This window comes from Actinacidiphila cocklensis, from assembly GCF_907177275.1.
In the GTDB taxonomy this organism is placed as follows: Bacteria; Actinomycetota; Actinomycetes; order Streptomycetales; family Streptomycetaceae; genus Actinacidiphila; species Actinacidiphila cocklensis.
On sequence record NZ_CAJSLV010000046.1, the window covers coordinates 109570 to 164442 of the forward strand.

Annotated in this window: 67 protein-coding genes and 1 tRNA gene (2 of these 68 cut by a window edge); 48 read left to right on the forward strand and 20 right to left on the reverse strand. The window is 70.7% G+C overall.

The annotated features are described in order from the left end of the window. The 15 genes from NFU81_RS09950 to NFU81_RS10020 all read left to right on the forward strand — a co-directional run. A protein-coding gene (locus tag NFU81_RS09950) for a hypothetical protein (RefSeq protein WP_251487649.1) crosses the window boundary here: on the forward strand, positions 1-598 show its 3' portion. 17 nt of this gene lie to the left of the window's left edge; 598 of the gene's 615 nt are visible here — the last part of the coding sequence; its start codon lies off the left edge, out of view; its stop codon occupies positions 596-598. A gap of 74 nt (positions 599-672) precedes the next feature. After that, positions 673-888, forward strand: coding sequence for a hypothetical protein (locus tag NFU81_RS09955; protein ID WP_251487652.1), 216 nt, complete (start codon positions 673-675; stop codon positions 886-888). Positions 889-977: 89 nt separating this feature from the next. Beyond that, on the forward strand, positions 978-1130 hold the full coding sequence (locus tag NFU81_RS09960; protein ID WP_251487655.1) for a hypothetical protein: 153 nt from the start codon (positions 978-980) through the stop codon (positions 1128-1130). After that, positions 1127-1639 carry a hypothetical protein gene (locus tag NFU81_RS09965; protein WP_251487657.1) on the forward strand — a complete coding sequence of 171 codons (513 nt, stop codon included), beginning with the start codon at positions 1127-1129 and terminating at the stop codon, positions 1637-1639. Before NFU81_RS09960 ends, NFU81_RS09965 begins: the two co-directional genes overlap by 4 nt. Then, positions 1636-1830 (forward strand): hypothetical protein, encoded by a 195-nt coding sequence (locus NFU81_RS09970; RefSeq protein ID WP_251487661.1) that lies wholly within the window; start codon positions 1636-1638, stop codon positions 1828-1830. Before NFU81_RS09965 ends, NFU81_RS09970 begins: the two co-directional genes overlap by 4 nt. Further along, positions 1827-2651: a DUF2637 domain-containing protein gene (locus tag NFU81_RS09975; RefSeq protein ID WP_251487664.1), complete on the forward strand. Its 825-nt coding sequence runs from the start codon at positions 1827-1829 to the stop codon at positions 2649-2651. The genes NFU81_RS09970 and NFU81_RS09975 overlap by 4 nt, the downstream gene beginning before the upstream one ends. Further along, entirely contained in the window at positions 2648-2959 is a 312-nt protein-coding gene (locus tag NFU81_RS09980; RefSeq protein ID WP_251487667.1) for a hypothetical protein, read from the forward strand. The genes NFU81_RS09975 and NFU81_RS09980 overlap by 4 nt, the downstream gene beginning before the upstream one ends. An 83-nt stretch (positions 2960-3042) precedes the next feature. Further along, entirely contained in the window at positions 3043-3222 is a 180-nt protein-coding gene (locus NFU81_RS09985; protein ID WP_251487669.1) for a hypothetical protein, read from the forward strand. Continuing rightward, the gene (locus NFU81_RS09990) at positions 3222-3392 is read left to right on the forward strand and encodes a hypothetical protein (protein WP_251487673.1); all 171 of its coding nucleotides are present in this window, start codon (positions 3222-3224) and stop codon (positions 3390-3392) included. Before NFU81_RS09985 ends, NFU81_RS09990 begins: the two co-directional genes overlap by 1 nt. Before the next feature lie 85 nt (positions 3393-3477). Further along, positions 3478-5643, forward strand: coding sequence for a zonular occludens toxin domain-containing protein (locus NFU81_RS09995; protein WP_251487675.1), 2166 nt, complete (start codon positions 3478-3480; stop codon positions 5641-5643). A gap of 182 nt (positions 5644-5825) precedes the next feature. Then, positions 5826-6074, forward strand: a complete 249-nt coding sequence (locus tag NFU81_RS10000) for a hypothetical protein (RefSeq protein ID WP_251487677.1) — start codon at positions 5826-5828, stop codon at positions 6072-6074. Positions 6075-6483: 409 nt separating this feature from the next. Further along, complete coding sequence (locus NFU81_RS10005; protein WP_251487679.1) at positions 6484-7275, forward strand: TIGR04255 family protein; 792 nt, start codon at positions 6484-6486, stop codon at positions 7273-7275. Next, positions 7265-7915 (forward strand): hypothetical protein, encoded by a 651-nt coding sequence (locus NFU81_RS10010; protein WP_251487681.1) that lies wholly within the window; start codon positions 7265-7267, stop codon positions 7913-7915. Before NFU81_RS10005 ends, NFU81_RS10010 begins: the two co-directional genes overlap by 11 nt. Before the next feature lie 15 nt (positions 7916-7930). Then, positions 7931-8620, forward strand: coding sequence for a hypothetical protein (locus NFU81_RS10015; RefSeq protein WP_251487683.1), 690 nt, complete (start codon positions 7931-7933; stop codon positions 8618-8620). Between the two features lie 123 nt (positions 8621-8743). Next, positions 8744-8935: a helix-turn-helix domain-containing protein gene (locus NFU81_RS10020; protein WP_251487685.1), complete on the forward strand. Its 192-nt coding sequence runs from the start codon at positions 8744-8746 to the stop codon at positions 8933-8935. A 7-nt stretch (positions 8936-8942) separates the two neighbouring features. Here the strand turns inward: NFU81_RS10020 and NFU81_RS10025 are convergent, their stop codons facing one another. Beyond that, positions 8943-9494: a hypothetical protein gene (locus NFU81_RS10025; protein ID WP_251487687.1), complete on the reverse strand. Its 552-nt coding sequence runs from the start codon at positions 9492-9494 to the stop codon at positions 8943-8945. 134 nt (positions 9495-9628) lie between these two features. Between NFU81_RS10025 and NFU81_RS10030 the strand changes: the two genes are divergently transcribed. The 9 genes from NFU81_RS10030 (at position 9629) to NFU81_RS10070 (ending at position 17283) form a co-directional block, all read left to right on the forward strand. Beyond that, entirely contained in the window at positions 9629-9889 is a 261-nt protein-coding gene (locus tag NFU81_RS10030) for a hypothetical protein (protein ID WP_251487690.1), read from the forward strand. Between the two features lie 418 nt (positions 9890-10307). Next, a complete protein-coding gene (locus NFU81_RS10035) occupies positions 10308-10595 on the forward strand; it encodes a hypothetical protein (protein ID WP_251487694.1) in 288 nt (95 codons plus the stop codon). Further along, the gene (locus NFU81_RS10040; protein WP_251487698.1) at positions 10579-12078 is read left to right on the forward strand and encodes a terminase; all 1500 of its coding nucleotides are present in this window, start codon (positions 10579-10581) and stop codon (positions 12076-12078) included. The genes NFU81_RS10035 and NFU81_RS10040 overlap by 17 nt, the downstream gene beginning before the upstream one ends. 4 nt (positions 12079-12082) lie before the next feature. Further along, positions 12083-12316: a hypothetical protein gene (locus tag NFU81_RS10045; protein ID WP_251487700.1), complete on the forward strand. Its 234-nt coding sequence runs from the start codon at positions 12083-12085 to the stop codon at positions 12314-12316. Then, positions 12271-13689, forward strand: a complete 1419-nt coding sequence (locus tag NFU81_RS10050; RefSeq protein ID WP_251487702.1) for a phage portal protein — start codon at positions 12271-12273, stop codon at positions 13687-13689. The genes NFU81_RS10045 and NFU81_RS10050 overlap by 46 nt, the downstream gene beginning before the upstream one ends. Then, on the forward strand, positions 13686-15863 hold the full coding sequence (locus NFU81_RS10055; protein WP_251487704.1) for a head maturation protease, ClpP-related: 2178 nt from the start codon (positions 13686-13688) through the stop codon (positions 15861-15863). The genes NFU81_RS10050 and NFU81_RS10055 overlap by 4 nt, the downstream gene beginning before the upstream one ends. Before the next feature lie 37 nt (positions 15864-15900). After that, on the forward strand, positions 15901-16266 hold the full coding sequence (locus NFU81_RS10060; protein WP_251487707.1) for an Lsr2 family DNA-binding protein: 366 nt from the start codon (positions 15901-15903) through the stop codon (positions 16264-16266). Position 16267: 1 nt separating this feature from the next. Continuing rightward, positions 16268-16819, forward strand: a complete 552-nt coding sequence (locus NFU81_RS10065) for a hypothetical protein (RefSeq protein WP_251487709.1) — start codon at positions 16268-16270, stop codon at positions 16817-16819. Between the two features lie 8 nt (positions 16820-16827). Further along, positions 16828-17283: a hypothetical protein gene (locus tag NFU81_RS10070; protein ID WP_251487711.1), complete on the forward strand. Its 456-nt coding sequence runs from the start codon at positions 16828-16830 to the stop codon at positions 17281-17283. Here NFU81_RS10070 and NFU81_RS10075 read toward each other — a convergent pair. Next, positions 17270-17764, reverse strand: a complete 495-nt coding sequence (locus NFU81_RS10075; RefSeq protein WP_251487713.1) for a hypothetical protein — start codon at positions 17762-17764, stop codon at positions 17270-17272. The two genes, NFU81_RS10070 and NFU81_RS10075, sit on opposite strands and share 14 nt — an antisense overlap. A gap of 76 nt (positions 17765-17840) precedes the next feature. On the opposite strand from NFU81_RS10075, the gene NFU81_RS10080 reads away from it, so the two are divergent. From NFU81_RS10080 to NFU81_RS10150, 16 genes are all read left to right on the forward strand, one after another. Further along, positions 17841-18182, forward strand: a complete 342-nt coding sequence (locus tag NFU81_RS10080) for a hypothetical protein (RefSeq protein WP_251487715.1) — start codon at positions 17841-17843, stop codon at positions 18180-18182. Then, positions 18179-18454: a hypothetical protein gene (locus NFU81_RS10085; protein WP_251487717.1), complete on the forward strand. Its 276-nt coding sequence runs from the start codon at positions 18179-18181 to the stop codon at positions 18452-18454. The genes NFU81_RS10080 and NFU81_RS10085 overlap by 4 nt, the downstream gene beginning before the upstream one ends. Then, positions 18451-18933 (forward strand): phage tail tube protein, encoded by a 483-nt coding sequence (locus NFU81_RS10090; RefSeq protein ID WP_251487719.1) that lies wholly within the window; start codon positions 18451-18453, stop codon positions 18931-18933. The genes NFU81_RS10085 and NFU81_RS10090 overlap by 4 nt, the downstream gene beginning before the upstream one ends. A gap of 2 nt (positions 18934-18935) precedes the next feature. Continuing rightward, positions 18936-19406 carry a hypothetical protein gene (locus NFU81_RS10095; protein ID WP_251487722.1) on the forward strand — a complete coding sequence of 157 codons (471 nt, stop codon included), beginning with the start codon at positions 18936-18938 and terminating at the stop codon, positions 19404-19406. 14 nt (positions 19407-19420) lie between these two features. Further along, the gene (locus NFU81_RS10100; RefSeq protein WP_251487724.1) at positions 19421-19828 is read left to right on the forward strand and encodes a phage tail assembly chaperone; all 408 of its coding nucleotides are present in this window, start codon (positions 19421-19423) and stop codon (positions 19826-19828) included. Next, positions 19825-19947, forward strand: a complete 123-nt coding sequence (locus tag NFU81_RS40805) for a hypothetical protein (protein WP_274037221.1) — start codon at positions 19825-19827, stop codon at positions 19945-19947. The genes NFU81_RS10100 and NFU81_RS40805 overlap by 4 nt, the downstream gene beginning before the upstream one ends. A 55-nt stretch (positions 19948-20002) precedes the next feature. Continuing rightward, positions 20003-24409, forward strand: a complete 4407-nt coding sequence (locus NFU81_RS10105) for a phage tail tape measure protein (protein ID WP_251487726.1) — start codon at positions 20003-20005, stop codon at positions 24407-24409. Continuing rightward, entirely contained in the window at positions 24410-26641 is a 2232-nt protein-coding gene (locus NFU81_RS10110; RefSeq protein ID WP_251487730.1) for a hypothetical protein, read from the forward strand. Next, positions 26642-27745, forward strand: coding sequence for a DUF5047 domain-containing protein (locus NFU81_RS10115; protein ID WP_251487733.1), 1104 nt, complete (start codon positions 26642-26644; stop codon positions 27743-27745). It abuts the gene before it with no gap. Continuing rightward, complete coding sequence (locus NFU81_RS10120; protein ID WP_251487736.1) at positions 27742-28326, forward strand: hypothetical protein; 585 nt, start codon at positions 27742-27744, stop codon at positions 28324-28326. The genes NFU81_RS10115 and NFU81_RS10120 overlap by 4 nt, the downstream gene beginning before the upstream one ends. 15 nt (positions 28327-28341) lie before the next feature. After that, positions 28342-28965: a hypothetical protein gene (locus NFU81_RS10125; RefSeq protein WP_251487739.1), complete on the forward strand. Its 624-nt coding sequence runs from the start codon at positions 28342-28344 to the stop codon at positions 28963-28965. A gap of 64 nt (positions 28966-29029) precedes the next feature. Then, the gene (locus tag NFU81_RS10130) at positions 29030-29191 is read left to right on the forward strand and encodes a hypothetical protein (protein ID WP_251487741.1); all 162 of its coding nucleotides are present in this window, start codon (positions 29030-29032) and stop codon (positions 29189-29191) included. Positions 29192-29243: 52 nt separating this feature from the next. After that, entirely contained in the window at positions 29244-30131 is an 888-nt protein-coding gene (locus tag NFU81_RS10135; protein WP_251487743.1) for a DUF1906 domain-containing protein, read from the forward strand. A 3-nt stretch (positions 30132-30134) separates the two neighbouring features. Further along, positions 30135-30425 (forward strand): hypothetical protein, encoded by a 291-nt coding sequence (locus NFU81_RS10140; RefSeq protein ID WP_251487745.1) that lies wholly within the window; start codon positions 30135-30137, stop codon positions 30423-30425. 15 nt (positions 30426-30440) lie between these two features. Next, positions 30441-30731, forward strand: a complete 291-nt coding sequence (locus NFU81_RS10145) for a hypothetical protein (protein ID WP_251487747.1) — start codon at positions 30441-30443, stop codon at positions 30729-30731. A 994-nt stretch (positions 30732-31725) separates the two neighbouring features. Further along, positions 31726-32550 carry a phage antirepressor KilAC domain-containing protein gene (locus tag NFU81_RS10150; protein ID WP_251487753.1) on the forward strand — a complete coding sequence of 275 codons (825 nt, stop codon included), beginning with the start codon at positions 31726-31728 and terminating at the stop codon, positions 32548-32550. A 160-nt stretch (positions 32551-32710) separates the two neighbouring features. On the opposite strand, the gene NFU81_RS10155 is transcribed toward NFU81_RS10150, so the two are convergent. The 5 genes from NFU81_RS10155 to NFU81_RS10175 form a co-directional block, all read right to left on the reverse strand. Then, positions 32711-33028, reverse strand: coding sequence for a hypothetical protein (locus NFU81_RS10155; RefSeq protein ID WP_251487758.1), 318 nt, complete (start codon positions 33026-33028; stop codon positions 32711-32713). A gap of 2 nt (positions 33029-33030) precedes the next feature. Continuing rightward, positions 33031-33339: a hypothetical protein gene (locus NFU81_RS10160; protein ID WP_251487759.1), complete on the reverse strand. Its 309-nt coding sequence runs from the start codon at positions 33337-33339 to the stop codon at positions 33031-33033. 99 nt (positions 33340-33438) lie between these two features. Further along, positions 33439-34290, reverse strand: coding sequence for a helix-turn-helix domain-containing protein (locus NFU81_RS10165; RefSeq protein WP_251487762.1), 852 nt, complete (start codon positions 34288-34290; stop codon positions 33439-33441). 9 nt (positions 34291-34299) lie between these two features. Continuing rightward, positions 34300-34818 (reverse strand): DUF6879 family protein, encoded by a 519-nt coding sequence (locus NFU81_RS10170; RefSeq protein WP_251487764.1) that lies wholly within the window; start codon positions 34816-34818, stop codon positions 34300-34302. Next, positions 34790-35032, reverse strand: a complete 243-nt coding sequence (locus NFU81_RS10175; protein WP_251487766.1) for a hypothetical protein — start codon at positions 35030-35032, stop codon at positions 34790-34792. Before NFU81_RS10175 ends, NFU81_RS10170 begins: the two co-directional genes overlap by 29 nt. Before the next feature lie 255 nt (positions 35033-35287). Here NFU81_RS10175 and NFU81_RS10180 point away from each other — a divergent pair, with 255 nt between their 5' ends. Beyond that, the gene (locus NFU81_RS10180; RefSeq protein WP_251487768.1) at positions 35288-35512 is read left to right on the forward strand and encodes a hypothetical protein; all 225 of its coding nucleotides are present in this window, start codon (positions 35288-35290) and stop codon (positions 35510-35512) included. Positions 35513-35810: 298 nt separating this feature from the next. Beyond that, a complete protein-coding gene (locus NFU81_RS10185; RefSeq protein ID WP_251487770.1) occupies positions 35811-35969 on the forward strand; it encodes a hypothetical protein in 159 nt (52 codons plus the stop codon). Between the two features lie 22 nt (positions 35970-35991). Here the strand turns inward: NFU81_RS10185 and NFU81_RS10190 are convergent, their stop codons facing one another. Together NFU81_RS10190 and NFU81_RS10195 are read right to left on the reverse strand one after the other, a co-directional pair. Next, positions 35992-36249, reverse strand: coding sequence for a helix-turn-helix domain-containing protein (locus NFU81_RS10190; RefSeq protein WP_251487772.1), 258 nt, complete (start codon positions 36247-36249; stop codon positions 35992-35994). Positions 36250-36792: 543 nt separating this feature from the next. Further along, positions 36793-36864: transfer RNA gene (locus tag NFU81_RS10195), tRNA-Val, on the reverse strand. A 171-nt stretch (positions 36865-37035) separates the two neighbouring features. Here NFU81_RS10195 and NFU81_RS10200 point away from each other — a divergent pair. Then, a complete protein-coding gene (locus NFU81_RS10200; RefSeq protein ID WP_251487774.1) occupies positions 37036-38280 on the forward strand; it encodes a coiled-coil domain-containing protein in 1245 nt (414 codons plus the stop codon). Positions 38281-38316: 36 nt separating this feature from the next. Here NFU81_RS10200 and NFU81_RS10205 read toward each other — a convergent pair whose 3' ends face one another. Next, entirely contained in the window at positions 38317-38550 is a 234-nt protein-coding gene (locus tag NFU81_RS10205) for an FmdB family zinc ribbon protein (protein ID WP_251487777.1), read from the reverse strand. Positions 38551-38664: 114 nt separating this feature from the next. Here NFU81_RS10205 and NFU81_RS10210 point away from each other — a divergent pair, with 114 nt between their 5' ends. Continuing rightward, on the forward strand, positions 38665-39210 hold the full coding sequence (locus NFU81_RS10210; protein WP_251487780.1) for a DUF4383 domain-containing protein: 546 nt from the start codon (positions 38665-38667) through the stop codon (positions 39208-39210). A gap of 14 nt (positions 39211-39224) precedes the next feature. Here NFU81_RS10210 and NFU81_RS10215 read toward each other — a convergent pair whose 3' ends face one another. Then, positions 39225-39887, reverse strand: coding sequence for an O-methyltransferase (locus NFU81_RS10215; protein ID WP_251487784.1), 663 nt, complete (start codon positions 39885-39887; stop codon positions 39225-39227). A 36-nt stretch (positions 39888-39923) separates the two neighbouring features. Between NFU81_RS10215 and NFU81_RS10220 the strand changes: the two genes are divergently transcribed. Beyond that, the gene (locus NFU81_RS10220; RefSeq protein WP_251487787.1) at positions 39924-40553 is read left to right on the forward strand and encodes a nucleoside/nucleotide kinase family protein; all 630 of its coding nucleotides are present in this window, start codon (positions 39924-39926) and stop codon (positions 40551-40553) included. 122 nt (positions 40554-40675) lie between these two features. Here NFU81_RS10220 and NFU81_RS10225 read toward each other — a convergent pair whose 3' ends face one another. The 3 genes from NFU81_RS10225 to NFU81_RS10235 are packed head-to-tail and all read right to left on the reverse strand — an operon-like array spanning position 40676 to position 45204. After that, positions 40676-41497, reverse strand: a complete 822-nt coding sequence (locus tag NFU81_RS10225) for an HAD family hydrolase (RefSeq protein ID WP_251487791.1) — start codon at positions 41495-41497, stop codon at positions 40676-40678. Beyond that, a complete protein-coding gene (locus tag NFU81_RS10230; RefSeq protein ID WP_251487794.1) occupies positions 41494-44010 on the reverse strand; it encodes a phosphoribosyltransferase in 2517 nt (838 codons plus the stop codon). The genes NFU81_RS10225 and NFU81_RS10230 overlap by 4 nt, the downstream gene beginning before the upstream one ends. Before the next feature lie 21 nt (positions 44011-44031). Beyond that, entirely contained in the window at positions 44032-45204 is a 1173-nt protein-coding gene (locus NFU81_RS10235; protein ID WP_251487797.1) for an HpcH/HpaI aldolase/citrate lyase family protein, read from the reverse strand. A 193-nt stretch (positions 45205-45397) separates the two neighbouring features. Here NFU81_RS10235 and NFU81_RS10240 point away from each other — a divergent pair, with 193 nt between their 5' ends. After that, positions 45398-46276, forward strand: a complete 879-nt coding sequence (locus tag NFU81_RS10240; RefSeq protein WP_251487800.1) for a TerD family protein — start codon at positions 45398-45400, stop codon at positions 46274-46276. A 19-nt stretch (positions 46277-46295) separates the two neighbouring features. Here the strand turns inward: NFU81_RS10240 and NFU81_RS10245 are convergent, their stop codons facing one another. From NFU81_RS10245 to NFU81_RS10270, 6 genes are all read right to left on the reverse strand, one after another. Next, positions 46296-47027, reverse strand: a complete 732-nt coding sequence (locus NFU81_RS10245) for a TerD family protein (protein WP_251487803.1) — start codon at positions 47025-47027, stop codon at positions 46296-46298. Between the two features lie 106 nt (positions 47028-47133). Then, positions 47134-48306 carry a DUF475 domain-containing protein gene (locus NFU81_RS10250; RefSeq protein ID WP_251487806.1) on the reverse strand — a complete coding sequence of 391 codons (1173 nt, stop codon included), beginning with the start codon at positions 48304-48306 and terminating at the stop codon, positions 47134-47136. A gap of 59 nt (positions 48307-48365) precedes the next feature. Continuing rightward, the gene (locus tag NFU81_RS10255) at positions 48366-48941 is read right to left on the reverse strand and encodes a TerD family protein (RefSeq protein WP_251487809.1); all 576 of its coding nucleotides are present in this window, start codon (positions 48939-48941) and stop codon (positions 48366-48368) included. Positions 48942-48971: 30 nt separating this feature from the next. Continuing rightward, the gene (locus tag NFU81_RS10260; protein WP_033175112.1) at positions 48972-49547 is read right to left on the reverse strand and encodes a TerD family protein; all 576 of its coding nucleotides are present in this window, start codon (positions 49545-49547) and stop codon (positions 48972-48974) included. Positions 49548-49618: 71 nt separating this feature from the next. Continuing rightward, positions 49619-50095: a peroxiredoxin gene (locus NFU81_RS10265; protein ID WP_251487812.1), complete on the reverse strand. Its 477-nt coding sequence runs from the start codon at positions 50093-50095 to the stop codon at positions 49619-49621. Between the two features lie 243 nt (positions 50096-50338). Next, positions 50339-50779 carry a DUF3052 domain-containing protein gene (locus NFU81_RS10270; protein WP_033175114.1) on the reverse strand — a complete coding sequence of 147 codons (441 nt, stop codon included), beginning with the start codon at positions 50777-50779 and terminating at the stop codon, positions 50339-50341. A gap of 418 nt (positions 50780-51197) precedes the next feature. Here NFU81_RS10270 and aceE point away from each other — a divergent pair, with 418 nt between their 5' ends. After that, positions 51198-53945 carry a pyruvate dehydrogenase (acetyl-transferring), homodimeric type gene (gene aceE, locus NFU81_RS10275; protein WP_251487813.1) on the forward strand — a complete coding sequence of 916 codons (2748 nt, stop codon included), beginning with the start codon at positions 51198-51200 and terminating at the stop codon, positions 53943-53945. A 212-nt stretch (positions 53946-54157) separates the two neighbouring features. Beyond that, on the forward strand, positions 54158-54873 hold the 5' portion of the coding sequence (locus tag NFU81_RS10280; RefSeq protein ID WP_422665173.1) for an alpha/beta hydrolase. The gene runs 487 nt beyond the window's last position; 716 of the gene's 1203 nt are visible here — the first part of the coding sequence; its start codon is at positions 54158-54160; its stop codon lies beyond the right edge, outside the window.

Sequence of the window (54873 nt, forward strand, 5' to 3'; positions counted from 1 at the left end):
CGACCGCCCCGCCGGCGCCGACTACCTGTGCGCCCGGTGCACGGCCGACCTCGGCCTGCGCCTGGGCCAGCTGCCCGCGCTCTACGCCGCGCTCGGCAGCATGCTCGCGCCCGGCCGGACCGCGGACGGCGGACGTGGCGCCACCCTCGTCGAGGCGCCCGCGCCTGCCCGGCTCGACGTCGTCGACCAGCGGGCCGAGTTCGGCGTGCTGGAGGTGTGGGCGCGGGCGCTCGCGGCCGACCGGGCCGTGCCCGTCGCCGTTCCGGGCGCTGACGACCTCGGCGCCCGGGCCACCGCGGCCTGCGCGGCACTGGGCGCCGCGGTCGACTGGATCGCGAGCAGTTGGCCGGCGGCGGGCGACTGCGCGGGCGAAGTGCGCGGGCTGTTCGACGGCGCGCGGTCCGTGGTCGGCGCGGGCGACCTGCCCGCGCGGATGGGCCGCTGCCCGCGCCTGGTGCACGGCGCGGCGTGCGGGGCGGAGTTGCTGCTGCCGCAGGGCCAGCAGGTGCTGCGGTGCGGCTGGTGCGGGGCCACGTACCCGCCGGGCGTGTGGGCCGCACTGCGCGTCGCGCAGCGCGACCTGGCCGCCGCATTGTAAGCGACCCTGTTGACACCGTATGCGGGGCTGCTTACAGTGGAGGTCCCACCACCACTTCCGGTACAAGGAGGGACGTGACCACGTGGAGAGAGCGCCATGACGCCGCCGTAGCAGACCAGTCGGCCGCCTGGGCCAAGTACCTCGACGCCACCCAGAAGCGCGGAAAGGCGCTCCAGGACGGCGTCACCGAACTCGGCTCGCAGGCCGCAGTCGCCCGAGACCTCGGGGTCAGCCGGGCGATCGTCAATCGGGCCATCAAGGCGCTGGAGCGCAAGCAACAGCAGCCATAACCCACAACTGAAGACGGCCCCAGCCGGGGCTCCTACACCCCGGCCAGGGCCTAACCGAACACCTTGACATCACCAAGGAGACGGCTGACATGGATCTTTCCATGCCCGCGGGCACGCCCGCACCCCCGCCCCGGCGCCTCGTCGCCGCCGGCGTCATCCGCCGCACCGGCGGCCGCACCCTGCGCATCACCGCCACCCAGGCCGGCGTCACCGGCAGCATCCGCCCGGCAGGCGCGCGATGACCGATCGCCCCGACCCGCTGGCGTCCGCAATCCACACCGCGCTCTCCCAGCCGGAGCCCAGCGGAGCCGAGTGCTACCTCTGCGGCAACCAGGCCGGCCCGTGGCTCCCGGACCCGTCCGGTACGACCTGGCCCTCTGGCGCCCGGATGCTGATCTGCTCGCGCCGCTGCCTCAACGAGCCGACCGAGACCACCGAGCACGCCGCCGCGAAGGACACCCGCACCGCGGGCGAGTCCACGTTGTCCAGCGACCTGCTCGCCGCGATCCGCGACGCCGTCCACCTGCCGCTGCCCAGCACCGCCGACGTCGACGACCACGCCTGGCAACAGCTGATGCACCGGCGCCTCATCGACCTGCACGCCGTGCTGTCCGTCGCACTGCACCCGGACTACGTCGCCAGCCTGGACCCGGCCGCCCTGGCCGCGGACATCCGCGCCCGCACCGCCGCCGCCCCGGTCACCTACACCCTGTGGCAGCCCGCCGCCCTGGGCGGGGGTGAGGGCCAGTGAAGAGCCTCGTGCTCGGCCTCCTGCTCGCCCTGGCCGCGGTGTTCCCGCACCTGGCCGGGCAGGCCGCCGCCCTCATTCCCGCGGCCGCCGTCTGGGCGGCCGGACAGCCCGCCCTGGTCGCCTTCACCGCCGGCGCCATCGCCCGGCCCTGGCTGGCCCGGCACGTGCCCTTCCGCGGAGGTGGCCGATGAAGGCCCGCGACTGGACCGCGCTCGGTGCGGTCACCGCCACGGTGCTGCTCACCGGCTTCGCCTTCTGGCTGTCCTACGAGCACCTGCACGACGTGTCCGCCGGCCACGGGCTGACCAGCTCCCGGGCCTGGGCCTGGCCCGCCTGCCTCGACCTGTTCATCGTCATCGGTGAACTGCTGATGCTCCGCGCCTCGCTCGCCCGAGGTGGCATGGACTGGTGGGCCGTCGGCTTGATGGTCACCGGGTCCGGCGGCTCGATCGCCCTCAACGTCGCCGGCGTCGGGAAGGACGCGCCGACCCTCACCTACGTGGTCGCCGCCGTCCCGCCGGTGGCCGCACTGCTCGCCTTCGGCGCCCTGATGCGACAGGTCCACGACCACCTTGCCGTCGAGGCGGAACCGTTCGCGACCGCCGCGGAACTGACCGCGGTTCCGCCGGAACCGGCACCGGAACCGATCACCCTCGAACGTGTCGAGATCGCGCCCCCCGTGGCCGCCCGCCAGGCGCCGCCGCTCGTATTCGGCCCTGTCGTCCCCGTCGCGGAACTCCTCGCCGGAACCGGCCCCGAGCAGGCCGAACCCCGCCACCTCGCCGAGCCGGTACCCCGCCCGGAACGGACGGAGCCGGAGGCGGAACCGAAGCCGGAACCGGCCGAGGTTCCGCCCGGCGTCAGCGTCGAGCACGTCACCCTCGCGCAGCTCTGGCTCAAGTCCGATCCGAAGCTCACCGGAACCGCCATCGGAACCCGCCTCGGAACCTCCGACAGCTACGGCCGCCGCGTCCGCCGCGCCGCCCTCGAACTCGCAGGAGCGTCGTCATGACTGACATCAACGAGGCCTCCCAAGAGGCCATCGACGCCGCCAAGCAAGGCGAGAACTTCGCCGTGATGCTCGCCGCGATCCAGGCCGCGCAACTCGCCCAGGCCCAACAGCCACAGCAGCCAGCGCCGGTCGTGATTCAGCAGTCCGCGGCCAGCACCGCCGGGAAGTGGCTGGCCATCGGCGCGGGCGGCTCGATGCTGATGATCACCGTCGCCTTTGCGGCCGTGGCCCTGGCCATCGCCGCAGTCTGCACCGCCCTGGTCGCCCTGGTCGTGTACGGCATCTACCGCGACATCCGCCGCCGCTGACCTGCCCTTCCGTGCGGCAGGGGTTCCCCCCGACCCCTGTCGGCGCGGTGGGGCCGGATAGCCCGGTCCAGGAGAGGAACCCCATGCCCTACACCGGCGACCCGATGACCGCCGCGGAGCTGCGCGACCGCGCGGTACGCCGCCTGACCGCCACCCCCCGGCCCACCACCGAGGACATCGCCGAGGCCGACGCGTGGGCGCGCATCGCCATCAGCGCCTCGATCAGCGAGACCGGCACCACCCCGCCCGAGCAGGCCCACTGATGGGCGCCGCCGATCGCCTCGACGGTCTCGGCCCCCTCGACCTGGCCCGCGTGATCCGCATCGCCGGAATGGCCGCCATCCGCAAAGGCACCCTGACCACCCGCCAGGAGAAAGCCATCGACCGCATCGTCGACAGGGCCAACGAGCGCAAGCAGGCCGCGAAGAAGTAGCTCCGCCCCGCGGCGGCCGACGCCGGCCAAGGAAGCCGACCGCCGCGGGTCCCCGCACCTCCCGAGAGAGAGCAGGACCACCAGCATGACCGACACCATCCTCCGCCTGGTCAAGGACACCACCGGCAGCGACGCCACCAGCCCGCCCGACACCGTCGAGGCCGCAGTCGTCGAGGCCGTCACCGAGCAGCTCGCCGAGCCCGTCGAGGGCGTCATCGTCGACTCGCCGCAGGTCACCGCCGACACCAGCACCTGGATCGGACAGCGCCGCGCCTACCTCGCCGACGCACCCCCCGTCCTCGCGCCTTGGCTCCGCAACGCCCGCGACCTGGCCGAACACACCCGCTGGACCGCCTCCTACCTCGGGCACGTCTCGGCCTTCCACACCGTCCGCGCACCCCTGTACGTCGTGCGGCTCATCGGCCGGTCCCCACGCGGGGCCTGGCGCCTGACCGTCCGCTGGGTCCGCTGGGTGTGCGACACCGAGGCCCGCCCCGTCGAGACCGCCGCGGCGACCACCGCGGACGTCGAAGCGTGGCTCAGCCTGTCCCGGGAGAAGTCCCGCCGGGTCCGCCCCCGCCGCATCACTTCCGCGGTGGTCGCCGCACCCACCGCGATCGGCGCCACCGTCGCCGGGTTCCTGCTGCCCGCCTGGGAGCTGGGCGCCGCCACCGGTCTGGCCCTGGCGCTGCTCGGGGTGGCCGGCCGCCGCCAGGACAAGCCCGTCATCACCCGCTACGTGTCCGTTCACCTGCAACGACCGCTGAACAGCAGGGAGATCACCGACGCTCTCGACGCCATCGGCATCAAGGGCACCCCGCAGTTCGTCAACCCCATCCAGGTCGACGGCCCCGGCTGGCTCGCCGAGATGGACCTGCCCCGCGGTGTCCTCGCCGAGAAGCTGCTCGACAAGCGCAAGGAGCTGGCTGGGGCGATGCGCAGGCCGCTGCAGTGCGTGTGGCCCTCGGTCGGCACCGAGCACCCCTCGCGGGCGAACCTGTGGGTGGCCAAGACCGACCCGCGCACGATCAAGCGCGTCTGGCCGCTCGCCCACGACGGGCAGGCCGACATGTACGGCGAGTTCCCCTTCGGCGTCACCCCTCGCGGTGAGACCGTGCCCCTGTCCCTGATCGGCACGAACGTCCTGATGGGCGGGGTGATGGGCTCCGGGAAGACCTCTGCTGTCCTGGTCATCGCCCTGGCCGGCGCCCTCGACCCCACCTGCGAGATGTGGGTCTACGAACTCAAGGGCTCCGGTGACCTCGACTCCGTCGAGCCCATCTGCCACCGGTACGTGTCTGGTGACGACGACGAGCAGTGCAAGGCCACCCTCGACGGAATGCGCGCCCTGGAACGCGAGATGAAGCGCCGCAAGAAGGCCGTGGCCGACCTGCCCGTCGAGGACGTCCCCAACGGCCGCAAGGTCACCCGGGCACTGTCCGACAAGTACCCGCACCTGCGGCTTCACCCGCTGCTGGCCATCTTCGACGAGGTCCACACGCTCTTCGAGCACCCCGAATACGGCAAGCCCGCCGCCGAGGTCGCAGGGCGCCTCATCCGCAAGGCCCGCGCCTACGGCATGGAGCTGATCTTCACCACCCAGAAGCCCGACGCAGACAGCATCCCGAAGATGGTCAGCGACAACGCGATCGTCAGGTTCTGCCTGGCCATCACCGGCCACATCCCCAACGACCTCATCCTCGGCACCGGCATGTACAAGCGCGGGATCAGGGCGAACATCTTCGAGCCCGCCGAAGGCTCCGACCCCAAGGACTCCGGCACCGGCTGGCTCGCCCGCTCCGCGATGAACGCCCGCATCGTCCGCGCCTACTACATCGCCCAGGAACTCGCCCGGGCCATCGGGCAGCGCGGCCTGGCCCTGCGCATCGCCGCCGGCACCCTCACCGGTGAAGCCGCCGGGCAGGTCATCGAGCCGGTCGACGTCGAGACCGTCGTCGACCACCTGCGCGCCATCTGGCCCGACGGCGCGACCGCCGTGCACTCCCACCGCCTCGTCGAGGCACTGGTCGCCTACCGGCCCGAGCTGTACGGCCCATGGATCAGCACCGACCCCACCCTGACCGACCGGGAGATCCAGGCCGCCAGCTCCGCGACCCTGTCCGCGGCACTGCGCCCGTACAAGGTGGCCACCGCGCAGATCACCATCCGGGACTGCTGCGGCGGCGCCAAAGGCGTCCGCTGGACCGACATCCCCGAGGCCGCCACCGACCCCGAAGACGACGACGAGTAGCCCAGCCCGGTTTCACCCCAACCCGAAACCGGTTTCGACCCCGATATCCCCGCCACGGTCACCTGACCTGCGGTGATATCGGGTTTCGAGGTCCACATCAGGGTGCCCCCGATCGGCCGTATGAGCCGCCGATCCCGGTCGTCCGCCTGTCGGCGGCTCATACGTACCCGTAGAGTGCAGCGGTGTCTCTGAGATCGCGCAAAGCGCTGACCGCCGCAGCGAGAATGCTCGCCGTCGACGCCTTCCTGATAGCCAGTTGGCGTTGGGGACGTCACTCAACCTGGAGCAGCATCACGCCCTGGGCAATCGGCCTCCTCCTCCTCACCACCGGAATCGCGGCCTATACCTGGTGGTGGCACAGCGACCCCCAGCGCCAGGACAGGGCGCGCATACTCCGCGAGGAGCGCGCCGCCCGGCAACAGCTCAAATGACACAGAGGCCCCGATAGCGTAGGGGCATCATGGGGGCATGGAACCGCTGTACGTCCCCGCTGGCCACATGTCCGCCCCGCAGGTCGCCACCACCCTCGCTAGCGCGTGGGCCTGCGCGCTTGGCGCCTCGCGGATCTAACGGCAGCCCCGGAGCCTTGCCATGTCGGAAGCACTCGCCGACCGCGGCCAGGAGACCGGCAGCGAGTAACTCCAGGTAAAAGAGGCAGGGAGGCGCCCGCGGGATTGGCCGGCTCAGCCCCGAACCGAGCACTTCTGAGAGGACACTCAGACCCATGATCGTGGGGCCACCGGCACCACACCGGCCGTCGTCGACGGCCCTTCGTGAAGACTCGTCCACTGGTTGCTCTGTCGGTTGCTGTTCTGGTTTTCCTCTGCAAGTATCTGTTGCATGGGTACACGTGAGATCTACCCGAACCCGCCCTTGGCCCTGACAGTCGTCGAGCTTCGGCACCCGGCCGCTCCCGCACTGAGCGACGCCGACCAGGCGTCGCTCAAGGCTGTCCTGACCAGCAGTTTTCCGCTCTTCAAGCCCGCCCATCGCATCAACCTCACCGTGACTACCTCAGGTACTAGCCAGGAAAGGATCACCGACGCTCGCTACATGACACGCGACCACACCGCCTCGATCTCCTACCGGCCTGATGCCATCGTGGTCGAGACCACCCGCTACAAGCGCCGCAGCGCACTGCGCGGTCTACTGCATCAAGCGGTGGAGGCTCGGCAGAAGGTTGCCCCGGTCGACGGCGTCGAACGCCTAGGCATCCGGTACATCAACGAAGTTCGGGCTCCGGACGTTGACGAAGCCAAGGACTGGGCACAGTGGATCTCCCCTGCGCTCACCGGGCTGATCAAGATCAAGACTGCCGATGATGGCGGCCCCCGAAACTGGCAGGGTCTGGCAGAGTTCGGCACCCCCGCATCGGGTGTCGTTCTGCGGCACGGGATCTTCGACGGCTACGCCGTCGACCCCACCGGCGACCTACGGCGGCCTACTCCCAATCCAGGCCCCTTCTATCTCATCGACATGGACTCCTTCTGGGCGTCCGAGGGCGATACTCAGGTGCTTGAGTGGGAATCCGTCGAGACGCGATTCGATGCAGCCGCGCTGTCCGCCAACGAGCTCTTCGAGCAACTGGTGACCGACGAATACCGGAGAGAGGTACTGCGAGTTGAACACTGACATCCGCCGTCCGCTGCCAGCTCCAACCGCACCGACCAAGGACTTGATCGAGCGGTCGGGCCCTGCGACGACCACTGCCTCGCAACTGTCCGACCTTGCCGAAGCCGCCGGGTCTCTGCGCCTGGTCGCACGCTTTGCCCACGAGGACAAGATCGAGCACCACCAGACCGAGCTGTTTAGAGCCTGGCAACAGCGCACCGCTGTGCGTGGCAGGTCCGCTCCGTCGCCGCTACTGGACGAATTGGCTGACCTGGGCTTCGCATGGCGGGACGTAGCCCGCATGCTCGCGGTCAGTGTCCCGGCCGTGCAGAAGTGGCGTCGCTCAGGAGGCGTGACTGGCGAGAACCGCCGACGCCTGGCAGGGCTGCTCGCCATGTGCGATGAGATCACCACCCGCTACCACGTCCAGGAGATCGCGTCGTGGTTCGAGATGTCGATCGTGTCCGCTGCTCCCGTCACTCCGGCCGACATGTACGCGGCCGGCAGGCCCGAACTCGTCCTGGAGTACGCCAGCGGACACACCGATCCCGAGCAAATCCTCACGGCTTACGACCCCGACTGGCGCGAGCACTTCCGCTCCAACTTCGAGGTCTACGTTGAAGCCGACGGGGAGATGTCGATCCGCCCGAAAGGCCAGTAAGGCGTGATCCACGAAATGGAGAAGCCGCAGAGCCCCGGCGAGTTGTACCTGGCCCGGGGCGATGAGGTTTCCGCTGTCCGCCCGATCCTCACCGGAGACGTGTTCGCAGACGTGAACGTCTGCGACACGGACGGAAGCACGGCCGGGCGGGCAGTCATGATCCTGGACCACCCATGCTCCCTGCGACTCGACGGCACCACCCTGGCGCCGCGGTTGACGGTCGCGGAAGTCCAGCCGGGCCCGATTGGCTCATGGCGCGGCTCCTACAACCGGATGTTCCTCCCGGACCTGCCCCTCGGGACGGACCCCGGCGAACCCCACGCTGCGGCCTACTTCGACAACTGTTTCCAGGTCACGCCGCAACAGCTTGAAGCAGGCAACCGCCTCGCCTGTCTGAGCACCGAGGGCATCAACTTGCTCCTACAGCGGCGCGTCCACCACTTCAGTCGCGTCGTCATCCCAACCTTCGAATTCCAGAACGCCAATGCCGGCGTGTACGAGGAGGCGGACCTGCTTGAGGAGTGGTGCGAGCTCCGCGAGAGGGACGGCGTCAAGACCAACGACGCCGCGAAAGAATGCATGGAGTGGCTGCGCGAGCAGGTCAGCGGCGGCCGGCGCCAGGACCTGCTCAAGGACCCGCAGAAGCGGAGCGCGATCCGCAGGGAGATGCGTGCGCGGATCAGGTCTCTCGGACCCCACTCCTGAGCCCACATGACCCGCATCCCTCAGACCGCATCACGACCGCTGTTGGAGCCCCGTGACCGGGTCCTCCCCGATCGTTCACAGACGGCTCGTCGGCCAACCCTGGCGGCCCGCCACACTGGACGCATGGAGCCCCTGTACGTCCCCGCCGGCCACATGACCACTCGGCAGGTCGCGAGCACGCTCGGGATCGGACCATCCGGCGTCCGCCAGCTCGTCGCCCGCGGCCGGCTGACGCGCGCCGGAGGCAGCCCTCGCCAGCCGTACTACGACACCGCCCAGGTGCTCGCCATCCTCGCCGAACGCGTGGCAGCTTGACAGCAGGTCAGCAGCGGTGTGACGATCTTTCCGCAGACGTATGCCACAACGAGGCCCCGCCATCGCGCGGGGCTTCGGCATGCAGGGGGTCGCCAGCCGAGTTCACGGTGGGCACCGGATACTTCGCCAGAGCCTTCTCGCCGAGCCGCTGAAAGTGGAGCCAAGGGTCTCTGCCGTGGTTGCGCCGGTCCTGAATGACGTACCTCGCATGGAAGTAGACATCGGCGTACAGCCAACCCCACTCCTTGAACACCAAGGAACGCTTGATAAAGCGCTCCTCCACGTACAGGCCGAGGATGTCGAACATGGCTATGGCGCTTACGGCCTTCTGATAGTCGTCCGACTTCCACCTCCGCATACCTATCGCGTCGTCGAGTCCGTTGATCTGCTCTCGCAACAGAGTGCGACCGGTTTGCATGTCCGGACGACTCAGCTTCTCGTGCAGGTCAAGGAACAGGTCCCGCTTCTGCCGCTTCATGGTCCGCGCAAGGGCGTACCCGCTCACCACGGCCGATGCGCCAGCAGCAGACGCCGCGAAGATCGCAACACCTTCAGTCATACATCCAGGTAAAGCGCATGATCATGGTTGGCGCCACAGATGCTGAGCCGCGCGGGGCGCTGTCTGCATGTGAGCGGAGGTACTGCGGCCAGCGCCCTCCGCAGTGACACAGCACCACCACTGCGAGGTGAGCCGTGAGCAGCACATCTGATCGTGGTTACGGCGCTGACCACCAAGCCATCCGCAAGGTGCTGCTCGACGAGGCCTACGGCCAGCCCTGCCACCACTGCGGCCACCCGATGCTCAAGGGCCAGGCGCTCGACCTCGACCACACTGCCGACCGCACCGGCTACAGGGGCTTCGCTCACGCATCGTGCAACCGGCGCGACGGCGCACGGCGCGGCAACGCCCGTCGTCGCAGGTCAGCCAGCCTGCGCACCTCCGAGCCCTGGTGAGCCAGGCGAAACGGACATAGCAGGGCAGGAAGGGGCGAGGGGGGCGGGTCGGGTACGGGGAAACGATCTTGCCCTGACCCCGCCCCCAGTCAAAAAATCTCTCCCCGACGTTCTTCTTAGCGGCACGCGCAGAAACCCCTTTTCTCCTGAAAGGGGGTTGGAATTTCGATTCTGGCGATTCGCCTGCATCCCGGTTTCCGGTGGGCTGTTCTTCGCCTTCACCTAGGTTCGCGCAGGTCAGGGGCTGCGTCAAGTAGTTCCGGGGGTCGAATTGAAGAAAGATTGCGAGACCTGCGGGAATTCCTTCGACGCTAAGCGGCGCACGGCAAAGTACTGCTCGGGGAAGTGCCGCGTACAGGCACAGCGCGGCTCTACGGGCACAACCAGCACGGTCGTCGCCTTCGGGATCGTGCCCCAGTTGCCGGCGGAGCCAGAGCCGGAGCGTCGGGCGGGGCCACTGGAGACCGCGGCGTTCCAGGAGCTGGACGCCGTCAGTCGCGCGGAGACGCTCGCCGGCGGGGTGGTGCTCGCGCTGGCGCGGCGTATCGACCAGGCAGGCCCGGACGACACCGGAAGCAGTTTCGCGGCCCTGACGAAGGAGCTGCGGGCCGCGCTGGCCGCCGCCGTGGCCGGTGCCGAGCAGGACGACGAGATCGACCGCGCGCGCAAGCAGATGGAGGCGAAGCGGCGTGGCCGAGCTGGTTAGGCCCACGCACTTCTGGGTGCCGGAGCACGTCGACACCTACGGGCCTCAGGTCGCGGACCTGTGCCGTCTGGCGAAGTTCGAGCCGGACCCCGAGCAGCAGATGGGGCTGGACGCCATCTTCGCGGTGGATGAGGCCGACAAGGTCGCGGCGCTGGAGGCCGCGGTCGTCGTGGGCCGACAGAACATGAAGACGGGCCTGTTCAAGATGGCCACGATCGGCTGGCTGTTCCTGCTGGATCAGCGCCTGGTCGTCTGGAGCGCCCACGAGTTCCGGACGAGCCAGGAGGCGTTCCGGGACATGGAAGAGCTGATCATGGGGACGCCGCAGTTCGCCAAGCGGGTGAAGCAGATTCACCGCGGCAACGGTGATGAGGCGATCGAGCTGTTCGACGACCGGCGGCTGATCTTCAAGGCGCGGACGAAGAGCGGCGGCCGTGGGCTCAGCGGAGACAAGATCATTCTTGATGAGGGCTTCGCGCTCCAGCCATCGCACATGGGCAGCCTCTTCCCCACGCTGGCGGCCCGGCCGGATCCACAGGTTGTGTACGGGAGTTCGGCCGGGAAGGTCGAGTCGGGCGTGCTGCGGGCCATCCGGGACCGCGGTCGGACCGGCGGGGACCCGTCGCTCGCGTACATCGAGTACTGCGCGCCGCCCCCGAAAGAGGCGTGCGCGGACGGCGAGAACTGCACGCATGCCCGGGACGTGCAGGGGTGCGGCTGCGACAACATGGAGTTGATCAAGGCCGCCAACCCCGCGATCGGGCGCCGGATCACCGTGTCCTACGTGAGGGGTGAGCGCCGCGCGCTGCCGCCGGCCGAGTTTGCGCGCGAGCGGATGGGCTGGTGGGACGACCCGATCGGCAGCGAAGTCCCGATCAAGCCCGCCGAGTGGACGGCGTGCCTCGATGAGGAGTCGCGGCGCACGGGCTCGGTGGCGCTGGCGGTGGACATCACCCCGGACCGGTCGGTGTCCAGCATCGCGATCTCCGGGCGCCGGGCGGACGGCCTGGTGCACGGCGAGGTGATCGAGCACCGGGCCGGTACGGGCTGGGTGGTCGACCGGATCGTCGAGCTGTTCAAGACGGTCCAGCCGACGCCGGTGGCGCTGGTCATCGACCCGGCCGGCCCGGCCGGGTCACTGGAGAAGAAGCTCCTGGAGAAGGGCTTCAGCACCGACAAGGAACTGCTGCCGGGGGCGTGGCGGCTGCACTTCATGGGGTCGCGCGAGTACGCGCAGGCGTGCGGGGCGCTGGCGGACGACATCGCCAACGGCGAGTTCCGGCACATCGGCCAGGCCCCGCTGGACACCGCGGTGGAGGGCGTGGCCACGCGGCCGCTGGCGGAGGCGTGGGCCTGGTCCCGCGGCAAGAGCGGCGCGACGATCGCGCCGCTGGTCGCGGTCACCCTGGCCCGCCACGGTCACGCCACGTTCGGAGTCACAGAGCCCGTGGCGCCCTTCGCGCTCTTCGGAAAAGGGAGGTAACGCCATGGCTGTCGCACTGATCGAGCGCGTGCCGGTCGAGCGGATCAACGAGCAGGCCCAGCAGCTGCGATTCTGGCGGACCGTCGCGACGGTGCTGGCAGGCCTGCTGTGGGGGCTCGGCTGGCTCGCGGCGCGCAGCTGCGCGGTGGCCTGGCTGGCCGTCGCGTGGGCGGTCGCCGCGGTGCGCGTCGGGTGGGCCGACGCACGGCGGCCGCCCCGCGAGGGCGGGACCGGCTGATGGGGCTGCTGGAGCGGATCAACGCGCAGCGGGCACCGGCGCGGCCGCGGAACCTGAGCCTCGACGAGTACGCCCAGTTCTTCACCTTCGGCGGGAACCAGTACCCGCTGCTGCAGACGACGTACTCGACGATCGACCAGGAGCGGATCGCGTGGTCCGCGGACTGGGCGGCGAAGTCCAGCGGCCCGGTGTTCTCGCTGGTCCTCGCCCGCATGCAGGTCTTCTCCCAGGTCCGCTTCCAGTGGACCCGCTTCACCGGGTCGCAGCCCGGCGACCTGTTCGGCACGTCGGACCTGGCGGTGCTGGAACGGCCGTGGCCGGGCGGGACGACCGCCGATCTCCTGGCGCGCATGGAGTGGGACGCCTCGGCGTCCGGGAACGCCTACATCCGCCGCAAGGGCTCGACCCTGCACCGACTGAACCCGGCATGGGTGATCATCGTGCTGGGCTCGCAGGAGAACGCCCCGGACCCAGGAGCCGCGGCCGACACGACGGTCGCCGGGTACCTGTACGTGCCGCCCGGCGCGAAGCCGCAGTTCTTCCTCCCGTCGCAGGTCTGCCACTACGCGCCGCTGCCCGACCCCGATCGGCACTTCCTGGGGATGAGCTGGATCACCCCGGTCCTGAGGGACCTGCAGGGCGACCAGATGGCCACCGAGCACAAGTACAAGTTCTTCGAGAACGGGGCCACACCGAACCTGGCGATCCGGTTCGAGCCGACCGTGCCGATCGAGCACGTCAAGGCGTTCATGGAGCTGGTCGAGGAAGAGCACCGCGGCGCCGCGAACGCCTTCAAGACGATGTACCTGGGCGGCGGCGGCAGTCCGGTGCCGGTCGGCAACACCTTCAAGGACATGGACTACGCCGTGATCCAGGGCCGGGCGGAATCCCGTCTCGCTTCCGCGGCCGGCGTCCCGCCCAGCTGGGTGGCGTTCTTCGAGGGGGTGCAGGGCTCGACGCTGAACGCCGGGAACTACAACTCGGCCCGGCGTCGGTTCTCCGACGGCACGATGGCGCACCTGTGGGGCAACGCGGCCTCGTCGCTGCAGCAGATCCTCACCGCGCCAGCGGGCGCGAGCCTCTGGTACGACGCCCGGATCCCGTTCATGCGCGAGGACGCCGGCGACCTGGCCTCGGTCCAGTCGCAGGAGGCGGCCACGATCGCGGCGCTGATCCGGGACGGCTTCATCCCCGAGACGGTGGTCGCCGCGGTGCGCAACAACGACTGGAGCCTGCTCAAGCACTCCGGTCTGACCTCGGTCCAGCTGGTGCCGCCGTCCAGCGGCCAGGAACCGGTGCCCGGCTTCTCGCCCGGTACGGACCCCGGGCCGGTACCGGCCCCTGCCAACGGGAAGGAAGTGGCGCGCAGATGACGCGCAAGCGCAAGCGCGGCGAGGGAGACGGCTGGTACCGGATCGCCAACGCCGCCGCCGGGGACGGCCCGGTGCAGATCCTGATCTACGACGAGATCGGCATGTGGGGCGTGACCGCCTCCGACTTCATCCGCGACCTGTCCGCCGCCGGGGAGCGCGCCGTCGAGGTGCACATCAACTCCGGCGGCGGAGACGTCTTCGAGGCGTATGCCATCTACAACGCCCTCGTCGCCCGCCCCGGGGTGACGACGGTCGTCGACTCCCTGGCGGCCTCGGCCGCATCGGTCATCGCGATGGCGGGCGAGCAGCGGCTGATGGCCCGCACCTCCCAGATGATGATCCACGACGCATCGGCCTACTCCGGTGGCAACGCCGAGGAGATGCAGCAGATGGTCGAGCGGCTGCAGACCGTCTCCGGTCAGATCGCGGGCATCTACGCCGACACCGCCGGCGGCCAAGCGGACTACTGGCGCGACCTGATGCGCGCCGAGACCTGGTTCACCCCGGAACAGGCCCTGGAAGCAGGGCTGATCACCGGGGTCCTCAGCAGCACCCGCGAGCAGGCACCGGCCGCCGCGGTATCCCCGGGACCCGGGATCCAGGCGGCCGCCACGGCCGCACCCGACGCAGCAACCACCGCGGGTGCGCCCGCAACCGATGGAGAGGAACCGAACATGCCTCAGGACGAGGGCGCGCTGACCATCGAGGCCCGCCGTAGCCGCATCAGCGACATCGCCGGGCGGCTCCAGGAGATCGCCGGGCAGTTCCCGGCGGCCGTGCTGCCCACCGACCGGCAGGCCGAGTGGGACCAGCTCGTCGCCGAGCGGCGCGACCACCAGGCCGCGCTGGACGCCGTCGACGCCCGCAACGCGGTGCTCGCCGACATGCACGCCGGCCGACCCCAGACCCACGAGGCGCCGCAGGGCGGAGCCCCGGCCGCCGCCCAGCCGCAGCGGCCCGGGGCGCCCGCCGTGCACATCAGCCGCGACATCTACGACATCGCCGCGATCCGGCAGCAGGCCCGCAGCGCCGAGGAACTGCCCGCGCTGTACCGGGACAACGCCCTGCGGGCGATCGAGGCGGCCCGCTTCCCCGGCTCGAACCGGGAGGACGCGCAGACCAACGTCGAGCGGCTGCTGAACACCGTGCCCGACGACAAGCACGGCGAGCTGGCCCGCCGGATCCTCGCCACCGGCTCCCCGGGCTACAAGCGGGTGTTCGGCAACGCGCTGGCCGCGGGCAACCCCGGCGCGCTGGGCAACCACGACGGGCAGATCCTCGCGCTGGGCGCGACCGGCGCGGGCGGCGAGTACGCGGTGCCGTTCGAGCTGGACCCGACGGTGCTGCTCACCTCGAATGGGTCGGTCAACCCGCTGCGGCAGATCGCCCGGGTGCAGCCGATCGTCGGCAAGGAGTACGACCTCGTCACCACCGCCGGTGTGACCGTCTCCCGTGTCGCGGCGAACACCCCGGCCACGGACGGCTCCCCGACCCTGGGCCAGCCGACGATCAAGGCCGAGCGGGTGCAGGGCTTCATCCCGTTCAACATCGAGATCGAGGGCGACTGGACGGGCCTGCAGGCCTCCATGATGGAACTGCTGCGGGACGCCAAGGACATCGAGGAGGCCACCGCCTTCACCCTGGGCACCGGCACCTCGCCGGACGCCGGCGGCGTGGTCACCACGCTGAACGTCTCCAGCAAGGTCGACGGAGCGACGGGGGCGATCCTGTCGATCACCGACCCGACGAACCTGGAGAACGCGCTGCCGCCCAGGTTCCGCAGCAACGCCTCCTACATGGGCTCGAAGACCATCTTCAACGCGTACAGGCAGCTGCTGCTCGCGCAGGCCGGTGCCGCGGGCGACCCGTGGAACCGCCCCTCGCAGGGACAGCCGGCCGAGTTCTTCGGCTACCCGGCGCACGAGGCCTCCGACATGGCCTCGACCGTCGCAGCGGGCAACAAGGTCCTGATGCTGGGCGACTTCAAGCGGGGCTTCATCATCGTCGACAAGGTCGGCATGAACATGGAGCTGGTCCCGCACCTGGTACAGCAGGCCACCGCCGGCACCGGAGTCGGCATGCCGACCGGCCAGCGCGGCTACTACGCCTGGTGGAGGAACAACTCCCGCGTCATCATCGACAACGCCTTCCGCCTGCTGACCATCCACGCCTGACCGCTCCCGCGGCCGGACCCAAGGACCGAGGTAGGCAATGAGTGAAGGAACGATCTTCGTAGCGACGGACAGCATCCACGGCGAGTTCGAGGGCCGCCCGCTGTACCTCCACCAGGGCGTAACGACCGCGAGAGACGGGCACCCCGTGCTCGCGGCGTTCCCCGGCCACTTCGTGCCGCTGCGGCCGACGTTCGAGGTGGAAGACGAGCCGGAAAAGGAGGCGGAGACGACCACCCCGGCGGACACCACCCCGCAGGCGTCTGCTCGGGCCGACCCGGCGGCCGCGCCGGCGCCGAAGGACGTCCGCGCCTGGGCGGCCGAGCAGGGCATCGACGCGCCGGCGCGGGGCAAGCTGCCCGACGCCCTCGTCGAGCAGTACCAGGCGGCCCAGCAGGGGGCGTGACATGCCGATCCTGACCCTGGACGAGGCCAAGCGGCAGCTGAAGATCCCGCTGGACGACACGTCCGACGACATGGAGATCCAGGCCTACTGCGACGGCATCACGGCGGTCATCGAGGACTACAAGCACGAGGCCATCGCCCAGCGCACGGTCACCGAGGACATCGAGCACACCACCCGGTTCGGCAGGCGGTTCCGCCTGTGGTCCGTGCCGGTCATCTCAATCACCTCGGTGACCGCAGTGGTCGGCGGGCAGACCTGGGACGTGGCGAACCTGCGGGTGAGCCCCAACAGCGGGCTGGTGCGCGTCCTGGCCGGGCCGCCGCTGCACTGCCTGGCCGAGGCCGTGTACGAGGCCGGGTACGAGACCATCCCGGAGCACTACAAACGAGGGGCGGCCGTGGTGCTGCAGCACAACTGGGAGACCCGGCGCGGCGTCGGCGGAAAGCGGGCCGGCGTCATCGGCGCGGAGGAGACCTACGACCCCCGCTGGTCGTACAGCATCCCCCGCAAGGCGTTGGAGTGGCTGGGCGCCCCGAGGCCGGTGAGCGGCTGATGGCGTGGATGTCGACAGTCCCTGACGCCCTGGACGCCCTCGTGGCGGCTTTCCGGGCGGCCCCGGGCCTGTCCGGTGTGAAGGTCTTCGACGGGCCGGTGGTGACCGCCTCCGGGCAGATGGAGGCGGTCACGGTCGGAGACGTCGGCGACCAGGAAGACCCGACCGCAGTCGAAGGGCAGAACACCCGCGAGGGCCTGGCGGCGACTCCGGATCGGGAGCAGTACGCGATCCGCTGCGCCGTCCTCGTCCTCAACGGCTCGGGCGACGCTTCCGCCGCCCGCCGCCGCGCGTACCAACTGCTTGGGGAGGTCGGTGGCGTACTCGCTGCCGACCAGCGCTTGGGGGGCACGGTGATGATTGCGCAGCTCGGATCATCCACCCTGGCCCAGGACCAGGACGAGAACGGCGCCCTGGCAACGATCGCCTTCACCGTCGAGGTGGACGCCTTCACTCGCCGCTAGCGCCAGGCTGCGTCGCCAGGACGCTTTTGCACTTCGGGCAGGTGCCGCCCCGCTCGGCCCGCTGGGTCAGGGACCCGGCGACGCCCACCGCGGCGATGAACGCCGCCAGGGCGGCCACAACGCCCACGCCGACCGGGTGGATCGCGGCCGGCCACGACGCCAGCCGGCGCAGGCCGTCGCCCACGTCGACCGAGGTGAAGCACGAGACAACCGACACGGCCACAGCAACCAGTTGCAGCAGCGCGACGAACGTGACGACCTTCCCCCACACGTTCCGTACAACGGGCTTCACGGGCTGATCGCAGTTCCGGCAGAAGTAGTCACCGTTACCGGCCGGCTGCTCCGGCGCCTCGGGCGCGGCGGTAGTCGGCCCGGCGGGGTCCGGCTGATCGCGCAACGCCTTGATGGCCAACATGCGCTCGGTGCCTTTCAGTTCCGGGTGTTCACGCTCGACCTGGTCTTTGGCGTCACGCAGGTTCATCTGTCCCCCTCGGTGTGCGGCGATCGGGCGATGGTCGCACCGCAGAAAGTCCACCACGCCACGAACAGGAGTTTTCATGGCTGCCCTGAGTACCCACGTGGTCCCTTTGCAGGGGCTGCAGCTGGACGCGCAGCTTGCGGCTGCTACGTCCGGCGGTGACGACTGCCAGACCGGCCAGGGGGTCTTCCTGGTCGTGAAGAACGCCGACGCCTCCGCGCACACGGTGACCCTGGCGACGCCGCAGACGGTCGACGGGGACCTGACGGTCTCCGACCGGACCGTGTCGGTGGCGGCCGGGAAGACCTCGATGATCCCGGTCACGGACCGGTACCGGAACCCGGGGACCGGCCGGGCCGCGATTACCTACGACGGTGTCACCAGCGTGTCGGTGGCCGTGATCCGGGTGTCCGCGTCATGAGCACCGTGTGGATGCGGCACCCCGAGTTGCCGGTGACGCAGACGGTCCAGGTGGACGAGCGGCAAGTGCCTCACTACGCAGCGGCGGGTTGGGTGAAGACCGAGCCGCCTGTACCGGAGCCGCACCCTCTCGCCGCCCGCAGGGACGCCGCCTCGACGACGCCGGCACCCGAGCCCGAGCAGCCTGCCGTAGAGGCCGCGGAGCCTGAGCCCACCCCCGAGCCCGACTCGTCGAAGAGGCGGCGCTCCACCTCGAAGGAGACGACGCCATGAGCGCCACCCCGATCAGCCAGTCCACCCGCTACTACCGCCAGGGCATCTCCAAGGTGCTGTGGGTGCCCTCGATCGCAACGCTGAGCGCACCGAGCCGGGCCGAGCTGAACGCGGGGATCGACCTGTCCCCGGAGATCAGTGCGTCCAGCGGCTGGGAGGTCACGGGCAACACCGAGGACACCAACGCCCTCGGCTCGCGCTTCACGGGCAAGGTGCCCAGCAACACCACCGCGGGCGACTCCAGCCTTACCTTCTTCGCCGACGCCACCAGCGTCGACGTCCGCACCGTCCTGCTCCGCGGCGATTTCGGCAACGTGGTGTGGATGGACGAGGGCGACGTCGTCAACTACCTGATGGACGTGTTTCCGGTGCAGGTCACGGGCGTGCCCAAGCAGCGCGACATCTCGGCGGTGGCGGGCATCATGGTCAACTTCGCGACGCTCCGCGAGCCTGCGGAGAACGTCTCCATCCCGGCCTGACCGTGGAGCTCAAGCACGGCCGGGACCTGACGCGGATCTCCCGCGAGCTGCGGAAGATGGACGACCGCGAGTTGCTCAAGCGGTTCCGGCGGGAGCTGCGGGCCGCGGCCAAGCCGTTGGTCCCGGCCGTGCGGGCCTCGATCCGCCAGATCCCGTCGTCCCGCCCGTACACCGCGGCGGGTCTGCGGGGGCAGATGGCCCGCGCGACCGGCCTGGAGGTCAAGACCACCGGCCGTCAGGCGGCCGTGATCATCCGTGTGGACGGCCGGAAGATGCCGGTCAAGGCCAAGGCGCTTCAGGCCTACATGGAGGGCACCAAGCCGAAGTGGCGGCACCCGGTCTTCGGCAACCGAAACGTCTACGTGCAGCAGCAGCCGCACCCGTACTTCTTCACCGTCATGCGCACCGGCGGCACCCGGGCACGTCTCGCCGTGAACCGGGTCATCGACCAGGTCAGCAAAGACATCACCTGAGAAAGCGAGCACCCATGTTCCTGTCCCGTGACGCCATCATCGCTGCGGTCGACGCCGTCACCGAGACGGTCTCCGTCCCCGAATGGGGCGGCGACATCGGCGTCAAGTCGATGACGGGCGCCGAACGCGACGAGTACGAGATGGGCCTGCGCAAGAAGGGCCATCTCGACCTGCGCAACGCCCGCGCGAAGCTGCTGGTGCGCGTGCTCGTCAACGAGAACGGCACCCGGATCTTCGCCGACCAGGACGCCCTGGCTCTCGGTAAGCGCAACGCCGCGGTCCTGGAGCGCCTCTACGACGTCGCCGCGCGCCTGTCGGGCATGACCGACGAGGCCGCCGAGGACGCAGAGGGAAACTCCGAGGAGACGGAGGAGCCTGGCGACGGTTCACCTTCGCCCTCACCCGAGACCTCGGAGGCATGACCCGCGCGGAGATGCTCGCCCGGATCAGCTCCGCGGAGCTGACCGAGTGGATGGCGCTGTACCGGATCGAAGACGAAGAGCGCCAGGCGGCCGAGCAGGACCCGGCTGACGCGCCGTAGCGCCCCGCCCCCTTCCTGAGCTGCGGCTCAGCTTCATTGAGAGGGGGCGGGTGTCGTGGCTTTCAGGACAACCGGCGTCCGGTACGACCTCGTTGCCCGCGACTCCGCGTCGAAGACCTTCAACTCGGTCGGCTCCAGCGCCAGCAAGCTGGAGAAGGGCCTCGGGCGGCTCGCGAAGGCCGGCCTGATGGCGGGCACCGCTCTGGCCGCGGGCGTGGCGGTCGGCCTCGTCGACGGCACGAAGAAGGCCGTCGCTTTCGAGGCCGAGATGAAGAAGATCCAGACCCAGGCCGGGGCGACCGCCGGGGACGTCAAGGTGCTGTCCGCGCAGGTGCTGGAGCTGGGCAAGTCCACCCAGCAGGGGCCGGAGAAGCTCGCCGAGAGCCTGTACCACCTCAAGTCGGTGGGGATGTCCAACGTCGAGGCGATGACGGCCCTCAAGACCGCCAGCGACCTGGCGGCGGTCGGCGGCAGCGACCTCGAAGCCACCACGAACGCGCTCGCTGGCGCCTGGCGGACCGGCATCCGCGGGGCGGAGTCCTTCACGAAGACCGCGAGCACGGTCAACGCGGTAATCGGCGCCGGCAACATGCGCATGGAGGACATGGTCGCCGCGCTGGGTACCGGCATCCTCCCCACGGCCAAGACCTTCGGTCTCACCTTCGCGCAGGTGGGCGGCGCTCTCGCGCTGTTCACCGACGAGGGCATCGACAGCGCCAGCGCCGCGACCCGGTTGCGCATGTCCATTTCCCTGCTGGCTGCTCCGAGCGGTGCGGCGGAGAAGCAGCTCAGGAAGATCGGCCTGACCGGCAACATGCTGGGCCAGGCGATGCGGAGCCCGGACGGCATCATCGGCGCGATCAAGCTGCTGTCCCTGCACCTGGACAAGTCCGGGCTGGACGCCACCCACCAGGCGGCCCTGCTGTCCCGCGCGTTCGGCGGCGGCAAGTCGTCGTCCGCGATCCTGTCTATGGTCAACAACCTGGATGTCCTGGAGAAGAAGCAGGAACAGATCAACAACTCGATGGGCAAATACGGCCCGGCCGTAGAGGCCCAGCGGAAGACCGCGGCCGCCCAGTTCGCCCTGATCAAGAGCAATTTCGAGGTATTCGAGGTCAAGGCCGGGAACTTGCTGCTCCCGCCGATCACCCAGTTCACGACGTACATCAACAAGACCGCGCTGCCCGCCGTGCACCACTACAGCCAAGAGCTGCTGGGCATGGTGCCCGTCGACAAGATCAAGGCGGGTTTCACCGCGGCCACCGGCCTGGTCGGCGACTTCATCGGCGGCCTCATGCCGAAGAGCAAGAAGGCGACGGTCACGGCCCCGGCGATCCAGGTCAAGGCGCCGACCGTCCCCGACGCGCTGCGACGGCCATTCGTCTTCACGACGCCGGCGCCGCAACTCAAGTCGGCGAAGGCCAGCATCCCGCGGATGCTGCAGGTGCCGAAGGCGCAGGACAGCGCGGCGAAGAAGTTCGGCCTGCAACTCCGCGGCCTGGTCTCCGGCGGGATCGGCGACGCCATCAAGGGCATCGACTGGGGCCAGCTCGGCAAGACGATCGGCTCGGGCCTGGCGACAGCCGTCGGTTGGGTTGGCGAGCACACCGCGGACCTGACCAAGCGGTTCATCAAGTTCCTGGGCAAGATCGACTACGTCCAGATTGGCAAGAGCTTCGGCAAGATGGCGATCCCTCTGGCGATCGGCATCATTGGCTCGCTCTTCGACCCGCTGTTTTCCCTGGACTTCTGGCAGCACCACTGGCTCGACACGATCATCGCGGTCCTCAGCATCATCCCTATGGGGAAGATCGCCGGGCCGCTCGCGAAGGTCTTCTCCAAGGTTCCGGTCCTGCGGTTCTTCTCGCCGCTGCTGCGCGGTATCGAGGCCATGGGCAAGCCCATCGGCGATGCGGCCGGCGGCGTCGTGAAGTTCTTCGGAAGCTCGCTGTGGAAGGGCATCGCACGGGTCTTCCCCGAGGCGACCAGCGTCCTGGAGCGTGAATCGGGCCTGCTCACTACCCGCCTCGGCTCATGGGCCATCGACCTGAGCCGGGCCGGGGGCCGGGCAATCCGGTTCCTCGGCAATGGCATCAAGGATGGTTTCGGCTGGGTCATCGCCAAGGTCGGCGAGGGCATCGGCTACATCATCAAGCCGTTCGCGGACGCCGGGTCGTGGCTGATCCGCAAGGGCGGGGATGTCGTGACCGGGCTCGGCCGCGGCATCGCCGCTGGCGCATCGGCCATCGGCCGATTCACCGTCGACCATGTGGTCACCCCTGTGCGGGGCGCGTTCAGCAGGGCCGGGTCGTGGCTCGTGGGCCGGGGCAGTGCGGTGGTCTCCGGCGTGAAGTCGGGTATCACCACTGGCGCTTCGAAGCTCGGCTCATGGATGAAGACCAACGTGATCGACAAGATCACGGGGGCCTTCACCAAGCCCGCCACCTGGCTGGCGGCCACCGGTGGCGCCATCGTCTCTGGCCTGGTTGCGGGCACGTGGTCGTGGCTGTCGAAGAAGGGCAACGACTTCGTCTCGTGGGCGGGGAAGATCAAGGACAAGATCGTCAGCGCGATTACGAGCGTCTTCAAGATCGCGTCCCCGTCGAAGCTCATGATGACCTACGGCGGACACATCATCGCCGGTCTCCAGCACGGCATGCTCCGGGGCAAGGACGTCCTGCACGCGGCGGTGCGGGGGCTGTTCCACTCGCCCCTGGAGGCTGCGGAGAACCTGCTCAAGAACGGGGTGAAGCTGCCCGCGAAGTGGGTCGGCAAGCTGCTGTCGGCCAAGGCGCCGCAGGGCTCTGACGTCCCGCTCAACCCGAACGTGGCCAGTGCGCAGAGCTATGCGGCGGGCCTGGTGGGGCAGCTGTGGCCGAAGGACGCCGCGCAGCAGATGGGCGCCCTGCGTTCCCTGTGGATGGCGGAGTCCGGGTGGAAGGCGAACGCCCGCAATGCAGCCAGTGGCGCTTACGGCATCCCGCAGGCGCTCCCGCCGGAGAAGATGGCCTCCGCCGGCGGCGACTGGCGCACGTCTGCGGCCACGCAGATCCGCTGGGGCCTGTCGTACATCAAGAGCAGGTACGGCGACCCGGCGACGGCGTGGGGCAGCTGGAATGTGCACCGGCCGCACTGGTACGCCGCCGGCGGCCTGGCCCCGATCGGGCAGACCGCGTGGGTGGGTGAGCGCGGCCCGGAGCTGATGCAGGTCACCCCGCGGGGGACGCGCATCCTCAGCAACCGGGACTCGCTGGCGATGGCGCGGATGTCGGGCATGCAGGTGCCCGGGTACAGCCAGGGCACCGTGGCCGGCAACAAGGTCGCGGCGGCTGAAGCCGAGCTGGCGATGTGGAAGCGCCGGGAGGCGCGTGCGCACTCCAAGGCCCGGCGGCACGCCGACGCGTTGGAGGTGCAGGCCGCGGAGAAGCGGCTGGCGGCGGCGAAGAAGCTGCTGACCGGCACGAACAGCGTGGCCAACAGCCTGCAGAACGGGTTCCTGAAGTCGCTGGAGACCGGCACGGCGGCGGGCATCGCAGCCGCGGTGAAGGGCATGAACACCAGGCTCCAGGCCGCCGGCGCCGGGAGCCTGGTGGCGGGCAACCTCCGGACGTCCGCGCAGCTGCAGTCGCTGGCCACGAGGAAGGCGTCGATCGCGTCGCGGATCGCCCAGGCGAAGCAGTTCGCCAGCGATCAGGCGGGCTCCCTCGGCGACTTCCTGAGCGTCGGCGGCACGTCGGCGACCTCGGCCGCCGGTGTGGTTGCCGAGATGCGGAAGGGCCAGCGGACCGCGTCCGCCTTCGCGGCCGAGGTCGCGGGCCTGTCGAAGCGGGGGCTGTCCAAGACCCTGCTCAGCCAGCTCGCGGCGGCAGGCCCGGGGAGTCAGCTCGCTGCGGCCCTGAGTCACGCCTCGGCGGCGGACATCAAGTCCCTGAATGCTGCGGCGGGCGCCCAGGACCAGCTGACCACGTCGTTCGGCCGGACCATGGCCGACTCGATGTACGACAGCGGGAAGGACGCCGCGAAGGGCTTCCTGACCGGTTTGGCGAGCCAGGAGAAGGCGCTCCAGGCGCAGATGAACCGCCTGGCGGACGGCATGGTCAACACGATCAAGAAGCGGCTGGGCGTCCACAGCCCGAGCACCGTCTTCCGTGACGAGGTCGGCAAGCAGATCGCTCTCGGTACGGCCACCGGCATCGACCTGCACGGCCACCAGGCGGCGCGCGCGGTGCAGCGGATGGCGGATACGGCCGCGGCGGTGCGTGCGCGCGCACGGGCCACCGGCCAGTCGGCCGGTGGCGATGGTGGGCAGGTGGCGGCCCTCAAGGCACTGGCCGCCGCGCTGGCGTCGGCCGGCGGCACTGAGGTGCACGTGCACGTCAACGACCCCGCCTTGCGGGACCTGATCCGTATCGAGGTCGAGGGCGGGCACGCCGAACTCGCCGAGGCCCTGGGGGTGGTGTAGGTGGCGATTCCCGGCAACTTCCTGAGCGCGACCACCGAGATGGTCGACCCGGACACGTCCGGGTGGCAGGCCACGCTCAACTGCACCAAGAGCTTGGGCAGCCAGGGTCGGAACGGGGACGGCGTCCTGACGTTGACCAGCGTGGCGTCCGGGGAGATGCAGGCCAGCACGGTCAGCACGTACCCGATCGTCGCGGGCACGGTCTACCAGACCTTCGCGGATGCGTCGTCGGCGAACGAGCCGGAACGGATCGGTATCCAGTGGCTGAATGACTCCCTGGTCGCCGTGGGCAGCACGACCTGGTCGCCGACGACGAACACGGCGTCGGCGACGCTGCACCGGATCTCGGTGGCCGGGCCGGCGCCGGCCGGGGCGACCCGTGCCCGAGTCGTCCTGTCCGCGTCGCCGACGGCGGCCGCGCGGGCGCACTTCTTCGAGAACGTGTACCTGGGTGCGCCATGGAGGACCAGCGGCAATCTGCTCAGCTTCAATGTGGAGTCCGGCGGGGAGATCGACGCCACCGGGTGGGCCGTGGACACCAATTCCACGGTCAGCCGGGATGTCCCGATGGTGCAGTGGCCGGTCAGCTGGTACTACTCCGGCGGCTGCACGATCAAGATGACCGTCACCGCCAACGGCAACGCCAGCATGAAAACGGCGGAGGCTCCGGCGGTGGTCCCGGGCACCGAGTACGTCGGGTCGGCGTACCTCAGCCCGCCCACCGCGGGGGCGTCCTGCTGGATCGAGCTGCGCTGGCTGAACGCCTCCGGCACCCTGATCAGCACGAAGCGGGCCGTCCTGGCGCAGCCCAGCACCGGCGTGTTCCGGCAGTACGTCTCCGGGATCGCCCCGGCAGGTGCCGCCACCGTCGTCCTGGCCACCGGCATCACCTCGGCCACGGCCGCCCAGGTGCTCAGGATCGACAGCGCCGTGGTGCAGGTGGCCGTCCCGATCATCGCCGGGTCCGTCGTGCCTTTCGAGGACGCCAGCTTCGAGGCTGGGATCGGGCAATGGACGGTGGCCAGCGGGGTGGCCACGCTCGCCCGGTCCACCCCGTGGAACTCGGTGGCCTACAACGGCGCGTACTGGCTGATCGTCACCTCATCCACGGCCAGCACCAGCGTGCTGCTCTCCGGCCGGTACCCGGTCACGCCCGGGGTGTCCTGGCGTCCCCAGGGGCAGTTCGTCGCGGCCGGCGGAGCCTGGGGCATCGCACCCAACCTCCGCTGGTACAACGCCGCGGGCACGCTGATCAGCACGTCCGCGCTGCCCGCCGACTCGATTCCGGGTGACGGGCAGTGGTGGCGGGACTGGAACGACATCGTCGCGCCGGCGGGGGCTGCCACCGCGGCGATCCAGCTGACCGTCACCGCACCCGCGGCGGCCGCCACGCTCGTCGTCGACGCCGTCGCTCTGCTCCAGACCGTGGCCGCGTTCGCGGCCACAGCGAACAGCAACATCGGGTCGGTCACGCTGGTACTGCGCGAGCTGGACCCGGGCGACCTGCTGACGGTGTACCGGATCGTGGGCGCCACCCAGACCCTGGTACGCGGCCCGGCCGGGTGGATCAGCGGCCTGGTCCTGGTCTCCGACCAGCTGACGGTCGAGGACTACGAGGCGCCGATCGGCGTCGAGGTGACGTACCGGTTCGAGATGCACGACGCCACCACCGGCGCGTCGGCCGGCGGCGGCACCAGCAACACCGTGAGCCTGACCTTGCCCGACATCAGCGACTGCTGGGTGAAAGACCCCCTGCAGCCGCAGCGCAACATGCTGCTGCAGGCGGCGGCAGCACCGGACTGGACCCGGCCGATCGAGCAGACCGAGCACCGTATCCGCGGACGCCGCAACAGCGTGATCCTGAGCGACGTCCGCGGCGGGCTGACGGGCACGCTGCAGGTCTGGACGATGACCGACGAGGGGCGCGCGGGCCTCCACTACGCCCTGGACACCGGCAACCCGCTGCTGATCCAGTTCAGCCCCGGCCTGGGCCTGGAGGACGCCTACTTCGCGGTCGGCGAGGTGACCGAGCCGCGCCTGATCGCCTACGGCGGGGAACCACGGCGGCGCTGGTCGCTGCCGCTTACCGAGGTAGACGCACCGATCGGTGGGACCGGGGGCACGGCTGGGTGGACGGTGCAGGACGTCGCCACCACCTATGCCACCGTCCAGGCCGTTTTCGACACCTATGCCACCGTCCTCGACCTGATCCTCGACAACCGGGAGGTGTAGATGTACCCGGCCCCGTCGACCCGGTTCATCCCGGCTCTGGCGTACTCCCACCGCGTCGCGACCCTCGTCGAGCTGATCCGCACCAACGGCACGACGGAGGTGCTGGAGCACACCGGCGGCAGCGTCACGGTGGACCGCAAGCAGGTGCCCCGCCGCACCTGCACGGTCACGGTCGCCGACCCGGCGCTGATTCCCCGCACACCCGCCGACAAGCTCTCGGTGTACGGGGCCAAGCTCCGCATCAGCCGGGGCATCACCTACGGCGACGGCAGCACGGAACTGGCGCCGATTGGGTACTTCCGCGTCGATCAGGTCACCGGCGACCCCGACATCGGCCCGGTCACCATCACCGGATCCGGCCTTGAGGCCGCCATCGTTGACGACGTCTTCCGCACCCCGACCACGGTCGCGTCCGCGACCACCGCCGTCACCGGCATCACGCAGCTGATCCAGGCCACCCTGCCCGGCGCCACCGTCATCAGCCGCGCCACCAACGCCGCGGTCGGCACCATGAGCTGGGACGCGCAGACCTCCCGATGGGACGCCATCACGGCGCTGGCCACGGCGATCGGCGCGGAGGTGTACGCGGACGCCGGCGGGACGTTCGTCATCGCTCCGCTGCCCGACCTGCTGGCCAGCTCGGTGGTGTGGGAGGTCGCGGCGGGTGAGGGCGGCGTGATGATCAGCGCCAACCGCGGCATGTCCCGCGCCGGGGTGTTCAACAGCATCACGGCCTACGGGGAGAACCTGGTCGACGGGGCGGCCCCGGTCAGCGCGACCGTCGAGGACACCGACCCCACCTCGCCCACCTACGTAAACGGCCCCTTCGGCCGGGTCGTGGGCGACGACTACACCAGCGCCACCCTGGTCACGACAGCGCAGTGCACCGCTGCCGCCACGCAGCTGCTCAAGACGGCGTTGAAGCCGAACGCGACAGCGGACATCACGAGCCTGCCGAACCCGCTGCTGGAGCCGGGCGACGTGATCCGGGGCGTCTACCTGGACGGCACCCGCGAACTGCACCAGATCGCCTCGTTCGAGATCGGCCTCGACACGACCGCGGCCATGGTGATCGCCACGATCGCGGCGAAGGGAGACTCGTGACCAGCCACACCGCACGCCGGGTCGCCGCCGCCGTCGCCCGCCAAGCTCCCCGCAAGGCGGCCGCCGACCCGAAAGCTCGCGGTGCCGACTGGCGGACCGCGGTGGTGGCGACCGTCGGCACCAACACGATCACCACCACCGACGGCATCCCCTGCCGCCGCCTGCAGACCTACCAGGCCCCCGTGGTCGGCGACCAGGTCGTCATCTCCCGCAGCGGCAACGGCAACTGGCTCGCCATGGGCCGCGCGGCGCTCCCCGACGGCTGGTCCCCGCTGCCCCTGGCATCCGGGTGGACGGCATGGGGCTCGCCGTACTGGACGCCCGGCTACAGGATCAACGACAACGGCACCGCATCCCTGTGCGGGCTCGCGAAGGCCCCGGCATCAACCACCGGAAACGCCACCGTCGGGACGCTGCCAGCGGCGGCCATCCCCCCGACCCGCCCGTTCTTCCCGACCGTGGTGAACAGCAACGTGCCCGCGGCCTTGGAGATCACCTCCGCCGGAGCCGTGCAGATCACCAACTACTCGGGGACCGCGGCCTGGGCCGCCCTCGACGTGGCCACCTACCGGCTCTACTGACCTGAGGAGGAGCGCGTGCCAACCGACAAGTGGGGCCAGGGCGTCTCGTATCTCGATCGCAGCGACAAGCCTGACCTGACCCTCATGGGCCAGAATCTCGCCGACGGGCTCGCCGGAAGGTCGGTCATGCGGTTCGCCGACACCGCCACCCGGGCCTCGATCATCACCGCCCCGGTGGCGGGCATGGTGACCTGGGTCGGAGACGCCGCACGGCTGGAGTGGTACACCGGGTCAGCCTGGCTGCCCATCGGCACGGACCGCGAGACGATGCCCTGGACCGACCTCCAGTCGCTCGGGTCCTGGGGACCCGGTTTCTCCGCCGGCGTCCCAGCTCCCCGGATGCAGAAGACGGTCGAGGCCGGCGGCACCGAGGTGTGGAAGTACGAGGGCCATATCGCGGTCGCCAGCCTCACCCCCGGTACGGGCGGCATCGCCACGGCGATCACCTTCAACACCGGGTACCGCCCGGCTGTCGAGCGGGGCTTCATGACCTACGCCACGAGCGCGGGCGCCTACGCCGCGTTCACTGCGCTCAAGGCCAACGGCCAGCTGCAGGTTGCCGTCCCCACGGCCGCCGGCAGTGGCACCACCAGCGTGTCGCTCGACGGTGTCCGCATCACCAACCCGTTCGCCACCTGAGCCGAACTACCGCGCCGCCCCGTGCCGCCTTGGCCTGGGGCTCACGTATGCCCAAGGAGAGCCCGTGCCTGTCGCGCCCCACCCGTCGACCCCGCCGCCGGACCCCGCCCCGGCCGACACCGGAACCCTCGTCGACGCCGGCGTCGAGCCGGAGCAGCCGACCCCCGTGGACACCCCGCCGGCCGCGCCGGACCCCGAGCCCGGACCCGCAGGCACCCCCGCCTGACCGCCCCGCCCCGCGCCGACCGGCCGGGGCTTCTCCATGCCCGGGAGGGCACATGACGAGCATCCCGGGCGTGGACTACGCCTGGTCCCACCCCGGCGGCAGTGCACTCAAGGCAGCCGGGAAGCGCTTCGCCGCGCGGTACCTGTCGAACGACGCCGACAAGAACATCGCCCGCGCCGAGGCCGACGACCTGGCCCAGCACGAGGTGTCCTCCGTCGTCGTCTGGGAGTCCACCGCAAAGCGCCCCCTGGCCGGCCGGGCCGCGGGCATATCCGACGCACAGGTCGCCCAGCGGCAGGCGACTGCAGCCGGCATGCCGTCGGGTCGGCCGATCTACTTCGCCGTGGACTTCGACGCCACCGCCGGCCAGATGGCCACGGTGATGGCGTACCTCGACGGCGCCGCCTCCGTCCTCGGCCGCGCCCGCGTCGGCGTGTACGGCGGCTACGACACCGTGCGCGCCGCGCTCGACGGCCGGCACGCCACGTGGGCCTGGCAGACCCGGGCCTGGTCGGAAGGCCGCTGGGACAGCCGGGCTCACATGCGGCAGGGCGCCACCCAGACCATCGGCGGCGTCTCCTGCGACCTCAACACCGCGCTCACCACGGACTACGGGCAATGGATGCCCGGCCGCACCCCGAACATCACCCCTCAGCAGGAGGACGGCATGGCCGACTGGAACACCCCCCTCACGATCAAGAAGGGGCCGTGGTCGGAGAAGGACTACACCGCCCCGGCCGAACTCTGGCTCGTCCTCGGGAACATCAAGGCCGGACGAGCACAGGACGCGGCCGAGGCTGCCCTGGCCCAGGCCCGTGCGAACGGGACCACCCTGTCGACGCTCGCGGGGAAGGTCGACAAGCTCGCCACCGCGGCCACACCCACCATCGACTACGCCAAACTCGCGGCCGCACTCCTCGCCGCGGTGAAGGAGAGCTGAACCATGACCGTGTATGACACCCTCGCGTCCCTGTGGCGCACCTTCGTACCGGTGCTCGTTGGCACCGTTGCGGCCGCGCTCGCGCACGCCGGGATCGGCGTCGACACGGCGGCCGCCACCGTCTGGCTGGGCAGCGCGTTCTCCGCTGCCTACTACGCGCTGTTCCGCGTCCTGGAGGCGCACGTCTCGGCCCGCTTCGGGTGGCTGCTGGGCCTGGCCCGGCCGCCGCAGTACCCGTCGGCACCGGCGTACACCCGCGCCGCCGTGCCGCCGACACCGGTCAAGGGCGCCTGAGCGTAGGAGTAGCACGTGGCCGATGAGCCGACCCTCGGCGAGGTTGTGAGGCGATTCGAGGATCGGTTCACCGACCTGCGCGACGACATTCAGCAGCTCGGCCGGCGCATCGACGGGAAGGTGTCGCAGGACCTGTACGACCTGCGACACGAGGCGCTATCGGCCCGGGTGAAGGCGCTGGAGACCATGCGGGAGAAGGACGCCGACCGTCTCGCGGCCACCAGGCGGTGGCTGATCGGCGTGGTGATAGTCCCGCTCGTGGCCGTGCTGCTGCCGATCCTGATGACGATGGGAGGCAAGGGGTGACTCGTACCGAGCTGCGCGCGCTCAACCGTCAGTACCGCCGCGGGGACCTGCTCGCTGTCGCCCTCGCTGTCGCGGTCGGCGCGGTATTGGCCTGGATTCTCATCAGCGTTCGCGCCCTGGCCGACGACCTGCAGACGTCGAATGCGGCCAGGGACGCGCTCGCCCAGCAGGTGCAGCAGCTCGGTGCGAGCCCGGTTGCTGGGCCGCCTGGCAGCCGCGGCGAGCCAGGCCCGGCGACTACTGGGCCTGCTGGCCCCGAAGGCCCGGCAGGTGCGCCCGGGGAGCCTGGCCCGGCAGGGTCGCCCGGGCCATCAGGTCCACCGGGCAAGGCCGGTGCGAACGGCGCGAACGGCGCGAGCGCGACTGGGTCGCCTGGCCCGGCGGGATCTGACGGTGCCGCCGGGCAGACCGGTGCTCCTGGCCCGGCCGGGCCGCAAGGCGACCCGGGGCCGGCGGGACCGGCGGGTCCTGCGGGGGAGACAGGTCCGCAGGGGCCTGCTGGCCCGGCCTGCCCGATCGGGTACACGCTGCAGCCCGCCGTCGGTGACCCGGATTCCCTCGTCTGTCGCCGCGATGGAGCCCCTTCGCCGACCACGCCCGCGACGACTCCGCCGGCACTGCTCGACCGGCGTCGCACCTGACGACCCGCCCCCGCTCGGCTTCGGCCGGGCGGGGGCTTTCGTCGTTTCTACGCAGCGCAGGCGAGGGGCATCCGTGACCCCCAAAATGCAACAGAGAGTGACATGCCCGATGATCGATGATCGTGTAACCGTCGGGTAACGTGCACACCAGTGCAGGTGGAAGGGCATACCAGTAATCAGCATTTGACAAGAACACTGCTGACGGGTCGTCGTTTCCCCCGACTGTCGGACACGGGGAGTAAGATGATGCGGTCGGCTTCCAGTGCGATTCCGGCGCAGACATGAGCATGCCCCCGCGCGGAGGAGAGCCGCCGGGGGCGTGAGCCACGAAGACAAAGGATGGTCAAAACAACGTGACTGAGTTCAACACTAACGTGCCCGATCGCGGTGACCAAGAGCAGGGCACGAGTCCGTTCGACAGCTTCATGCTGTTGGACCACAACGGCTACGAGCGCTGGTCCGCACGGGACCTTCAGCAGCTCATGGGCTACGAGCAGTGGCGGCAGATGGACGATGTCGTTCAGCGCGCCATGGCTGCCGTAGATGCCTCCGGGATGGACGCCAAAGATCACTTTGCGACTGCCCGCAAAGTGATCTCGGGGGGACGCTGGGGGCGGCAGGAGGTCGCCGACTACCGGGTCACCCGTTTCGGGGCCTATCACGTGGCGCTCGCAGGCGACGGCCGCAAGCCGGAGGTGGCCGCCGCAAAGACGTACTTCGCCGTGAAGGCCCGCGAGGCCGAGGTGGCCCCGCCGTCGGAGCCGGACATCACCAGCGCAGAGGGCATCGTCGTCCTCGCTGAGCGGTACCTCGCTGCCGCCCGGGAGTTGGTGAACACCAAGAAGGAACTGGCCGTGGCCAAGCCCAAGGCCGGGAAGTGGGACGCCCTGTGCAACGCAGAAGGGCTGATCGACATGGGAGCCGCGGCCAAGGCCATGACCCATCTCACCGGTGGTCTCGGAAGGACGAAGTTCATGGAACTCCTGCGCTCCGAGCAGATCCACTTCCTGCAGGTGCAGAACCCCCGCACCCCCTACGAGGCTCACGTCAAGGCTGGCCGCTGTGACGTTAAGTTCGTCTCCGCCGGCTACCAGATGGTCGAGCAGACGTTCTTCACGCCGCGCGGCCTCGATTGGCTGTCCGACAAGCTCAGCATGCCGGGCACGATGTCAGCCTGATCTCCGATCGCGCCCCTGCTCTCCTTCGGGAGGGCGGGGGCGCTTTCGTCGTGTCTACGCCGAATGTCGTATGGCCTGGTCGGGCTGTGTGGGCGCAGTCTTGCCCCACCCCCGCCGCGCCCCGCTGGTTCCCCCCGTACCGGCGGGGCGCACCCCTGCCTCAGGACCAGGTGCGCTCTACTGGGGCCGCGGTGGCCGGGCGGGACGGGCGGATCGCACGGGGATCCCAGAGGTAGACCCGGTACGAGGGGGACCCGGCGGCCGGGTCGGCGACGACCATCACGTGGTACGTGATCCGGCCTGACGCCCAGTCCTGCCGCTGTAGAACAGGTGCGAGCCGCCACTCACCGCCCACGTACACCTCGACCGCGGGGCCGCCACGGGTCCAGGTGCGGGCCAGGACCGGCCCGTCACCCGGCCGCCACGGCGGGACCTCACGGGCCTCGACCGGGGCCGGCGGCGTCTGTTCCTCGGGCACGGCTACTCGCCGGCGGCGGCCCGGGCGGCGGCCCGCATCTCGCCCTCGACGGAGTACGTGCTGACGATGCCCGCGGTGACCATCGCGGCGGCGCGGGCCTCGGCCGCGGCGAGCACCGCAGCATGCAGCCGGTCGTACTCCGCGTCCTCGTCCGTCGTCCAGGGGCGGAGGATCGGCCCGAACTTCGGGTGCTCCACCCGGGGGTCGGCCTGGCGCCGTTCGTTGACCTGCTCGCGGTGCGCCTGGAGGGCCGCCCACGCCTCGTCGGACGCGCGCTGTGCTGCTGCTACCTCGGTGGGGATCTCGGCCATACCAGCAGCCTACGGGCGGGGTGTGACGGGCGCGTGACCGGCCGGGGTGGTGCCCGCCACACCGCGCCGGTTACCTGCCGGCGGCACGTCCGCGTCCCTTTACCGCAGCGCCTCGATGGCCTGCACGATCAGGGCGCGCGCATCCGCCCCGTACACGGCCTGCTGGTGGAAGGCCCCGAAGGCGCGGACATACTGCGCTACCTCGTCGGGCGCTGTGATCTTCACTGACGCGGACAGCGGCTCGCAGTGCACTCGCTCGTCGTCGAACACGGTGAAGGTCTCGATCGGCCACATGCTGCGCACCGCAGCGAACGGGACGACGCCCAGCGACACTGCGGGCAGGTCCATGGCTGAGAGTAGAAGCCCGAGCTGTCCGGCCATCACCCCGGCGTCGCCGAGCTGGTGGCGGAGGACGCTCTCCTCGATCAGTATCGCGAACCGCCTGCCACGCTGGCGGATGATCTGGGATCGGTCGAGCCGGGCAGCGACGGCCTGGTCGACGTCATCGGGCAGGCCACGGAACGCGGCGATAGACCGGAGCAGCGCTGTGGCGTAGCCGGGCGTCTGGAGGAAGCCGGGGACGACATTGGAGCAGTACACCCGGAAGTGCTGAGTGCGCTCGTACAGGGGCACCGAGGACTGCTGGAGCTGCCGCAGGCCCGTGCGTTGGAGGCGGCGCCACTGCACGTACATCTGGCCGGCCTGTCGATTCGCGGCGATGAGGTCGGGGGCGAGGCCGTCCGCACTGCAGGCGCGGCACCATGCGCGGATGTCTTGGTCGGAGGGCGCCGTGCGGGCGTTCTCGATGCGCCCGCTCTTGGCCTCGCTCCAGCCGCACCGCGCCGCCACCTCCCGCTTGGTGAGGCCTGCGTCGAGGCGGGCCTCACGGAGCCGGGCGGCGACCTGCTCGCGCGCGGCTTGGACGCTGGAGGATGGCGACGTGGGCGGCATGTAGCGGTTCTACTGGATCTTGTACTCGTCGTGCGTGATCGCCAGGTTCCACACCTGCTCAAACGCATCGGCGAGCTGGCCCATCAAGCCGGGGTCGTCGGCCAGTTCGTCGCGGACGAGGTCTCCGGCTCCCGCGAAGTGGTGGATCCGGGCGAGCCGGCCGTCGAAGAGCCAGTAGTCGTTGGCGGGCAGCAGCAGGCGGGTGGCCTGCGACCGGGGCAGCCACCGGACGTCCTCGCCCGCCTCGATGTTGGCGCGGGTGAGGTAGTGCTCCCACCGTACGTACTCGGTGACGGGCTCGGAGACGACCCGGGCACGGCGCACGGTGACGCCGCGGGAGACCGCGGCAGCCACCGCGTCGTGGAAGGGCTGCCACCATGCCGACCGGTCAGCCCAGTCGACCTCGTCGCCGCTCCTCCACGCCTCGAACCGCGGGGTGCTGTAGTAGGTGTCCCGCGTCTCCAGGTGCACGGCCGACGTTGCGGCGCCGGCCAGCAGTTCACTGAACGGCGGCGGCGTCTGCGGCATCGGCGGCCTCCCTGATGATCTGCGCCATCCGTGCGGGGAGGCGAACGACTGCCTCAGTCTCAGGCAGGGGGCCGGCGGCGCGGGCCTGCTCGACGAGGTCGGGGTCAGCCTTCCACCCCTGAATCACGATCTCGCTGGTCTGGTCATCGACCCACACGGTGGGGCAGTGGTCGCCGTCGGTGTTGGGGTCGATCCCGATGAACCGTAGTGCCATGGCGGGCTCCCTTAGTGAGCTGCTTTCACGGACTTGCACCACGGTCTGGCGCTGGTGACGTCCCGTCAAGGGTGCATCGGCGGCGCACCCATGGCGGGAAGCTCGGGTGCAAGTTGGTGCTAGTTGCTGGCGGGCGCAAGGGGCCGCTTCCTAGCGTCGAGGTGCGCCCTCCCTGCGCGCCGACGTGTGGGGCGGGCAGCAGAGTGCCCCGCGGCTGGCAGGCCCGGGGCATGGCCACGCCGGAAGGGGCGCGACATGGAGACCTTACCCGCACCGGAGACCGCCGGTACGGCACGCTGCCGGGAGACCGCTGATGATCTGCGGCGCGTGCTGCGCGACCTCGGCGCAGACGACGACCTGGTGTCCCGCGTAGTGGCGTGGGCCGACCTCGGCGGCCACGGCTACGTGTACGTACCGCCCCTCCCTGCTGACATCGTCTCGCACCTCGTGCGACTCCTGCCCGGGCCGGCGGTCCGGTGATGCGTACCTGCGTGAGCTGCGGACACCGGATCCCTGCTCACGTCGTAGCCGTACTCACCGGCGCCAGCGAGCAGGGCAGTGGCCCCGGTATCCCCCGGTGGCGCCACGAGGAGTGCGCGCCCCCCTCGCCGGCCGCGATTGCGGTGGTCCGGCAGCAGCAGGTCGGGATACGCCGCGCCCCCTGACCGGGTGCTGGCGGGACGGCTTCCCGCAGAGCCGTCAGCACCCCGCCCCGGTCGCCTGTCACCCCCGTGCGGGCGGCCGGGGCACCCCACCCCACCTATTGCGAGGAGACCGCATGCCCCCCGTGCCCGACGATGACGACACCCTGCTCGACCAGGTGGCCGACCTCGTCAACGCCACCGGCGCAGCCAGCGACACGAGCCTCCCGGCGGTCGCCCAGGACGCGGCCGCCGCCGCGGCGGACACGCTCTCCACCCAGCTCCGCCCGGAGTAGCTGGCCCTCGCCCCGGTCGCTACTACGTCGGCGGCCGGGGCACCTCGACGTCCACCATGTGCGCGACTGAGACGCCGAGCCCGTCCGCGAGCATGAGCAGGAGATCAAGGCCGGTGCTGACGGATGCACCTTCGGCGCGCATCACACTCTTGCGGTCGACGCCAGCGGCCTCGGCGAGGTCGTCGACGGACATTCCTCGGGCGGTGCGGAGGGTGGCGATGCGGTGGCCGATCGCCTGGCGGCTGGCGAGCACCCAGTCCGGGCGTGGATCGGTCGGCACGTGGACCACGCTGAGCGGCTGACGATCTTGTGTCAGTACCAGATATGGGACGGATCTTGTTTACATGTAGGTGCCCGGGGAAACTAACTCAGCACCACTGAGCACCGCTGCCCCCAGCCCTGCGGCGAACGTCCACCGCAGGGCTAGAGTCACTGTGCGAGATTCGAACGTACGTTCACTCGAACGGGTGAAGTACGCCCTGAGCTGCAACTCGTTGGGCAGTGCAGCAGTCGTTAGTCGTGCACGAGTGACCGCCCCACGATCGCGCCGGGGACCGGTTTCGGGCGGCCCCCGGATCGGGACCTCGGCGCAGGCGGCCCCTCTCCACCGACGGGTGGGCGAGGGGCCGTTCGCATGTCGGGCGCCACCACTGACCTGGCGTTATCTAGTGATCATTTGGGAGACGAATGGGAGATGCTCCGCGAAGCGCAGGTTCCAGCAAAGGGGTAGAGGGTTCCAGGAGATTCCAGGTCACGCGAACGGCCAGGCGGGGCGAAGTAGCCTTGACCTGGCCGTTCTTGGCGTTCTACCTGCTCTGGGGGGTGGGCGTGGACGGTTTCGAACCGCCGACATCCGCCTTGTAAGGGCGGCGCTCTACCACTGAGCTACACGCCCCGGAGATTGCGACGTCACAGGTTACCTCGCCGCGGGGGCGGGTGGGCAAGCGCATACGGGAGCGCGTACGGGGAGTGTGCCGCAGGTGGACCGGGCCGTGTGTTCGGGGCGGCCGGGTGGGAGTATGGAGCCGATGGCGGTGGGCGGCGAGCGCGGGGAGAGAGAGTCACTGTGACGACGGCACGTTCGTGGTGGCGGCGCGGCGACAATCTGCGTGCGGAGGCACTGGCAGCCAAGGACGCCGCCGCGCAGGCCTTCTACGAGCTGGACACGGCCCAGCGCGAGCTGGAGATCTCCATCGAGACGATCTCGGCCGTCGAGCAGTCCCCCGAGGCCAGCAGGGCGCTGTCCGGCTTCCGGGCGCTCGGCGAGAAGATCGACCAGGTCAGCGCGGCCTATATCGCCACCGTCGACGCCCATGACCTGGACCGGGACGAGCTGGACCACGCGTCCGCCTCCCGGGCGGTCAGCGAGCTGACCCGCGCCAAGGACGACCTGGTCAACGCCAGGACCGAGCTGGAGCGCTACCAGTCGACGATGACGCCGCTGCTGGACCGGGCGGAGACCCAGCTGGCCCGGCTGGCGCCGGCCAGGGAGCGGGCCAAGCAGTCGCTGCTCGCGGCGAGCAACGCGCTGGACGCGGTCCGCGCCGCCGGTATCACCGCCGACGACCTGGCGGCCCGGCTGGCGGCGCTGGCGCCCGAGCTGACCAAGCTCAACGAGGGTGCCGCCAAGCACGGCGTGAAGGAAACGGTGCAGCGCGCCGACGACATCCGCCGCAAGGCCGAGGCGGTCAGGTCGGAGGCCGAGCGGCTGCCCGAGCAGGCCAGGGAGATCGACAAGCGCCTGGTGTCGCTGCGTACCCGGGTGCAGGCGCTCGGCACCCGGGCGGAGGGCGTGGCGCCGGTTCTCAGCGAGCTGCGGCGGCGTTTCTCGCTGGCGTGCTGGCAGGACCTCCAGCAGGTCCCTGAACAGGCCGAGCAGGCCGTACGGCAGGCGGAGTCGGCGCTGGCCGAGGCGCGCAGGGCGCGGGACGCCCAGCAGTTTGCGCAGGCCACCGCGAAGCTGGCCTCGGTGCGTGCCCTGATGGACGACGTGGACGGCGCGGTGGGCGCCGCGGGCGACCGGCTGCGCAGGCTCAACGAGGTCAGCAAGGACCCGAAGGCCGAGGTCGAGCGGACCCGCTTCGTGATCAGGGACGCCCAGCGGCTGGCCATGCAGGGCCGTACGACGCCTGAGCCGCGGCACGCCAGACCGCTCGACGAGGCGGTGGCCAGGCTCGACCGGGCGCTGGCCGCGCTGGAGGGCCGGCACCCGGACTACTGGGCCTTCCTGACCGAGACGGCCGCCGTCCGCGAGACGGCGAACCGCGTGGTGTCCAACATCAGGGAGGACCGGGCGGCGGGCCGCGCCTGACCCGCCCGTCAGCCGTCAGCCGTCAGCCGTCAGCCGTCAGCTGCAGCAACCGCCGCCGCAGCAGCCACCGCCGCCACCTCCCGCGGGCGCCGGCGCGGGACCGGCGGACCCGGCCGCCGAGGCCGTACCGCCCACCGAGACGGTCGACAGCAGCTTCACCGTGTCGCCGTGGCCCTGCGGGCAGGGTGCGGGGGCGCCGGACTGCGACATCGGGCGGCGCATCTCGAAGGTGGCGCCACAGGTCTTGCAGCGGTATTCGTAACGAGGCATGGCCTCAGGGTAGCGGGCGCCGCCCGCTGCGCGCCGCGGTGCTGCCCCGGCTACCCCGACCTATCCTGTAGGCAACGGCGTCCTCGACGAGTCCAGCCCCCGAAGGAGGCGCCCATGCGACTCGACGACCACCTCCCCGCCGACCACCGGCTCAATCAGGTCTACCGCTTCGGGGCGGGAGCGATGGGCCTGATCCTCGTCGTCTTCGGCATCCTGGGACTGCTCAACGACGTGTCGTTCATGTCCCAGGCCGGCAAGAAGATCGCCGGGCTCAACTCCAACGGCGCGCTCAGCACGATCTCCATCGTGATCGGCGCGCTGCTCTTCGTCGGCATGGTCATCGGCGGCAACTTCGCCTCCACGCTGAACATCTGCGTCGGATGCGCCTTCCTGATCAGCGGTTTCGTGAACCTGGCGCTGCTGGACACCGACAGCAACCTGCTGGCGTTCAAGATGTCGAACGTGCTGTTCAGCTTCGGCGTCGGGGTGCTGCTGCTGTTCTTCGGGCTGTACGGGCGGGTCACCGGCGGGTTGCCGCACGACAACCCGTACTGGAAGCGCCGCCATCCGGAGGAGGCCGCGCGCGAGCAGAAGGCCAGGGAGCGCGCGGCGGTGGCCGCCAGGAGGCCGCCGCCCCGCCGCGGGCTGCCCCAGCACTGAGCGGGCTTTCCGCCCTACGGCAGCCGGCGGGCCAGCGTGAGGCCGTCGGCGACGGTGAGCAGGACGTCGTCCACCCGGCCGTCGGCGCGCACATGGTCGTTGAAGGCGCGGACGGCGGCGGCGCCGCCGGTGGCCGCGGGGTCGGCGACGTCGCCGTGGTAGAGGGTGTTGTCGACCACGAGCAGGCCGCCCGGGTTCATCCGCGGCACCAGCTCCTCCCAGTAGTCGACGTAGGACTCCTTGTCGGCGTCGAGGAAGACCAGGTCGATCCAGCTGCCGCCGGGCAGCGCCCGCAGCGTGTCGATCGCCGGGGCGATCCGCAGGTCGATGCGGTCGGCGACGCCGGCCTTCGCCCACGCCTCGCGGCCCACCGCGGTCCACTCCTCCGAGATGTCGCAGGCGATCAGCTGCCCGCCCTCGGGCAGTGCCTGGGCCATCGACAGGGTCGAGAAGCCGGTGAAGGTGCCGACCTCGACGACCCGGCGGGCGCCGGTCAGCCGCACCAGGAAGGCCAGCAGGGGTCCCTGCTCCTCCGCGGTCTGCATGCCCGCGACGCCGGCCAGGCGGCGGTGCGTGGTCTCGACCAGGTCGCGCTGGACCGGGTCGAGCGGCGGGTTGTGGTCGAGGACGTATGCGTACAGCTCGGACGTGAGCGGCGGGTTCTTCGTCTCGTACACGTGTCTGCTCCGATGTGTGGCGCTTAGGGTGACGGGATGCTTGTCGATGACGCGGTCGCCCTGGTGCCCAGCATTCCAGGCCGCCGCTCGCTGCTGGGGCTGGCGGGCGCGCCCGCCGCCGGCAAGTCGACACTCGCGCGGCGGCTGGTGGCGGGCGTGAACGACCGGCTCGGCGCCGGGACGGCCGCGTACGTCCCGATGGACGGCTTCCACCTGTCCAACGCGCAGTTGGACCGGCTGCGGCTGCGGGACCGCAAGGGGGCGCCGGAGACCTTCGACGTCGACGGTTACGTCGCCCTGCTCGGGCGGCTCAGGGCCGAGCGGACGCGGCCGGTGTACGCGCCCGACTTCGACCGGCGGATCGACGAGCCGGTCGCCGCCGGTCTCGTCGTCCCCGCGGGGACCGCGCTCGTCGTGACCGAGGGCAACTACCTGGCCGACGACGGGCCCGGCTGGGCGCAGGTCCGCGACCTGCTCGACGAGCTCTGGTACGTCGAGACCCCGCAGCGCCTGCGCGAACGCCGACTCCTGCGCCGTCACATACGCGGCGGCCGCACCGAGTCCGAGGCCCGCGCCTTCATCGCCTCCAGCGAACGCGTCAACGCCCACCGCGTGGAACTCACCCGCCCCCACTGCACCCGCGTGGTCTCCCCGCGGGACCCGTAGGTCCTGCCCAGCGCCCCTGGGGGCTGCCCTCTGCGCACAGGGCAGCCCCCAGGGGTGCTGGGGGAGGAACTGCGCGACCAGCCATTACGGCGGGAAAGGCGCAGCGCCGCCGCGAGCGGCAATCACGCCGCGGCAGTCGCCAGGAACCGGCGGAGGATCTCTTCGCCGGCGAGGACGCCCCCGGCGGGGAGGGGGGTGATGTGGGACGCGGTCCAGCCCGTGTCCGCGAGTTCGCCGTGGCCGGGCGTCCAGCCGGCGTCCGCCGCAGTGAGCAGGTCCGCGTCGAGGAGCGAGTCACCCGCGGCCAGGACGCGCTCCGCGCCGGTGCGCCGGACGACCTCCGCGAGAGCCGCGCTCTTGGACAGCGGCTTGGGCACGGCGTATATCTTCCGGCCCTGGAGCGACACGGTCCAGCCCAACGGCTCGGCCCAGGCGGCGAGTTCCTTGACCCAGCCGGCCGGGAGCCGCTCCCGGTCGACGACCAGGTAGGCGAAGAGGTCCTCCGCGACGCGCTCCTTGCGCAGCCACTCCGGGTCCGCGGTGGCGGCGAGGTGCGCCCGCACCTCGGCGAGCGGGGCCGAGCCGTCGTCGAGCCGGCGGCGCATCTCGGTGTTCCAGTCGTGGTCGGTGCGCCCGCTGACCAGCAGGTGCCCGCCGTTCGCGCAGATCGCGTAGCTCGGCTGCGTCCCCGGCAGGCTTATCCGCCGGTACTGCTTGCGGGTGCGCGTCGTGGCGGGCACGAAGCGTACGGTGTCGCCGAGTTCGACCAGCAGCCGGCCCGCGGCCTCGGTCATGTACGACAGCGGCCTGGCCTCGTGGAACTCGACGGTCAGCAGCCGGGGCGCGTCCTCGTCGGGCATGGTGAGGGCGAGCGCGGCGGCGGAGTAGATGAGGGTGCGGTCGAGGTCGCTGGCGACGATCGTCCGGCTGTAGGTGCGGTTCACAGGGCCGACACCGCCTTGCCGTCGGTGCCGGTCGCACCGCGGGTGTAGCGGGGGTGGATCAGGCCGACGCACGAGTACGGCAGCCCGTCGGTCTCCTCGACGGGCACCCCCCGCTGGGCGGCGAGCAGCCTTACGTGGTCGAGGTCGGCGCCGGCGCCGCGCTGGGCGAGGATCTTCCACGGGACCCGGCGCAGCAGCACCCTGGTGGTCTCGCCGACACCGGGCTTGACGAGGTTGACGTCGCCGATGCCGTACTCCTCGCTGATCCGCTCGACTGCGGCCCAGCCCTCCCAGGTCGGCGAACGGTCCTGCGCGCGCAGCGACTTGACGTCCTCGGCGACACCGTCGCCGACCGCGTCGAAGGCGGCGGCGACGGTGTCGAGGAACAGCGCGGAGACGTCGGAGCCGGCCAGGTCGCGGTAGAACTTGGCGCCGTGGAACTCGCCGGGGCCGATGAGGTCGGCGCGCAGCACCGTACGCGAGACCAGGCCGGACACCGTGGAGTTGAGGCACGCCGAGGGGATCAGGAAGTCGTCGCGGGTGCCGTAGGTGGACACGCAGCCGCCGGGGTCGGCCAGGACCGCGATCTCCGGGCGGAAGCCGGGGAAGTCGGCCATGGCGTCGGCCAGTTCGCGGGTGATGGCGCCCTTGCCGGTCCAGCCGTCGACGAACACCGCGTCGGCCGGGTCGTGGTGGGCGGCGAGCCAGCTCAGCGCGGTGCGGTCGATGCCGCGGCCGCGGACGATGGAGACGGCGTAGTGCGGCAGGTCGAGGCCGTGCGCGTGCTTGGCCCAGCGGCGCATCAGGACGCCGACGGGGGTGCCGGCCCTGGCAAGCGACACCAGGACGGCGTCCGGGCCGCGCTCGGCGAGGACCAGCTCGGTGACCGCGCCGACCGCGCGGGCGATCCGCTCGGCGGAGGTGGCGAGCGCGGCCTTGAAGAGCTCCTGGTACTCGGGGCTCGGCTGGTACTCGACCGGCAGCGATTCGGCGTAGTGGGCGCCGCCGCTCTGTATGGCCTCCTCGCGCTCCTCGGTGGGCGCTTCGAGCGGCACGTCGGAGAGGTCCTTGAGCAGCCAGCCCACCTCGTCCGGCGCATACGATCCGAAGGCGGGTCCGCGCAGCGGCCGGGTGGATGCACTCATGGGGCCAGGGTTTCCGTTCGGTCGGTAGCAGGGGACGACGGCGAGCAGCACCGTCTCCGTGTGCGCGGCGAGCTGCGCGAGCAGCCCGCCGGGTGCGTGCAGGGCGGGGGTGTCCCCCGCGGAGTCGACGACGCAGACCACGGCGTCGAAGCCGGCGCCGGCGACGTTGTAGGCGTACCGCTCGGGCGATCCGCCGTCGGCGGGGTCGTCGTGCGCGGGGAAGACCAGCCGGCTGCGGATCGCGTAGCCGGGGTCGTCCACGGCGAGCACGGGCGAACGGGTGGTGGTCGAGAAGTACGCCTCCACGGCGCCTCCCGCAGTGCCTTCCGCGCCGCCCTCCACTCCGCCTTCCGCGCCGCCCTCGGCGCCGTTCCCGGCCCCGTGCGCCTCCAGCGCCTGGGCGAGCCGCAGCGGCGCGTACATCAGCTCCTCGTTGCCGAGGACGAGCACCCGCCGGGCGCCGGCGGGCAGGGCGCCGGCGATCCGGCGGCCCATGGCGGGCAGCGCGGCCTCCAGGCGCTCGCGGTGCGCGGGCAGGAAGCCGTGCCTGCCCCCGTCGGGTATCCCGGCGGGCCAGCCGAGGTCGACGCGGGCCACCGGCGCCGCGGGGGCGGCCGCTGCCGTGTCGGCCGCCGTGCACGCCGCCACGAGGGCCTGCCCGCGGCTCAGGACGTCCTCGGGGAGGGTCACCGTGCCCGAGGCCAGCGCGATGACGTCCACCCGGGCGCCGAGGTCCGCGGCGAAGGCGGCGAGCCTGGCGTGGTCGGCCGGGGAGCGCATATCGGTGAGCGCGACCACGACGTAGCGGTCCCGCGGGTGGCGCCGGTGCAGGTCGCGGACGGTGTTGAGCACCGTCTGCCCGGTGGAGAACTCGTCGTCGACGAGCACCAGCGGTCCCGTGCCGCCGAGCAGGCCGGGGTCCTCGGGGAGCAGCAGGTGGCCTGTGGCGTGGCTGTGCTCCTCCTCGAAGGCGCCGCCGGAGGCCAGCCCCGCCACTTCGCGCCGGGTGGAGTGCAGGTAGGGCACCGCTCCGACGCCGTCGGCGACCGCGTGGCCGAGTCCGGTGGCGGTCTCGGCGTAGCCGACCACGACCGCCCTGGCGGCCTCCTGCTCGCCCAGCAGGGCGCGGACCCGCAGGCCCAGGTCGTAGGCGTGCCCGTAGACCGTGCCGGGGCGCTGCGGTACGTGCTTGCCGAGCACGTTCGACACCAGCAGGTGCGCCCGCTTGGGGTTGCGCCGCAGGGCCAGGCCCAGCAGGTCGTGCAGGCCGTCGCCGTGCAGAGCGATGCCGAGGCGGTCGGCGACCCACTGTCCCGGCCAGGGCGGTGTCGTCAGCATGCGGTGGCGGTCTTCTTCCGTGGATTCCATGACTACTACAAGGATGCCTGGTCAGGCCGGCGGCAGGCTGGCCGCGAGCAGCTCGACGAAGCTGATGCCCTCGCGGGCGACCCCGAAGACCTCGGCCCTGCGCAGGGTGCGCTCGGCCCAGGCCCGGTGCGGCTTCACCTCGTTCATCTTGTTCGTGTAGGCGGAGCGCAGGACGCCGCCGCCGCTGCGGTCCTGGTGCAGGATGTCGGCCGCGTCGCTGAACTCCTCGTGGGTGACCACGCTCAGCGCGTGCACGACCGGCACGTGGGTGGGGTGGATGCAGGTCTTGCCCTGGAGCCCGTTGGCGCGGTCCAGCTCGATCTCGCGCAGCAGCCCGTCCATGTCGCGCTCCAGCAGCGCCTCGCGCAGGTCCTCGGCCTCGGGGCTGAAGGGGCTGCGGCGCAGCTGCGGCTTGAACATCCGCTCCTGGTGGCGGAAGTACTCCCAGACCGGGCCGGTCACCACGAAGCCGCTGCCGTCGGCGCGGCCCAGCACGTTGACCACGTCGGCGATCACCGCGGCGACGATCTGGACGTCGTAGGCGGTCATGGCCGGGGCGCGGCGCAGCCCGTAGGAGGAGCAGAAGTCGGTCACGCCCAGTCGCAGGGCCAGCACGCGCTCGCGGTACTTGTCGACGGTGCGGGAGATGCCGTAGAGCGTCTCGACGCGGCTCTCCAGGTGCAGCAGCTCGGGCGACTCCAGGACCGGCATGGCGAAGAGCCGCCGCCCGCTGGAGGCCTCCGCGTCGCTCAGCGCCTCCAGGAACGGGACGCCGGACTCCTCGGTGAACTTCGGCAGCACGAATCCGGACAGCAGCTGCACGCTGTCGCCGAGCCGCTCCACGAGGTCGGTGATCTGGCCGGGGGTGCGGACCCGGATGAACAGCAGCGGGAGCCGGTCGGCCGCGCCGGGGCAGGCGGCCAGCTGGCGGAACTGCTGGACGATGTTGGCCTCGCCGGCCGGGACGTCCCGGTCGTCGATGGAGTCCTCCAGGCACAGCACCATGGACACCACCCCGCGGGCGGCCTGCTTGAGCACGTCGTCGGCGAGCGTGGAGCGGGTGGCCGGGCTGTAGAGGGTCGCGCCGAGGGCAGCCGCGAGCGTGCGAGCCGGTGAGTCAGCTGTGAACTCCTGCGGCTCGCGGTGGAACAGCTCTTCCCTCGTCTCTGCGGCGAGGTGTCCGAAGTGTCGCATTGCGCCCCCTTTCAACATACGGGCCTTGAGGACATCTGGCCGATTATCGTACGTGCGACCATGCGACACACGTTCCCTCCGTACGTGAAAAACAGGTAACCGCCGCAGGTCCACCGCATGACCTTCGGCGCGCCGGGCGCGGAGCCGCGACCCGGCGTTGTGGGCCGCCCCGCCGGAAGGGCAGGATGACCGCATGACGCACGTGATGGTGAAGGGCTCGAACGTCCCCCTCGATGCCCCGGGCATCAGGGCGGTGCTGCGCTGGAGCCCCGCCTCCGGCACGCCGGACGTGGACGCCTCCGTGCTGCTGCTCGGGCGCGACGGCCGGGTGCGCTCGGACGCCGACTTCGTCTTCTACAACGAACCGCGTCACCCCTCCGGCCTGGCCCGCCACCTGCCCAAGCAGCGGGTCGCCGAGGGCCTGACCGACACCGTGGAGGTCGACCTGGCCGCGCTGGACGCCGGGGTCGACCGGGTGGTGATCGCCGCGTCCTGCGACGGCGGCGCCTTCCGGATGGTCCGCGACCTGTGCGTGCTGCTCTACGACACCTCCGGGCCGCGGCACGCCCCGCTGGTCACCTTCGACGTCCGCCCCGACACCGGCGACGAGACCGCGCTGAACTGCGGCGAGCTGTACCGCAAGGACGGCGGCTGGAAGTTCCGGGCGGTCGGGCAGGGCTACGCGACCGGCCTGGTGGGCCTGGCGACCGAGTTCGGCATCACCGTGGACGACGTGGAGCCCGACGCGGGCCGCACCGACCCCCCGCAGACCTCCGCACCCTCGCAGGCCCGCTCCCAGCCGCAGCAGGAGCCCGGGCCGACCAGCGCCTACGGCTACCCGCTACAGGCCCCCACGGGCGGCCACGTGCCCGCACAGCCCGCGTACGGCTACCCGCAGCCCGTCGCCGCCCCCGGCCCGCCGCCGGTCGCCCCGCCGGTCCACCAGCAGCCGCAGCCGGGCTACCCGGCCTACGGCTACCCGCAGCCGGTGGGCGCGACCGCCCCTGCCGGCAACGGCACCGCCGCCTTCACGCTCCCCCCGCAGGGACCGCAGTTCCAGCCGGGACGCTGAGCCGGCGGCCGCAGCGCGGTCATACTTTGGACTTGTAGCCACGGCCCCACTGCAGTCCCCAGCCGTAGAGCCGGTCGATCTCGGCCTGGAAGCCGTAGACGTACTTCACCTCGCGGCGCACGGTCACCTCGCCCTTGCGGTTCTCTATCAGCACCACCGCGCAGGAGCGCGCCTGCGGCTCCCGCTCGGTCAGGGGTATCTCGATCCGCGGGCCGGAGCCGGGGAAGATCTCCACCTTGGCGTGGGTGCGGTCGAAGGCGGGCGTGCCGTCGTAGATGTAGACGAAGACCAGCAGGCGTACGAACTCGTCCCGCTTGTCGAAGTTGATGTACAGCGTCTCGCCCGAGGTGCCGCCGAAGCGGTCGTCGCCGCTCATCTGGATGTACGGCGGCGCGTCGAGGTCGCCGAGGAAGTTGCCCAGCGGCTGGACGACGCCCTTGGAGCCGTCGGCCAGCTCGTACATGCACGCCAGGTCCAGGTCGACGTTGACCATCGCGGGGCCGGCCGCCTGCACCACCTGCGGCCGGAAGACGTCGAACTGGCGGCGCAGGAAACCGCGGCGGTCGCTGTGCCAGCCGCCGGTGTCCGAGGTGCGCATCGACCAGGACAGGTTGACCCGCATGTTGCCGATCGCGGCACCCGACTTTGTCAGCGACACCACCGGATGGCGCTTGGTGAGCTCCACCGTGTGCGCGTTCGCGACGTCGAACCGGCCGGCTCCGTTCGGCCGGAAGAAGTCCCACCACGCCATCTTGCCGCCACCCCTCCCCTGGTTGGCCCCGGTCGCCCCGGGCTCCCCGGACACGCGGCTGCCCCCGCCGGACGACGGGGGCAGCTCCTTGCCTTCGCGCGACCGGTCACACGCCGGTCGTGACTTCCGTCTTGTCGTCGTCCGACTCCTGGGAGCCTTCCCCGAGACGGCGGTTGCGTACCACCGACGACCAGTAGGAAGCGGCGATCAGCACCACGCCGACCAGACCCGTGACGACCTCGCTGACGTCGTACTTGATCGTCACCAGCAGGATGACCGCCAGCGCGCCGATCGCGTAGTGCGCGCCGTGCTCCAGGTACACGTAGTCGTCCAGGGTGCCCTTGCGGACCAGGAAGACGGTCAGCGACCTGATGTACATCGCACCGATGCCGAGGCCGAGCGCGATCTCGAAGATGTCGTTGCTGATGGCGAAGGCGCCGACGACACCGTCGAAGGAGAAGGACGCGTCGATGACTTCCAGGTACAGGAACATGAAGAACGCGGCCTTGCCGGCCAGCCCTGCGACCTGTCCCGCGGTGGGGCCGGTCTTGGCCGGCTCCGCGGACTCCGCGCCTTCCTCGTCGCCCTCGCCCTCCTCATCGTCGTCCTCGTCCTCTTCGAGGCGCTCCTCGAAGAAGCCGGAGACCCCGCCGACCACGAGGTAGGTGATCAGGCCGCCGACGCCGGCCAGCAGCACCGTCTCGGCCTTGTCGATCGTGCCGTGGCCGCCGTGCACCGGCACGCCGGTGGCGACGGTGGTGGCCGCGATGACCAGGGCGACCAGCGCGATCACCACCGACAGCATGTCCAGCTTGCCCAGCCTGGCCAGCGGCTTCTCCAGCCAGCCGAGCCAGGTGATCTCGCGCTCCTCGAAGATGAAGTCGAGGAAGATCATCAGCAGGAACATCCCGCCGAAGGCCGCGATGGCCGGGTGGGCTCCGGTGACCAGCGCCTCGTAGCGGTCGTGGTCGTTGATCGCGACATTGACCGCCTCCCACGGGCTCAGCTTCGCGGTGATCGCCACGATGATGATCGGGAAGACCAGCCGCATGCCGAACACCGCGATGAGCACGCCGACGGTGAGGAACATCTTCTGCCAGAAGGCGTTCATCTTCCGCAGGATGCCCGCGTTGATGACGGCGTTGTCGAAGGAGAGCGAGATCTCCAGGACGGACAGGATCGCGACGATCGCGAGTCCGTGCCACCCCCAGAGGACGCCGGCCAGGGCGAGGCCGGCGGCGGTGATGCCGAACGACCAGCCGAATGTTCTGAGGAGCACGTGCTTCCCACCCAATCCTGTGACCTGTGACCACGAGGTCCCCCGCGCGGTACGCGGCTTTACGAAACGTTGACCCCGAAGTCTAGGGCGATGCCGCGCAGACCGGACGCGTACCCCTGGCCTACGGCCCGGAACTTCCACTCGCCCCCGTAGCGGTACAGCTCGCCGAAGATCATCGCGGTCTCCGTCGAGGCGTCCTCCGTCAGGTCGTAGCGGGCCAGCTCGGCGCCGTCCGCCTGGTTGAGCACCCGGATGTACGCGTCGCTGACCTGCCCGAACGTCTGCACCCTGGCGTCCGCGTCGTAGATCGAGACCGGGAAGACGACCTTGTCGACCTGCGCCGGGACCAGGGTCAGATCCACCAGGATCGTCTCGTCGTCACCGCCGCTGCCGCCGGTCAGGTCGTCGCCGGTGTGCTCGACCGACCCCTCCGGACTCGTGAGGTTGTTGTAGAAGACGAAGTACTCGTCCCCCAGCACCCGGCCGTTCGCGCACAGCAGCGCGCTGGCGTCCAGGTCGAAGTCGGCCCCGGTGGTCGAGCGTGCCCTCCAGCCCAGGCCGATCTGCACCCTGGTGAGATTCGGCGCGGCCTTGGAGAGGGAGACGTTGCCTCCCTTGGCGAGCGTGACGCCCATGGTGGTCCTTTCCCCCTTGGCGGGTACTGCTCAGACGTTGACGCCGAAGTCCTGCGCGATGCCCCGCAGACCGGAGGCGTAGCCCTGGCCTATGGCCCGGAACTTCCACTCGCCGCCGTGCCGGTACAGCTCGCCGAAGACCATGGCGGTCTCCGTCGAGGCGTCCTCGGTCAGGTCGTAGCGGGCCAGCTCGCGCTGGTCCGCCGCGTTGAGCACGCGGATGTAGGCGTTGCGGACCTGCCCGAAGCTCTGCTGGCGCGACTCGGCCTCGTAGATCGACACCGGGAAGACGATCTTCACGACGTCGGCCGGCACCCCGGCGAGGTTGACGTTGATGACCTCGTCGTCGCCCTCGCCCTCACCGGTGAGGTTGTCGCCGGTGTGCTCCACCGAGCCGTCGGGGCTGCGCAGGTTGTTGAAGAACACGAAGTGCTGGTCGGACAGCACCTTGCCGGCCTCGTTGGTCAGCAGTGCGCTCGCGTCGAGGTCGAAGTCCGATCCGGTGGTCGTCCGCGCGTCCCAGCCCAGACCGACGACGACCGCCGTAAGGTTGGGGGCCTCCTTGGTCAGCGAGACGTTGCCACCCTTGCTCAGGCTGACTCCCACGAGTCCTCCCCTGTCCTGTCGATTGTGTACGTACGGCTGCCGGGCCGATGTGCCCGATCAACGAGCCGAGCTTAGTGACCGGTTCCCGGGGACCGCACCGCTTCCAGCGCCTTTACGTACTCATGAAGGTCGCGGGGGTCGGGCAGGGCGTTCACCACCGACCACCGGACGACGCCGGCCGGGTCGATCACGAAGGTGCCGCGCAGGGCGCAGCCCTTGTCCTCGGCGAAGACGCCGTACGCCCTGGCCGCCGCGCCGTGCGGCCAGAAGTCGGAGAGCAGCGGGAACTCCAGGCCCTCCTGGTCGGAGAACACCCGCTGGGTGTGCATGGAGTCGCAGGAGACGGCGAGCAGCTGCGCGTTCTCGCGTTCGAAGGCGTCCGACTGCGCCTGCAGCGCCTGCAGCTCACCGGCGCACACGCTGGTGAAGGCGAAGGGGTAGAAGACCAGGACGACGCTTTTCCGCCCGCGGAAGTCCGTCAGGGCGACCGTCCGGCCGTGCTGGTCGGGCAGCGAGAAGTCCGCTGCCGCGGTGCCGACTGTGCTCATGGCGCGAGCATCCCACCTCGGGGGTGCCGAACGCCCTGCCGGGCAGCGGCTGCCCCCCGGACCTCCCACGAGCCGGTGGCTGGGCGCGGGTGCCCCGTGCCCCTGGTGGTTGGCCTCTTCCGCAGAAGGTGACCGCTTCTAGGGGCGCGGGGAAACTGCGCGCCCAGCCGTATGTGACCGGTAGGCGGCCGACGGCAGCAGCTCCCGCGGCGGGGAGCCGTGCAACCGCCGACCGCGGAGAGGTCAGCGCTTGCCGGCGCGGGCCGCTTTGGGCGTGACCAGACGGCTGCCCGTCCAGTCCTTGGCCGCGTTGACGCTGCTGGTCTGGGCCAGACCGGCCGTCTGCGCAGCCTCACCGATCTCGCTGGGCTCGACGTGACCGTCGCGGCCCGTCTTGGGGGTCATCAGCCAGATCGGGGCGCCCGGATCGACGGTCGACGTGGCGTCGACCAGCGCGTCGGTGAGGTCGCCGTCGTCCTCGCGGAACCACAGCAGGACGGCGTCGGGCACGTCGTCGTACTCCTCATCGGCGAGTTCTTCGCCCGTCAGCTCCTCGATCCCCTCGCGAAGCTCCTGGTCGCAATCCTCGTCGTACCCGAGCTCCTGGACCACCTGTCCGGGCTCGAAACCAAGCCGGCTCGCCGGGTTGGTCCGCTCCTCCGCGTGGTCCGCGGTCGCGCTCACGCTTTGCCTCCTGTCATGGGGACTGTCGGTTCGTCTCAGTCCAGTGTGTGCCCGCGCGCACGCGGACTTATTGGCGGTAGTCCACACGGGCGCGGCGGATCGCGCAAGTACCCGGCGTACGAGACCGCCCAAACAGTGACGATTCGACCGTGTCGCCGCAACCCGTACCCTCAATGGTGACGCAGCTCACGACGGTTTGCCGGTGTTGCACACGATTGGCACCGCCAGTCGGCCGTACGTCCGACTGGGCGTAGAGTTCAGGTTTGGCCGCAGGGGCGGACCACCGGTCCCGCAGCCGCCGTCCCGCAGGCCCTGCGGTTACCACTGGGTAGAGATGACGTTTCGCGCGGCGCGGTACACGATGGATGCGGCGCGACCCAGTAGAGCACCGAGCACCGACGAGCAGCAAAGGAAAAGCGTGGCTTCCGGATCCGATCGCAACCCGATCATCATTGGCGGCCTTCCCAGCCAGGTCCCGGATTTCGATCCCGAGGAGACGGCGGAATGGCTGGACTCGCTGGACGCGGCCATCGACGAGCGCGGCCGTGAGCGTGCCCGCTATCTGATGCTCCGCCTCATCGAGCGCGCCCGCGAGAAGCGCGTCGCGGTGCCCGAGATGCGCAGCACCGACTACGTGAACACCATCGCGACCAAGGACGAGCCGTTCTTCCCCGGCAACGAGGAGATCGAGCGCCGCATCCTGAACGCGACCCGGTGGAACGCCGCGGTGATGGTCTCCCGCGCGCAGCGCCCCGGCATCGGCGTCGGCGGCCACATCGCGACCTTCGCCTCGTCCGCCTCGCTCTACGACGTGGGCTTCAACCACTTCTTCCGCGGCAAGGACGACGGCCGCGGCGGCGACCAGATCTTCTTCCAGGGCCACGCCTCGCCCGGCATCTACGCCCGCGCCTACCTGCTCGACCGGCTCAGCGAGGCGCAGCTCGACGCCTTCCGGCAGGAGAAGTCGAAGGCCCCGGACGGGCTGTCCAGCTACCCGCACCCGCGGCTGATGCCGGACTTCTGGGAGTTCCCGACCGTCTCCATGGGCCTCGGCCCGCTGGGCGCGATCTACCAGGCCAGGATGAACCGCTACATGGAGGCGCGCGGCATCGCCGACACCTCCGCGTCGCACGTGTGGGCCTTCCTCGGCGACGGCGAGATGGACGAGCCCGAGTCGCTGGGCCAGCTGTCCATCGCCGCCCGCGAGGGCCTGGACAACCTGACCTTCGTGGTCAACTGCAACCTGCAGCGGCTCGACGGCCCGGTGCGCGGCAACGGCAAGATCATCCAGGAGCTGGAGTCGCAGTTCCGCGGTGCCGGCTGGAACGTGATCAAGCTGGTCTGGGACCGCTCCTGGGACCCGCTGCTGGCCCAGGACCGCGACGGCCTGCTGGTCAACAAGATGAACACCACGCCCGACGGCCAGTTCCAGACGTACGCCACCGAGACCGGCGCGTACATCCGCGAGCACTTCTTCGGCGACGACCAGCGGCTGCGCAAGATGGTCGAGGACCTGACCGACGAGCAGATCCTGCACCTGGGGCGCGGCGGCCACGACCACCGCAAGGTCTTCGCCGCCTACACCGCGGCGCTGGCGCACAAGGGCCAGCCGACGGTGATCCTCGCCCAGACCATCAAGGGCTGGACGCTGGGGCCGAACTTCGAGGGCCGCAACGCGACCCACCAGATGAAGAAGCTCACCGTCGACGACCTCAAGCGCTTCCGCGACCGGCTGCACCTGCCGATCACCGACAAGCAGCTGGACGAGGGCTACCCGCCGTACTACCACCCGGGGCGGGACTCCGAGGAGATCCAGTACATGCACGACCACCGCAAGGCCTGCGGTGGCTACGTGCCGACCCGGATCGTCCGCGCCAAGCCGCTGCCGCTTCCCGACGACAAGGCGTACGCGACGGCGAAGAAGGGCTCGGGCCAGCAGTCGATCGCCACCACCATGGCCTTCGTCCGGGTGCTCAAGGACCTGATGCGGGACAAGGAGATCGGCAAGCGCTTCGTGCTGATCGCCCCCGACGAGTACCGCACCTTCGGCATGGACGCGTTCTTCCCGAGCGCGAAGATCTACAACCCGCTGGGGCAGCAGTACGAGTCGGTCGACCGCGAGCTGCTGCTGGCGTACAAGGAGTCGCCGACCGGCCAGATGCTGCACGACGGCATCTCCGAGGCGGGCTGCACGGCGTCGCTCATCGCGGCGGGTTCCGCGTACGCCACCCACGGCGAGCCGCTGATCCCGGTCTACGTCTTCTACTCGATGTTCGGCTTCCAGCGCACCGGCGACCAGTTCTGGCAGATGGCCGACCAGCTGGCCCGCGGCTTCGTGCTGGGCGCCACCGCGGGCCGTACCACCCTCACGGGTGAAGGCCTGCAGCACGCCGACGGCCACTCGCAGCTGCTGGCGTCCACCAACCCGGGCTGTGTCGCCTACGACCCGGCGTTCGGCTTCGAGATCGCGCACATCGTGCAGGACGGCCTGCGCCGGATGTACGGCGAGACCGCGGACGGCAAGCCGGGCGAGGACGTCTTCTACTACCTGACCGTCTACAACGAGCCGATCCAGCACCCGGCGGAGCCCGCCGACGTGGACGTCGACGGCATCCTCAAGGGCGTCTACCGCTTCAAGGCCGGCGAGTCCGGCGCCATCCCGGCGCAGATCCTGGCGTCCGGCGTGGCGGTGCCGTGGGCGGTCGAGGCGCAGCAGCTGCTCGCCGCCGACTGGAACGTACGGGCCGACGTCTGGTCCGCGACGTCCTGGAACGAGCTGCGGCGCGAGGCCGTCACCGTCGAGGAGCACAACCTGCTGCACCCCGAGGAGGAGCAGCAGGTCCCGTACGTGACCCGCAAGCTGTCCGGGGCCGAGGGGCCGTTCGTGGCGGTCTCCGACTGGATGCGCTCGGTGCCCGACCAGATCTCCCGCTGGGTGCCGGGGCGCTACACCTCGCTCGGCGCGGACGGTTTCGGCTTCGCCGACACGCGCGGGGCGGCACGCCGTTTCTTCCACATCGACGCGCAGTCGATCGTGCTCGCCGTGCTCACCGAGCTGGCCCGCGACGGGAAGATCGACCGGTCGGTGCTCAAGCAGGCCGTGGACCGGTACCAGCTGCTTGACGTGGCCGCGGCCCACCCGGGCGCGGCCGGCGGCGACGCCTGACACACACCGCACGGAGCCCCGGACCGGCACTATGCCGGCCGGGGCTCCGGCGTTTTCCGGCGTCACTTTCTCACCGGAATTCGCCGCGCGAAACATGATCCGGCTTATTGTTCGCCCTGAGGGTGTCGGTGATCTTCTACGCTGGGCCGACCGCCCGTTCCCCACCCGCGGGTCGGCGCCCCTGGTCCCCACTCCCCGCGAGGCATCCGCGAGTGACCCTTCTCGACGCGCGTATGAGTCCCACCACCTTCCGCGCGACCATGGCGCTTGCCGTCGCCTTCGTCATGCTGGCCACCACCGGCTGGACGGCGGTCCGCCCCGGCGGACCCGCCGACGCGCGCACGGTGGCGGTGCGGGCGTGGCTGCGCGCCACTATCGGCGGCCACCGGCTGCCCGACCCCGACACCGCGCCGGCCGGCGCGGTCGCCCGGCTGTTCGCCTCGCTCACCCGCCCGCAGGCGCTGCGGCTCACCCGCCGCTACTCGCTGGTCGTCGGCAACCTCAACGGGGTGCCCCTGGCTCTGCGCTACCAGGCCAACCGCTTCTCGCTGCTCAAGGCCCGCGCCGACGAGCGGACCCGCGCGTCGGGCAACACGCTGACGCCGGCCGGGCGCAAGGAGGCCGGGCGCCGCGCCCAGCGCTACACCTCGCTGCTCGCCGGCCACCGGCAGATCCTCGCCTTCGACCCCAGCGGTGCCGGACGGGCCGCCGAGGTCTTCGGCGACCTGGCGGCCGCGACCCGGGTCGCGGTCGTGGTGCCGGGCGTCGACACCAACATCCTCAGCTTCGAGCGGGCCACGAAGGCGTACGCGGCCCCGGTCGGCATGGCCCGCGCCCTCTACCGGCACGAGCGGGCCGCGCAGCACGCCGCGAGGACGGCGGTCATCGCCTGGGCCGACTACGTGACCCCCAGCGGGGTCGGGCTCGA

Excerpts from the sequence above, each read along its gene's own strand:
- NFU81_RS09960 (WP_251487655.1), top strand. The coding sequence starts at position 978 with ATGGATCTTTCCATGCCCGCGGGCACGCCCGCACCCCCGCCCCGGCGC.
- NFU81_RS09965 (WP_251487657.1), top strand. The coding sequence starts at position 1,127 with ATGACCGATCGCCCCGACCCGCTGGCGTCCGCAATCCACACCGCGCTC.
- NFU81_RS09975 (WP_251487664.1), top strand. The coding sequence starts at position 1,827 with ATGAAGGCCCGCGACTGGACCGCGCTCGGTGCGGTCACCGCCACGGTG.
- NFU81_RS09980 (WP_251487667.1), top strand. The coding sequence starts at position 2,648 with ATGACTGACATCAACGAGGCCTCCCAAGAGGCCATCGACGCCGCCAAG.
- NFU81_RS09985 (WP_251487669.1), top strand. The coding sequence starts at position 3,043 with ATGCCCTACACCGGCGACCCGATGACCGCCGCGGAGCTGCGCGACCGC.
- NFU81_RS09990 (WP_251487673.1), top strand. The coding sequence starts at position 3,222 with ATGGGCGCCGCCGATCGCCTCGACGGTCTCGGCCCCCTCGACCTGGCC.
- NFU81_RS09995 (WP_251487675.1), top strand. The coding sequence starts at position 3,478 with ATGACCGACACCATCCTCCGCCTGGTCAAGGACACCACCGGCAGCGAC.
- NFU81_RS10005 (WP_251487679.1), top strand. The coding sequence starts at position 6,484 with ATGGGTACACGTGAGATCTACCCGAACCCGCCCTTGGCCCTGACAGTC.
- NFU81_RS10015 (WP_251487683.1), top strand. The coding sequence starts at position 7,931 with ATGGAGAAGCCGCAGAGCCCCGGCGAGTTGTACCTGGCCCGGGGCGAT.
- NFU81_RS10020 (WP_251487685.1), top strand. The coding sequence starts at position 8,744 with ATGGAGCCCCTGTACGTCCCCGCCGGCCACATGACCACTCGGCAGGTC.
- NFU81_RS10025 (WP_251487687.1), bottom strand. The coding sequence starts at position 9,494 with ATGACTGAAGGTGTTGCGATCTTCGCGGCGTCTGCTGCTGGCGCATCG.
- NFU81_RS10045 (WP_251487700.1), top strand. The coding sequence starts at position 12,083 with ATGGCTGTCGCACTGATCGAGCGCGTGCCGGTCGAGCGGATCAACGAG.
- NFU81_RS10055 (WP_251487704.1), top strand. The coding sequence starts at position 13,686 with ATGACGCGCAAGCGCAAGCGCGGCGAGGGAGACGGCTGGTACCGGATC.
- NFU81_RS10060 (WP_251487707.1), top strand. The coding sequence starts at position 15,901 with ATGAGTGAAGGAACGATCTTCGTAGCGACGGACAGCATCCACGGCGAG.
- NFU81_RS10065 (WP_251487709.1), top strand. The coding sequence starts at position 16,268 with ATGCCGATCCTGACCCTGGACGAGGCCAAGCGGCAGCTGAAGATCCCG.
- NFU81_RS10070 (WP_251487711.1), top strand. The coding sequence starts at position 16,828 with ATGTCGACAGTCCCTGACGCCCTGGACGCCCTCGTGGCGGCTTTCCGG.
- NFU81_RS10075 (WP_251487713.1), bottom strand. The coding sequence starts at position 17,764 with ATGAACCTGCGTGACGCCAAAGACCAGGTCGAGCGTGAACACCCGGAA.
- NFU81_RS10080 (WP_251487715.1), top strand. The coding sequence starts at position 17,841 with ATGGCTGCCCTGAGTACCCACGTGGTCCCTTTGCAGGGGCTGCAGCTG.
- NFU81_RS10085 (WP_251487717.1), top strand. The coding sequence starts at position 18,179 with ATGAGCACCGTGTGGATGCGGCACCCCGAGTTGCCGGTGACGCAGACG.
- NFU81_RS10090 (WP_251487719.1), top strand. The coding sequence starts at position 18,451 with ATGAGCGCCACCCCGATCAGCCAGTCCACCCGCTACTACCGCCAGGGC.
- NFU81_RS10100 (WP_251487724.1), top strand. The coding sequence starts at position 19,421 with ATGTTCCTGTCCCGTGACGCCATCATCGCTGCGGTCGACGCCGTCACC.
- NFU81_RS40805 (WP_274037221.1), top strand. The coding sequence starts at position 19,825 with ATGACCCGCGCGGAGATGCTCGCCCGGATCAGCTCCGCGGAGCTGACC.
- NFU81_RS10115 (WP_251487733.1), top strand. The coding sequence starts at position 26,642 with ATGTACCCGGCCCCGTCGACCCGGTTCATCCCGGCTCTGGCGTACTCC.
- NFU81_RS10135 (WP_251487743.1), top strand. The coding sequence starts at position 29,244 with ATGACGAGCATCCCGGGCGTGGACTACGCCTGGTCCCACCCCGGCGGC.
- NFU81_RS10140 (WP_251487745.1), top strand. The coding sequence starts at position 30,135 with ATGACCGTGTATGACACCCTCGCGTCCCTGTGGCGCACCTTCGTACCG.
- NFU81_RS10160 (WP_251487759.1), bottom strand. The coding sequence starts at position 33,339 with ATGGCCGAGATCCCCACCGAGGTAGCAGCAGCACAGCGCGCGTCCGAC.
- NFU81_RS10165 (WP_251487762.1), bottom strand. The coding sequence starts at position 34,290 with ATGCCGCCCACGTCGCCATCCTCCAGCGTCCAAGCCGCGCGCGAGCAG.
- NFU81_RS10170 (WP_251487764.1), bottom strand. The coding sequence starts at position 34,818 with ATGCCGCAGACGCCGCCGCCGTTCAGTGAACTGCTGGCCGGCGCCGCA.
- NFU81_RS10175 (WP_251487766.1), bottom strand. The coding sequence starts at position 35,032 with ATGGCACTACGGTTCATCGGGATCGACCCCAACACCGACGGCGACCAC.
- NFU81_RS10180 (WP_251487768.1), top strand. The coding sequence starts at position 35,288 with ATGGAGACCTTACCCGCACCGGAGACCGCCGGTACGGCACGCTGCCGG.
- NFU81_RS10185 (WP_251487770.1), top strand. The coding sequence starts at position 35,811 with ATGCCCCCCGTGCCCGACGATGACGACACCCTGCTCGACCAGGTGGCC.
- NFU81_RS10205 (WP_251487777.1), bottom strand. The coding sequence starts at position 38,550 with ATGCCTCGTTACGAATACCGCTGCAAGACCTGTGGCGCCACCTTCGAG.
- NFU81_RS10210 (WP_251487780.1), top strand. The coding sequence starts at position 38,665 with ATGCGACTCGACGACCACCTCCCCGCCGACCACCGGCTCAATCAGGTC.
- NFU81_RS10220 (WP_251487787.1), top strand. The coding sequence starts at position 39,924 with ATGCTTGTCGATGACGCGGTCGCCCTGGTGCCCAGCATTCCAGGCCGC.
- NFU81_RS10230 (WP_251487794.1), bottom strand. The coding sequence starts at position 44,010 with ATGGAATCCACGGAAGAAGACCGCCACCGCATGCTGACGACACCGCCC.
- NFU81_RS10235 (WP_251487797.1), bottom strand. The coding sequence starts at position 45,204 with ATGCGACACTTCGGACACCTCGCCGCAGAGACGAGGGAAGAGCTGTTC.
- NFU81_RS10240 (WP_251487800.1), top strand. The coding sequence starts at position 45,398 with ATGACGCACGTGATGGTGAAGGGCTCGAACGTCCCCCTCGATGCCCCG.
- NFU81_RS10245 (WP_251487803.1), bottom strand. The coding sequence starts at position 47,027 with ATGGCGTGGTGGGACTTCTTCCGGCCGAACGGAGCCGGCCGGTTCGAC.
- NFU81_RS10255 (WP_251487809.1), bottom strand. The coding sequence starts at position 48,941 with ATGGGCGTCACGCTCGCCAAGGGAGGCAACGTCTCCCTCTCCAAGGCC.
- NFU81_RS10265 (WP_251487812.1), bottom strand. The coding sequence starts at position 50,095 with ATGAGCACAGTCGGCACCGCGGCAGCGGACTTCTCGCTGCCCGACCAG.